Source organism: Streptomyces sp. NPDC037410 (genome assembly GCF_055602235.1).
Genome location: NZ_JBVJWR010000002.1, coordinates 118,887 through 175,671, shown reverse-complemented (window position 1 = coordinate 175,671; position 56,785 = coordinate 118,887). Strand labels below are relative to the sequence as shown.

Sequence of the window (56,785 nt, the reverse complement as noted above, 5' to 3'; positions counted from 1 at the left end):
ACGGTTTCCACGGCGGCGGTGCCGAGGGCTTCGGGCACGGCGGCATCTACGCGGACGGGGACGACGGCGGCTCCGGGGGCGGCGAAGGCGGCGGAGGCGACTCCGGCGGCGGGGGCGGCGATGGCAGCAGCAGCGAGAACGGACGCCGACCCGGCGGTGGCTCCGGCGGTGGAGAAGGCGGCGGGGGCGAAGGCGACGGAGGCGGCGGGGAAGGCAGCAGCAGCGAGAACGGACGCCGACCCGGCGGTGGCGGCGGCGGCGGAGACGGAGGCGGCGGCGGGGACGGCGGAGGCGGCGAGGGCGGGGAAGGCAGCAGCAGTGAGAACGGCCGCCGGCCCGGCAGTGGCGGCACCGGCGGCGGCGATGGCGGTGGAGACGGCGGCGGAGGCGGCGAAGGCAGCAGCAGCGAGAACGGACGCCGACCCGGCGCCGGCGGCACCGGCGGAGGCGGCGGTGACGGAGGGGGCGACGGCGGCAGCAGTGAGAACGGACGTCGGCCCAGCGGTGGCGGCGGGCGCAACGAGACCCCCGCTCCCGACTCCGACGGCGCCGCCCGCGGCGGACTGTTCCGGCCCGGTCTCGACCGGCTCGGCGACAGCGGCAGTCACCTGCACACCACCGGGCCCGGTCACGACGCGCTCGGCGGCCCGGCCGGCGGTTCCTTCGCCACGGGTTCCTGAGGCGCCGGGCCCACGACCATGCTCTGCCATGCCTGTCGCGTGCACGTGCGGCGCGACTTCCCGTACTGCCTGCGCTGCGGCACCCTGCGCCGCGGCGCGGCGCCGACGTCGTTCGCCGCGCCCCGGCTGCGCGGCCTCGACGACCCCGGCCTGCTCGTCCCACTGACGGCCGAGGTCACGACGCTGGGCCGCGGTGCGGACAGCGACGTCGTCCTGGCGGACGGCAGTGTGTCGCGCCGTCATGCCCGGATCGTCCGTGACGCGTCGGGCTTCCGGGTGGAGGACCTGGACTCGTTCAACGGCACGGCCGTCGCGGGGGCGACCCTGCACGGCGGTTCGGCGCGCCTGGACGACGGCGCCGAACTGTCCGTCGGCGACGTCCGGATGGTGTTCGAGCAGCCGAGGGACGCGCGGATCGGCTCGCGGACCGTCATGGTCGGCACGCAGCTCACCGAGCTGCCGGCCGGTGCCGTGCCCGAGCCGCACGCGCCGGAGGCGCACGGCCCGCTCACCGCGCGGCCGCGCCGCCGCGGCGGGTGGGCGCTCAAGCAGGTGCCGACGAGCGGCCGCGCGGAGCCGTACTGGGTGCTGAGCAACACGCGGACCGGCGGGTACCTCCGGCTAGACGAGCGCGAGGTGTTCCTGTGGAACGCCCTCGACGGCGACGCCACCGTGCGGGACCTGCTCTTCGCGTACGCGGACCGTTTCGGCGAGCTGGCGTTGCCGCGGATCGAGGCCGCGCTCGCGGCGTTCGCGGGCGCCGGGCTGCTGCGCGGTCTGCCGGGGCAGCGGGAGGAGAAGGCGGCGTCCGGGCCGCGCCGGGTGTGGCGGGCGGTGTACCGGGCGCTCCTGAAGCTGGAGGTGTCCGTCCCGGGCCTCGACGGGGCCGTGACCCGGTTGTACGCGGGCGGCGGCTGGCGGTTCTTCACGCGTACCGGAGTGGCGCTGGTCTGGCTTTCGCTGCTCGGCGGCCTGGTGGTGTTCTTCGCGGTGGCGCAGGGCCGGCAGCATCTCCTCGACTTCGGCGGGTCCGGCGTCTGGGGCCCGGCGGCGCTGGCCGTCGGCTACGTCTCGGCGCTCGTCGTGCACGAACTCGCGCACGCCCTCGCGGTGAAGTCGTACGGCCGCAGGGTCCGGCGGGGCGGCTTCATGCTGATGATGGGGATGCCGTTCGCGTTCGTGGACACGAGCGACATGTGGTTCGGCACCCGCTGGTCGCGGGTCGTGGTGGCGCTGTCCGGGCCGGTGTCGACGGCGGCCCTGGCGGGCTGGTGCGCCGCGGGGGCGGCCTTCCTGCCGGTGGGGCCGGTCTCGGCCGTGCTGTTCCACCTGGCCTTCGGGCTGTATCTGAACACCCTGTACAACTTCAATCCGCTGATGCCGCTGGACGGTTACCAGGCGCTCACCGACGCCCTGCGGGTGCCGCGGCTGCGCGAGGAGGCGAGCGCGTACTTCCGCAGGGGGCTGTGGCGGGACCTGCGGGCGGGCCGCAGGCCGGGGCCGCGGCAGACCGGCATGGCCGCGTACGGCCTGGCGGTGGTCGTCGGGACGTACGGCTTCCTGGTCCTGGCGCTCCTGGCCTGGCGGTCCCGGCTCGGGGAGTGGCTGGACGGGCGGGTGCCCGCGCCGTGGGACACGGTGATCGTGGCGGTGGTCGTGGCCCTGGTGGCGTTCCCGGTGTGGGCGGCGCCGGTGCGGTGGCTGGTACGGGTGGTGAAGCGGCGTCGCGCGGCGTCGCGTGACGGCCGGGCGCGCCCGGCGGACGGGGCGGCCGTGGACGGCGCGCCCCTGGAGGGGACGGCATGAGCGGCACACGCGGGGCGGACGCCGGTTGGACGGTTCCCGGCTACGAGGCCGTGCGGACGCTCGGCCGGGGCGCCGGCGGGCGGGTCGTCCTGGCGCGGCACGAGGCGACGGGCGTGCCCGTGGCCGTCAAGTACCTGAGCGAACGGCTGCACGGCGACCGGGACTTCCTGGCCAGGTTCCGCGCCGAGGCGCGGCTGCTCGGCGAGCTGCGGCACCCGTGTGTGGTGCGCCTCTACGAGTACGTGGAGGCCCGGCGGGGTGCGGCGATCGTCATGGAGGCGGTCGACGGGGTCACCCTGCGCGCGCTGCTGCGCGAGCACGGGTCCACGGGCCCTGAGGCCGCGCTCGTCCTGCTCAAGGGCTCGCTGCTCGGGCTCGGCGCGGCCCACGCGGCCGGGGTGGTGCACCGCGACTACAAACCGGAGAACGTGCTGGTGCGCGCCGACGGTTCGAGCGCGCTCGCCGACTTCGGCATCGCCGTGCGCGCGGGCCGCGAGGCGGAGGCCGCGGGCACGCCCGCGTACATGGCTCCCGAGCAGTGGGACGGCGAGCCGGCGGGGACGGCGGGCGACGTGTACGCGGCGACGGCCGTGTTCTACGAGTGCCTCACCGGTCGGCAGCCGTTCGTCGCCGACGACCTGATCGCGCTGCGGCTCCAGCACCTCAGGGCACCGGTGGAGGTGGCCGACGTCCCCGAGCCGGTGCGCGAGCTCGTGCGTACGGGTCTGGCGAAGGACCCGGCGGACCGGCCCGGCATCGACACGTTGCTCGCCGGACTCGAACGCGCCGCCACGGACGGCTACGGCGCGGACTGGGAGGAGCGCGGACGCCGCGGGCTCGGCCGGCTCGCCGCCCTGCTGGCCGCGCTGTTCCCGTTCGGTACGACGGCGGCGGTGTACGAGGCGACACCGGCGCTGACGGTCCTGGGCCGTCTTAGGGGCGTCCTCGGAAGGACGCTGGTCGGAGCGGCCGTCCTCGCCGTGGTCGCGGCCGGTGCGGCGACGGTGGCGACGGCCGGAACGGCCGACGACACGACGACGACCGCGGCGAACTCCGTCCCGTCGGGAACTCCCGCGTCCGGCGCCCCGGCCCCGTCCTCGTCGTCCCTGCCGCCCTCGGACTCCCCGACGCCGAGCGGTTCGCCGTCCGGCGGCGCCACGGCCGAACCGACGCCGAGCGACACGACGACGGCACCGGCCGCGGACGGCACGCCGACCACGGCCGCACCCGGACCCGACCCCACGGCCACCACCCCGGCCCCCACCGACACGGCACCGACCACGCCGCCGCCCACCACGACCCCGGCGGCGCCCACGGCGGGCACGATCACGATCGTCATCGGCTCCCTGCGCCGCGGTCCGGGCAGCACGCTCATCGCCGACGTGTCCGTCGACACGACCGGCACCGGCCCGCTGACGCTCACCGCGGACTTCTACGTCGACTCGCCCGCGGAGTCGTACGGTTCGCAGTCCCGTCAGCTGTCGGGCAGCACGCAGTACTCCGTGACCTTCCAGGGCGACTTCGCGAACCACCCCTGCCGGGGCACCTGGACCATCGCCGTCAGCAGCAGCCCGCAGTCCCCGGGCGGAACGCGGACGGCCTCCGCCGACGCACCGCCGTGCTGAGCGACCAGCGAGGAGAACGAGGCACGATGAGGCCCCCCTTGACTCCACCGACGCCGCCGACGCCCCCGGCACCCGCCACGGTCGCCGGGCGCGCCCTGTCGGACTGGTCGCGGGAGGGTCGGTTCGGCACCTGGTACGCGCTCGGCCACGCCGACGCCGGCGAATCGCCGCTCGGCGTCCTGCGGATCCACCGCGCCCTGCTCGCGCCGAGCGGTGCGCAAGAGCGGCTCACGGCCGCGGTCCGCTCCGTGGCGAAGCTGCGGCTGCCGGGTGTGCCGGCCACCGTCGACCTGGTGCGGGAGGCCGGGGACGTGTGGCTGATCGTGGCGCGCCCGCCGGCCCGTACGGTCGCCGACCTGCTCGCCACGGGGGCGCCCGGCCTCGACGGGGGCAGTGCGGCGAGTGTGCTCAACGAGACCGCGCAGACGCTGCTCGCCCTCCACGCGGCCGGCCTCGCGCACGGCTCGCTCACCCCCGACCGCGTGGTCCTCGCGCCGGACGGCACCGCGCTGCTCACCGAGACGGCGCTGGCCACCGCGCTGGCCGGGGACGACGCCTCCCCGCGGGACGCCGACGTCACGGCGTGGGCGGCGCTCGCCCGTACCCTCGGCACGGCCTGGGCGGCACCCGGCACAGCGGCGGCCGAACTGTTCGCCCGCTGCTCCGCCACGGCCGGGTCCGACGGCCTCGCCGCCGCGCGGACGACGCTCACGTCGGGGCGCACGGCGCTGCCCCGGGACTTCCTGCTCAGGACGGCCCTGCGGACGGCGGCGGCCGCCGCCCTGGCGGACCTGGCCCCGTCGGAGACGACGGAACCGGTGGAGGACACCGCGGCGGAAGCCCCTGCGGACGACGCACAGGACGCACAGGACACACAGGACGTACACGACGCACAGGACACACACGAGGCACAGGACGCACAGGACACCATCCTCGGCAGGCGCCATCGGAGCACCACGGTCGACAGTGGCGAGGACGACGGCGAGATCGTGCTCCGCTTCGGCCCCGGTGTCCCGAGCTCCGAGGAGGAGGCCCTGCGCGCCCTGTGGGCGGGCCCGGCACCCGCGCCCGCTCCCGTACGGCGACGCCGGCGCCGGGCGGGATGGCTCGGCGCTGCGGCGGTACTCGCGGCGGTGGCGGTCGTGCTGTGGCTGCTGCGGCCGACGACGGGCCCGGCGGTGACGGCGGTCCGGGTCACCGCCCCGCCGCAGCAGTTGACGTGCGGCGGGACCGCCGACGTGACCGGCGTGGTGACGACGGACGGCCACGCCGGCCCGTTCAGGTACCGCTGGCTGCGCAGCGACGGGCAGCGGTCCGAGGTGCTGACCCGCACGGCCCGCGGCGGCGAGCACGAGGTGCCGGTGCACCTGCGCTGGACCGTCCGCGGCCCGGGCCGCTTCCAGGGCGCCGCCCACCTCCAGGTCCTGCGCCCGGGCACGCGCCCACTCGAAGCGGAGGCGGCCTTCACGTACGCGTGCGCGGGGTGACGGGCACTGCGGTGGCATGCCCGTCGCCCTGTCATGTGGGTGAAGGTCGTCCGCTGGTGGGCCGCATCCGTCCCACGGGCCCGCCGACGGCCGCGCACTACGCCGCGGCGGCGGCCGCGAGCTCCCACACCGTTCCGACCAGGGCCGTGAACGGAGCATCGGAGGGGACGCCGGGCACGCCTCGCTGAATCCGCGCGGTACGGGGAGCCGTCCAGCGCCTATCCGACCCTGATCCGCCGGAAGGCCCTAGAGGCCGATGTCACGCGCCCGGAGGTCTTCGAGGGTCTCCCGGCGCACCAGGAGCCGGGCCCGGCCGTCGAGGACGGCGACCACCGGCGGGCGGCCGACGAGGTTGTACGAGGACGCCATCGCCAGGTGGTAGGCGCCCGCGACCGGCACCGCGAGCAGGTCGCCCGGGTGGGTGTCGGAGGGCAGCGGCACGTCCTCGGCCAGGATGTCACCGGCCTCGCAGTGGCGGCCCACCACCGTCACGCGCTCGACCTCGGCCGAAGCGTGACGGCCGATCAGGCGGGGCGCGTACCGCACTCCGTACAGCGCGGGGCGTGGGTTGTCACTCATTCCGCCGTCCACCGCCACATGGGTCCGCCCGGGTGTGCGTTTCACCGCGAGGACCCGGTAGACGGCGATTCCGGCGGGGCCCGCGACGGCGCGGCCGGGCTCGATGATCAGGCGCGGGACGGGCAACCCCGCGGCCGCACAGCTCTCGGTGAGTGCGGCGCGGACCCTGGCCGCCAGTGTCGTCAGGTCGAGCGCCGGTTCGCCGGGACGGTAGGCGATGCCGTGACCGCCGCCGAGATCGAGCTCCGGCAGCGTGATCCCGTGGGTGTCGCGGACCCGGGCCATGAGGCCGACGAGCCGTCGGACGGCCACCAGGTACGGCCTGACGTCCGTGATCTGCGAGCCCAGGTGGCAGTGGAGTCCGGTGAGTTCGAGCTGCGGCTGGTCGAGGATGCGGGCGATGGCGTGCTGGGCGTGGCCGTCGCGGAGGGAAAGACCGAACTTCTGGTCCTCGGAGCCGGTACGTATCTTGTGGTGGCCGCCCGCGCTGATGCCCGGCGTCACCCGGACCATGACCTTCTGGTGGCCTCCGGGGCCGACGGCGGCGGCGATGCGGGCGATCTCGGCGGGTGTGTCGATGACGATCCGGCCCACGCCGAGGCGGAGAGCGATCGCCAGGTCCTGCGGTGGCTTCGCGTTGCCGTGAAGGAGGATCCGGTCGGCGGGGAATCCGGTGGTGACGGCGAGTTCCAGCTCGCCGGCGGAGCACACGTCAAGGCCGAGCCCCTCCTCCTCGACCCAGCGGGCGAGGGCGCGGCACAGGAACGCCTTGGCCGCGTAGTGGATCTCGGCTTCGGGGAAGGCGCTGCGGTAGGCGCGGCAGCGCGTACGGACCTCGGCCTCGTCCAGGACGTAGACGGGGGTGCCGTGGCTCTCGGCGATCTCGCCGAGGGACACGCCTCCCACGAGGACGTCGCCATGAGGTCGCTCGGTGGTGGTCCCGGGCCAGACGGACCGGAGGCCGTCGGGTTCCGGGCCCGCCGGGGTGAAGGGGCCGGGGGCGGTCGGGACGGTGGGCAGGGGGACGGTGGTCATCGCGGCGGCTCCCTTCACTTCGCGAGTACGGTGAGCGGCCGCGGGCTGGTCTGCGGCTCCGCCACGGGAGCGGTCGCTCGGACGGCGATGCCGGAAGGCGCGCATGCGCCGGAGCCCGGCCGGACGGGTACGCACAGCCGTCCGGCCGGAAGCTGTTCTCCGGGCTCGGGCTCGTCTCCGAACAAGGCAGCTGACATCGGTTCCTCCGAGGAACGGGCGGGGTCCCGACGCGGTCGCGACGGGGTGTCTCCGACGCTATTCCCGGTCCTCACCACAGCCGGTGACCTCCTGACACTCCCCTGACGGCATCCCCCTGGACGCATACGCCCCACATACACCGCTCCCGAAGTTTTGACGTGTTCCTGACGCGGGGGGGCGCATCCGCCGGTTCTTCCCGACCGTCCTCACCCATGCCGAAACAGGTTTCACGAAGGAGGGCGCCATGGAGAGCGCAGTGGTCGGAGTCGTCGTCGTGGTCGTCCTCCTGCTGTTGCTGTTGCGCAGCGGGATGCGTGTGATCAACGAGGTCGAGCGGGGCGTCGTCTTCCGCTTCGGAAAGGTGCTGCCCGGCCATCGACAGCCCGGCATCACCTTCCTGATCCCCGTCGCGGACCGGATGCGGAAGGTGAACGTCCAGGTCGCGACGCTGCCGATCCCGACGCAGGAGGGCATCACCCGGGACAACGTCTCGGTGAAGGTCGACGCGGTCATCTACTACCGGGTCACCGATCCCGCCCGCGCCGCGATCGAGGTGCAGGACTACGCCTTCGCCGTCGGCCAGGTCGCACAGTCCTCGCTGCGCTCCATCATCGGCAAGAGCGACCTGGACGACCTCCTGTCCGACCGGGAGCGGCTGCACGAAGGGCTCGCGCTGATGATCGACAGCCCGGCCGCCGGCTGGGGCGTCCACATCGACCGGGTCGAGATCAAGGACGTCCAACTGCCGGAGTCGCTCAAGCGGTCGATGTCCCGGCAGGCCGAGGCGGAGCGCGAACGGCGGGCCCGGGTGATCACCGCGGACGGCGAGTTCCAGGCAGCGCAGCAGCTCGCCAACGCCTCGCGGATCATGTCCGACACGCCGGAGGCGATGCAGCTGCGCCTGCTGCAGACCGTCGTCGAGGTGGCCGCCGAGAAGAACTCCACGCTCGTGATGCCCTTCCCCGTGGAACTCCTCCGCTACTTCGACCGTGCGGCGCGTCAGTTCGACCCCGCGCCGACGTCCACGCCGGAGGCTCCGACGGGCACCGTGCCGGAGCAGCCCGGCCCGGCGGACGCTTCCTGACCCACGGTGGCCCGCGTATTGCCTTCGCCGTCATTCATTGCAACGCACCGTTGCATTCGACTACAGCGTCATTGCATCAATTCCCCCTGGTTCACCTGCGATGGCGCATTCAAGTGATTGACGTCCTCGTGAATGCAACGTAGCTTTCGAGTAGCTTCAAACACGTCATATCGCGAGATGAGGAATGGCCATGACCAAGCCCCTCCACACCGTGCCGGCACTGCCGACCGAGCGTCAGGCCGGCTGCCCCTTCGCCCCGCCGGCCGAGCTGATCGACGCCCGCCGGCACGGCCCCCTCAGCGGCTTCACCCACCCCGGCGGAAAGCCAGGCTGGTTGATCACCGGATACGACATGGTGCGATCGGTCCTGGCCGACCCGAGGTTCAGCTCGCGCAAGGACCTCATGAACGTCGTCGACTTCCAGCTTCCTCCGGCGCCGCCCGGCGAGTTCCTCCTCATGGACGAGCCCGAGCACAGCCGCTACCGCAAGCCCCTGGTCGGCAAGTTCACCGTGCGGCGGATGCGGATGCTCACCGAGCGGATCGAGCAGATCACCGCCGACTGCCTGGACGCCATGGAGGAGGCCGGGCCGACGGCGGATCTGGTGACCGCGTTCGCGAAGCCCATCCCCACCATCGTGATCTGCGAGATCCTGGGCGTGCCCTACGAGGACCGGGCGTCCTTCCAGGAGCAGATCGACACGTTCATGGGCGGGGAGGTCAGCGACGAGGAGCTGATCGCGGCGTACACGGCGACGCAGGAGTACCTCGCGCGGCTGGTGGCCGCCAAGCGGGCCCACCCCACCGACGACATCCTCAGCGAACTCACCGACAGCGACCTGACCGACGAGGAGCTGAGGGGCATCAGCCTCATCCTCCTGGCGGCGGGATTCGACACCACCGCGAACATGCTCTCCCTCGGCACCTTCGCCCTTCTGCAGAACCCGGACCAGCTTGCCGCCCTGCGCGCCGATCCCTCCCTCACCGACGGGGCCGTGGAGGAGCTGCTGCGGTATCTGAGCGTCGCGAAGACCTTCCACCGGACCGCACTCGAGGACGTCGAGCTGGACGGCCACACCATCAAGGCCGGCACGACGGTCGTCCTCTCGTACCACACCGCCAACCACGACCCCGACCGCTTCGCCGACCCGCACACGCTCGACCTCGGCAGGCAGGCCACCGGACACCTGGCCTTCAGCCACGGCATCCACCAGTGTCTCGGCCAGCAGCTGGCCCGCGTCGAAATGCGGGTCGCGTTCCGCGCGTTGGTCGACCGCTTCCCCACGCTCCGCCTTGCCGTACCGGCGGCGGAGGTCCGACTGCGGCCGGAGACCGCCGACATCTTCGGCGTGAAGAGCCTCCCGGTCACCTGGGACGCCAAGTGAGCGCGCCGCGCCTGAGCGTCGACCGCGAGCGCTGCATCGGCGCCGGGATGTGCGCCATGACCGCCCCCGATGTCTTCGACCAGGATCCGGACGACGGCCTCGTACTCCTGCTGCACGCCGAACCGCCCGCCGCGCACCGCACGGCCGCCCGGATGGCCGCCGGCGTCTGCCCCTCCGGGGCGATCACCCTCCACGAGCCGGAACACGGCGGCTCGTAGCCTCCGGTGGCGACCGCGTACGACCCGGGCCCCCGCCGCACGTCGGCAGGGGCTCGGGCCCGTCCGGCGACGCGTCGAGGCGCATGCGGCCGGCCGGGACGGTCGGCTACTCGGCCCGGGGAACTCCCGCCCGGGCCGCGCCCCGCCGCAGGAGCGCGAGGGCGGCGCCCACGGCGACGAGCAGGGCCAGGGTCGCGTATCCGTAGGTGAGCGTCGCGATGGTCGCGACACCGCCGACGAGCAGGGGGCCTCCGGCGTCGCCGAGTTCGCGGCCGAGTTCGGCTGCGCCCATGGTCTGACCCATGCGCTCCTCGGGGGTGGAGCCGGCGAGGGCGGTGAAGCCGAGAGGAGTGATCAGGCCGGTGCCGGAGCCGATGAGGACGGCGGCCAGGAGTACGCCGGCCAGACCCGGCAGCATGGCGCAGCCGAGTCCCGCGGCGGTGAGGGCCAGTCCGGCGGCGAGGCCGGTGCGGAGGGAGAGCCGTCCGTCGTCGTGGGCGCGCCCGGCGTAGGGCTGGACGACGGCGGCGCTGGCGGCGAGGACGGAGACGGCCGCGCCCGTGGCGACGGTGCCCAGGCCGGCGGCGGCGCCGGAGACGGGCAGGAAGCCGACGCCGACGGAGAGCGCGGCGGTCGCGGCGGCCAGGGCGGAGGTGGGGCCGAGGAAGACGGGATCCGCCAGGCGGCGCGCCAGGTCGAGGAGGGTCTGGCGCTGCTTGGGCAGGGGCGGTACGGCCGGCACGGCGAGCACGGCCCAGGTGGCGACCGCGGCGGCGAGCACGGCGAGCACGGTGAACAGCAGGCGCAGGCCGCCGGCCCAGACGAGCACACCGCCGAGGAGGGGGCCGAGGGTGTAGCCGATCGACTTGTAGAAGCCGTAACTCCCGAACGCCCGGCCGCGCTTGGCCGCGGGGTTGAGGCGGGCGACGAGAGCGGAGGCGGACGGGGAGAAGGCGGACGCGGCGGCGCCCTGTCCGAGCCGGGCGGCCCACAGCCAGCCGGGGCTGCCGGCCACGGCGTACACCGCGGAGGCGGCGGCGAAGGCGACGAGACCGCCGACGAGGACGGGCTTGGCGCCGACGCGGTCGGCGAGGGTGCCGAAGACGGGCTTCAGGACGACTTCGGCGCCGTCGTAGAGGGCGAGGAGTCCGCCGAGGACGAAGAGGGAGGTGACGGCGTCGTCGGAGAAGCCGCCGAGGTTGGCGGCGATGCCATGGGCGCCGAACGCCGTGGTGAACCCGGCGGCGTACAGCGGCCACATGCGGGCGGCGGGAGCGGGGGCGGCCGAGCTCATCGCGGGCCCTCCGGGGCCTCGTGGAGGACGGCGAAGACGCGCTCGGCGTAGTCCTCGCACACGGCGGCGCAGGTCTTGAGCCGTACGGCGGCCTCGGGGGCCTCGGGGGCGCCGAAGACGTCGCGGGCGGTCAGGTCGCGGTGCCAGCGGCGCAGCCGCTCCAGCGACTGCTCCTCCTCCTCCAGTTCGGCGAGGGTGAACTTGCCGATCCGGATCTCCTTGGCGATCTCCTCCTCGAACGTGCCGCAGTCCGCCAGGAACTCGGCCCAGTCCGCCGAGCGGGCCGCCGTGAACAGGGCGCGGAAGCGGGCCGCGTCCTCGGGGCCGCGCCCCGTGGCGTTGAGGGTCAGCGCCTGGCCGCCGGCCTTGTCGGTGAGCTCCAGGGCCCGGGCGGTGCCGTGGCCGAAGACCGGCACGTCCGGCACCGCCCACACCCCCTGGCCGAGGGACAGGGCGCCGATACGGCGCAGTTCGCGCCAGACGGCCACCCGGTGACGGGAGGGTTCGGCGGGGATCTTGAGGACGAGGACGAGCCAGCGCACGTCCGCTTCCACGTTCGACACAGTCCTGAATGTAGCAGCTGTTACATCACGCAAGGTAGCGAGGAGCCCGGAGCACTCACTCCTTCCGGTAACGGTGGCCGCCTCACCGCCACGGCTCTCCCCCGGCGCGGTTACGTAGACGTACTCATTGAGCCGGGCCCCGGACCCACGGGGCCGCACGAGACAGGTGACGGACATGCGCACTGAGGCCGCCCAGCGGGTCGAGCTGGTCTTCTCCCTCTTCGACGCCAACGGCAACGGAGTCATCGACTCCGGCGACTTCGACCTCATGACGGGACGCGTCCTCGAGGCGGCGGTCGCCTCGGACGCGGGCGCCAAGGAGGCCATCCGGACCGCGTTCCGCCGCTGGTGGACGACGCTGGCCACCGAGCTGGACGCCAACGGCGACGGCGTGATCACCGTCGACGAGTTCCGCCCCTTCGTGCTCGACCCCAAGCGCTTCGGGCCCACGATCACCGAGTTCGCCGAGGCGCTCTCCGCACTCGGCGACCCGGACGGGGACGGCCTGATCGAGCGCCCGCTCTTCCTGTCGCTGATGACGGCGATCGGCTTCGAGGAGCCGAACATCCACGCGCTCTTCGACGCCTTCGGCCCGGACGCCGAGGACCGCATCGCCGTGGCCACGTGGGCCACCGGCATCGAGGAGTACTACGCGCCTGACCTGGCCGGGATCCCCGGCGACCGGCTGGTGGGCGCCCCGGCCGTCTGACATGGCGCGGTAGCCGGCGTCCCGGGGCGGCACCGACCGTCAGGGGACGCCGGCGGCCCGGCGGGCGTCACAGCCCCGTGGGTGTCACGGCCCGGGCTTGTGGGCGAAGACCCACCGGTTCCCCTCCAAGGCGTCGTTCGGTTCGGGGAGGGGACCGCGTCCGTGCCGGCGGGTGAAGTCGAAGGGCGTGCGCATCGACGTGGACCAGCCCTTGGCCGTCAGGTGGCCCGCCGAGTCGGGGCGCGGCCCCAGGTCGAAGAGGTCGAGCAGGTCGATGCCGAGCTGTTCCCGCGTCGCCGTGTAGATCGCGCTGTCGCGGTACGCGAGGAGGTCCTTCTCCAGCTTGGCCTCGAAGGCCAGGGCGCTGCCCCCGGTGGTCAGCCGGTCCACCGTGTCGATGAGGTACGTCTCCGCGGGGCTCGGCAGGTAGAAGAGCAGCCCCTCGGCCAGCCAGACGCTCGGTGCGGCCGGGTCGAAGCCGGCGGAGGTCAGCGCGGTGACCCAGTCCGCGCGCAGGTCGACCGGAACCGGGACGCGTTTCGCCCTCGGGGCGGCCGACCGGTCCGTGAGCACCTGCTGCTTGAAGGCCAGCACACCCGCCCGGTCGATCTCGAAGACCACGCTGTCGGACGGCAGGTCGAGCCGGAAGGCACGGGTGTCGAGACCGGCGCCCAGCAGGACCACTTGACGGGCGCCGTCGTGGACCGATCCGAGGACGAAGTCGTCGAGGACCCGGGTCCGGAGCCCGAAGTAGCGGGCGAACCTGCCCCACAGCGGGTTGTCGTCCCCCTCCGGGACCTGCCCGATGCGTACCGGCCAGCCCCCGCACGCCGGGGCCGCGCGTACGAAGTGTTCGGCGTGGACGTCCTGGGCGAGGCTGTCGTGGCGGTGGGTCTCGATCGCCCGGGCCGCGGCGACCAGGAGGGCGGTCAGCCCCACGCCTCCGTCCACGCCTTCCGTCTCGGTCTGACGGGTCCCGGTGGCGGCCTCGTCCGCTCCGGCGGCGGGATGAGGGGGCTCCACGGTGGCGTACGCATCGCTCATCGGTCTCTTCTTTCCGGCAGCAGGACGGGTTTGACCACACGGCCGGCGTCGCAGTCGCGTTCGGCCTCGTTGATGTCGGCCAGCGGGTAGGTGCGGATCAGCTGGTCGAAGGGGAAGCGGCCGGCCTGCCACAGGCCGGTCAGCCGGGGTATCAGCAGTCCCGGTACCGCGTCGCCTTCGCAGATGTGGCGGATGCCGCGGCCCCGGTCGAGCGTGCCCGGTTCGAGTGGCAGTGGGGTGTGGAGGCGTGCCACGAGGCCGAGGGTGCCGGTGGGGCGCAGTGCGTGGAGCGCGTCGTTGATGAGCGGGGCCGAGGCCGTGGTGTCGAGGGCGTACTGGGCTCCGCCGTCGGTCAGCCGGCGGATCCGCTCGGGCAGTCCGGGCGATCCGGCGGACAGCGGGGTCGCGCCGAACCGTTCGGCCAGCTCAAGGCGTACGGGATGCCGGTCGACGGCCACGGTCCGCAGGCCGGCGGCGGTGGCCGCCATCACGGCGGCCAGGCCCACCGCTCCCGCGCCGAGGACCGCGAGGGTGTCGCCGGGTCGTGCGGCGAAGGTGTTCAGTACGGCTCCTGCACCGGTGAGGAAGCCGCAGCCGAGCGGTCCGAGCAGTTCGAGCGGCAGGGCGGGGTCGACCCGGACGGCGTTGCGGGCCGGGACGAGCGCGTACGCGGCGAAGGAGGACTGGCCGAACCACCGGGGGGCCAGGGGCTTTCCGGCCGCGTCGGCGAGTCGGGGTGGTTCCTCCTGGCGCCCGCCGAAGAGGTTGAGGGTGGCGAAGGAGTCGCAGTAGGCGGGGGCGGCGGCCCGGCAGTTCCGGCAGTGTCCGCAGGAGTCGAAGCTGAGCACCACGTGGTCGCCGACGCGGAGCTCGTCGCCGGGGCCGGCGCCCGTCGCCACCACGACCCCGGCGCCCTCGTGGCCGAGGACGGCCGGCAGCGGGCTGCGGCCGGCCGACCGCCGTACGGCGAGATCCGTACGGCACATCCCGGCTCCCGCGATCTCGACCAGGATCTCGCCGGGGCCGGGCTCCGTACGCAGGGTCACCTCCTCGACCGTGAACGGGTCGTCGTACGCGCGCAGTACGGCCGCCGGGAACCTCCTCGTCACGCCTCCTCCTCCCGCGGGCGGTGGACGACGAACGGCCGGAGGTTGCCGTAGAGGCCCCACGGTCCGCCCGCGACGCCGACGCCGCTGTCCTTGACGCCCGCGAAGGGCTGGGCGAGGGAGAGTTCGGCGTGGTGGTTGATCCAGGCCGTCCCGCATTCGAGCCGCTCGGCCACTGCCTCGGCCCGGTCGAGGTCGGTGCCCCAGACGGAGCCGCCGAGGCCGAAGCCGGTGCCGTTGGCCGCCTCGACGGCCTCGTCGAGGGTCCGGTACGGCAGTACCGGAAGCACGGGGCCGAACTGTTCCCCTGTCACCACCGCGCTGTCGGGCGGCACGTCGGTGAGGATCGTGGGGGCGAAGAAGTAGCCCGCTCCGTCGAGCCGCTCGCCGCCGGCCGCGGCCCGGGCGCCGTCCGCGAGGGCCCGCCGCGTGACCTCCTCGACCCGGGCCAGCTGGGGGGCGTTGTTGACCGGACCGATCCGGGTGTCCGGGTCGAGTCCGGGTCCGACCGCGACGGCCTTGGCGCGCTGGGCGAGGGCGTCGACGACCTCGGCGTGGAGCCGGGCGGGGGCGTAGACCCGTTTGACCGCCATGCAGACCTGCCCGCAGTTGCGGAACGCCGCCCAGAACAGGCGGTCCGCGATCCGGTCCACGTCGACGTCGTCCAGGAGGACGGCGGCGTCGTTGCCGCCCAGTTCCAGGGTGACCCGGGCGAGCGAGCCCGCCGCGGCCTCGGCGACGGCCCGGCCGGTGGGCACCGAGCCGGTGAAGGTGACGTGACGGATCCCCGGGTGGGCGGCCAGTCGGGCACCGAGGGGTTCACGGCCGGTGACGACCGTCAGGACGTCCTCGGGCAGGACGGCGGCGAGGACGGAGCCGAGCAGCCGGGTGGCGAGGGGCGTGTACGGGGACGGTTTGAGGACCACGGTGTTGCCGGCCGCGAGCGCGGGCGCGAACTTCGCCGCCGCGAGCTGGAGCGGGAAGTTCCACGGCACGATCGCGGCGACGGGCCCGACGGGCCGCCAGCGGACCTCGCTGTGCACGGGCCGGCCGTCGTCGATCCGGCGGGTCCGGGGAGCCAGGTCGGCGAAGTAGCGCAGCCGGGCCGCCGTACGGGCGATCTCGGCGTACGACTCGGTCAGGGGCTTGCCCTGTTCCCGGGTGAGCAGCCGGGCGAGGTCGTCACCGGCCGTCTCCACGGCGTCGGCGGCCGCGCGCAGGGCGGTGGTACGGGCGGTGGGGTCGGCGCGCCAGCCGTGCCAGGCCCGCCGGGCGCGGGCGACCGCGTCGTCCAGCTCCTCCGGCGCCTGGTCGGGGGCCTCGTCGAAGGCCTTCCCGGTGGCCGGGTCGACGACGGCGAGGCGTGCGGCACGACGGCCCGGGACGCGGATGGCTTCTGGTGTCGGCATCCCGGTGGTCAGTTCGCGGCCGGGGTGCCGGCGGCGTGCTCCCGGGCGTGCCGGTCCATCTCCGCCCGGAAGGCGGCGACGAGATGGGTCTGGATCCTCCCGGCCTTGCGGTCACCTCCCTCGCAGACCGCTCCCCGCACGCCCACGATGTCCGTGCCGATGCGGGTCAGCGCACCGAGATCGGCCTCCTTGACGCTGCCCGCGAGGGCGGCGAGCAGGCCGGAGGCGTGGGCGCGCCGTACGAACTCGGCGCAGGCGTCGGGCGGGACGTGGTCGAAGAGCCGCGTGCCGTCCTTGATCGCGGTGTCCAGCATGGCCGCGTCGGCACCGGCGCGGGCGGCGATGTCGGGCAGGGCGAGCGGGTTGACGCAGCCGATGCGGTGGGCGTCGGCGTAGCCCGAGGCGACGACGAGCGCCTCGGGGCGGTGGTCCTTCACCGCACGGACGACCGCCCGCATGACGTCGACACCCTGCTCGGGTGTCGTACAGCCGTACAGGCCGACCTTGATGTACGTGGCGCCGGAGACGACCGCGCCGAGCGCGGCCTGCGCCACCGTGCCGGGTTTGTACGGCACGTCCCCCACGGTGGCGGACACCGGCTTGTCCGCCGGCACCGCGTCGCGGATCTCCCGGATGACCCAGGGGAAGTTGGCGCCCAGCGAGCCCTCGTCGGGCTTCTTGACATCGACGATGTCGAGGTGTTCGGCGGCCTTCGCGCAGTCGAGGGCTTCCTCGACACCGTCCGGGGAGATGAGAAGCAACACCATGAGCTCCTTCCGCCCGCAGGTCCGCCTGGCCGAGGACAGGGGTGCGGATCACCTGGTTCATGTGCGGTGCGCTCATCCTTATCCGCCGCCCGTGGGCACCGGTAGGGCGCGCGGAGTTTCCAGGAGTCGCATGGAGGCACGCGTCTGACGCGTGGTGCACCGGCGCCTGCCGATGCACGCCGCTTCCTGCCGACCGCTCCTCATGCGCACTTGCGCGCGCCGCCCGGTCCGGTCCGTCCGTCTCACCCGTTCGGCGGGCTGGCCGCGCGGTGGGCGGGCCGCGCTCGTAGCGTCGGGCCCGGACCGAGACCGCCGTAGCACCTGGGAGAAGCCGATGACGGACGAAGCGATGGAGAAGCTGGCCACGGAGGCATGGCTCTACGGGTACCCGCTGGTCACGGCGGCCCTCACGAAGGAGTCCATGACGGCGGTCCCGGCCCGGGACGACGCGCGCCGGAAAGCCCCGGTCAACCAGTTCTGCTGTATGCGCAGCACCCCGGACGCCTCCTTCACCGAGGTCGTCTCGCCGAACGCCGACACCCTGTACTCCAGTTCCTGGCTCGACCTGTCCCACGAGCCTCTGGTGCTGGCCCTGCCCGACTTCGGCGACCGCTTCTGGATGGTCCCGATCCTGGACGCCTGGTCGGATGTCTGCGCCGTCGTCGGCCGACGCAAGAACGGCGCCTCCGCCGGCCCGTTCCTGATCGCCGGGCCCTCCTGGTCGGGAGCGGTCCCCTCCGGCCTGACCCTGTTGCAGTCGCCCACCGCCGTGAACTGGATCATCGCCCGGTACGCGACGAGCGGCCCGTCGGACTTCCCGGCCGTCAACCGGCTCCAGGACGGCACGCGGCTGATTCCGCTGTCGGAGTGGACCGGCGATCCCGACGACTACGCGCCTCACACCGACGTCCCCGTTCCCGCCGGTGCCGACACGACGACGCCGCCCGTGGACCAGGTCCACGCGCTCGGCGGCCGCGCGTACTTCACGCTCCTCAACCGGATGATGGTCGACAACCCTCCCTCCCCCGCCGACGCCTCGTTCCTGGGCCGCGTCGCCAAACTCGGCATCGCGCCCGGCGCGAGCCTGGACGAGCTGACCCCCGAGGAACTCGCCACCCTGGACGCGGGTGCGCGGCGCGGCCCGGAGGTCCTTCGTGAGCTGCTCGCCCGGGCGGAGTCCGCGGGCGTCGGCGGATGGACCGTGCACCGGGGCCTGGGAGACTACGGAACCGACTACGCCAAGCGCGCGGTCATCACCCGGTTCGGGTACGGAGCCAACCTGGACGCCGACGCCCTGTACCCGCACGCCACCACGGACGCCGACGGCCGGCCCCTCGACGGCGCCCACGCGTACGTGCTGCACTTCGCCGCCGGGGAGACGCCGCCCGTCGACGGCTTCTGGTCCCTCACGATGATGAACGAGCGCCAGCTCTTCGCCGACAACCCGCTGAACCGGTACGCGATCGGCGACCGCAGCGGGATGCGGACCAACCCCGACGGCTCCCTGGACATCTACGTCCAGCACGACAGCCCCGGACCCGAGCGCGAGGGCAACTGGCTCCCCGCGCCCGCCGGCAGCTTCAACGTCTTCCTGCGCCTGTACTGGCCCCGGGAGGCCGCCCTCACGGGGAGCTGGACCCCGCCGGCCCTGCGCCGCGCCGGCTGAGCCGGCGGGCCCGCACGGGACGCGCCGGCCTCAGTGCCGGGCGTCCGCGCGGGGGCGTTCCAGGGTGAAGGTGTCCACCGGGGTCAGCTCTCCGTAGGGGCCGTCGAAGGTGTAGTACGTGACGTGCATCCGGGTGCGTCCGCCGCCGCGCGTACCCGGGTCGACGTCGAAGGCGGCGAAGCCGTGGGGGTGGACGCGGTCCTGGACCGCGCGCCAGGGGGCGTCCTCGGTGAGGTAGACGGCCTTGCGGTGGCGGCCCTCGGGCACCTTGCCCACGTCGACCACGACACGGCCCTTGGGTTCCTCGAACAGGTCGTCCTGGGTGGTGGCGAAGTTGCCGCCGCCCCCGATGATCATGTGCACGGTGCCCCGGGCGGTGTCGGCGACATCGGTGCTGGTGGAGACCGGGATCGGGGTGCGGGTGTCGTTCGGCAGGGTGCCGCGGAGGGGCAACGAGCGCTCGTAGTAGTGCTCGTGGCCGCAGAGCACCAGGTCGACCCCGTACGCGTCGAAGAGGGGTCCCCAGGCCTCGCGGACTCCGAGGTCGCTGCCGCCGCTGCGGTGGCTGGAGATCATCGGGTGATGCATGAACACCACGATCCAGTCGATCTCGCCGTCGGCCCGCGCCGCCCTCAACTCCCGCTCCAGCCAGCGACGTTGAGCGCCCTCCGAGTATCCGCGCAGATAGATTTCGCCGCTGTCCACGATCGCCACGTCGTCGTTGGCCAGACTGATGAAGCGGACCCCGCCGACGGTGAAGGCATACCACAGTCCCTGGGTGTCGGAGTCGGGGGCCGTCGCCTCGCCCGGCAGCGTGAAGTAGGTCTGGTAACCCGTGAGGCCCAGGGGGCCGTTGCCCTTCTCGGTCTCGCCGTTGCCGACGCAGGGCATCCAGGGGCGCAGGCGGGCCGAGCGGCTGTTGCTGATGAACCAGTCGGCCCAGGTGGCCACCCGGTCCTCGCCGATGGCACCGGCCACGCCCGCGTAGCACAGGTCGCCGTTGACCAGGTTGAACAGCGGACCGACCCGTTCCACCGCGGCCACGATGTCGGCGGACGCCTCGGTCCCGCCCTGGGTGCTGGTGTAGAGCGGGAAGGGACCGAGGGGCGGAGGTGTGTCCGGCGTGGGCCACTTGAGGGACCGGCGCAGGTTGGGCGTGCCCTGGTCGCCGAAGCTGGTGAAGGTGAACGCGGTACGGCCGCGCGCTGCCGTGGTGAACGACCCCGTCTCCGGCGCGGCACCGTCGTGCCCGGCCGAGTACAGGTAGGTGGTGTCCGGCCGCAGCCCGGAGAGGCGGGCGTGGTGGACGTACACCTCCTGCCGGGAGAGCGCGTCACGGTAGGTACGGGTCTCGGCGTCGAACGCCCGCCCGGCGCCACCGTCCGGCGACCCGAGGTGCACGCGGGGGCGCCGGACGGACTGGGGACTGATCCAGGAGACGGTCATCTCGGTGGCGGGATCGGTGCCGAACTGGAGGTGGAGCCCCGCCACACCCGGCACCCCGATACGACTGGGCGTGCGCTGCAGCAACGGCGACACCGCTGTCGACGACGGGGCCTCGGCTTCGGCGCTTCCCGCACCCCCGACGACGGCCGCGGCCGCACCGGCCGTCGTGCCGGCCAATAACGCCCTGCGCGGAATCGACATGGAACGCCCTTTCCTCGAAGGAAGTTGATCGTGTGAACCCTAGGCGTGATCGACCGTTAAGACTCCTGCGATGAACACTCTTGAACGAAAAATTTCCTGCCCGGCGGGAGAATGCCGGTGTGGGCTCGCAACACGTGGAGTTGCCGCTGGCCGGCCGGGCAGCGCTGCCCGAGTGTCGCCGGTGCGCGGCGCGCCGTGACGTGAGGCGCCCCGTCCCGAGTGCGGTCATCCTGGTCTCAGGTGGCCGGCGACAGGGCCGGCACGGCAGTCCCGGCGGGCCGGAGGTGGTCGGTGGTGTGGGGTGAGGGCGAGGCGTACGAGCCGTACATCGGGCGGTGGAGCCGACGCGTCGCCGCCGACTTCGTACGACGCCTGGACATGCCGCCGGGACGTGACTGGTGGGACATCGGCTGCGGTACGGGGGCGGTCGCCCGGGCGGTCCTGGACGGGGCGGCGCCCGAGCGGGTGGTGGGCGTCGACCCGTCCGACAGCTACGTCCGCTACGCGCGGCGGCACACCAAGGACCCCCGAGCCCATTTCGTACGCGGCGACGCGATGAGCCTGCCGTTCCGGGACGGAGTGGCGACCGTGGCGGTCAGTGGCCTGGTCCTCAACTTCGTCCCCGAGCCGGAGCGGGCCGCCGCCGAGATGTTCCGCATCGTGCGCCCGGGCGGCGTGGTCGCGGTGTACGTCTGGGACTACACCGAGGGCGGTATGGATCTGATCCGGTACTTCTGGGAGGCCGCCGCAGCGCTGGACGCGGACGCCGAAGCGCTGAGCGAAGCCGTCCGGTTCCCGCTGTGCGCACCGGAACCGCTGCGCCGTCTGCTCCGCGGCCGCGGGCTGGTGGACGTGGAGATCGACGAGGTCACGATCCCGACCCTCTTCCGGGACTTCGACGACTACTGGACGCCGTTCCGCGGTGGGCAGGGCCCTGCCCCCGCCTACCTCGCCTCGCTACCCGAAGGACGGCGGGAGGAGCTGAGGGAACGCCTGCGCGCCGCGCTCCCCACGCGGGACGACGGTTCGATCCTCCTCGGCGCCCGTGCCTGGACCGGCCGCGGAAGGCGCCCGACCCGCTGAGAGGACTCACGCCCTCTCCTCGGCGCCCGTCTGGTCGGACGGGTCGCGGCCGTCGTCGCCGAGGCCCTGCCGCGCAACGCGGGCGGCAAGCTCCTCAAGGCCCATCTGCGCGACCAGGTGCGGTGGGGCGCACCGCTGAGGTAGCGGGGCCGCCCGCGAACGGCGACCGGCCCCGGTGGACATGTACGTGTCCACCGGGGCCGGTCGCGTTCCTCCGGGCGGGCGACCGGGTCAGCCCTGTCGCTCCGGCGCCACCCGGGCGTAGGTCTCCAGGTACGCGGTGAGCAGCCGCCGGGCCTCGGCCATCGTGGCGTCGTCGCCGGTCGGGGAACGCCGGAAGGCCACGTCGAAGAGCCGGCTGCCGGCCTCGAAGGCGAGCTGGATGACGAGCACGGGGGTGTCGGGGCGGATGCGCCCGCGTGCGATGAGGACGTGCCAGAGCCGCTCTGCCTGTGCCTCGTCGAAGGCGCGCACCATGTCGTCGATCGCCGCGCTGCGCCCCTTGAACCAGAGCTCCGTGCAGCTGGGATGCTCACGGAAGTAGTCGAGGAACGGAGCCATCACGGAGTCGACGGCTTCGGGCAGCGCGTCCGCTCCGGGACGCTCCAGCGAGGCGACGATGCGGGCCTCCAGCGCCTCCATGTGGCGCTGGAGCAGCTCGGCGTCGACCTGGTGACGGTCGGGGAAGTAGTGGTACATGGACGCGACCGGGATCCCCGCCCGCTCTCCGATCGCCTTGAGCGTGGCGGCCTCGTAGCCCTGCTCGCCGAGGAGCGCCTCGGCGGCGTCCAGGATGGCCTTCCTCCGCTCCACGCCACGGCGCTGTACCGCGCCCGGGCGGGTCGATTCCTGAGATTTCGACTTTTTCTCGAACACGATTCGAGATCGTATCAGTCGAGGAAGTGCGATCCCCGCAGCATTCCCGCAGCAGGCAGGCTGTCCGCGAGGCCGGCCTGGAGGCTCGCCAGAACCGCCTTGGCGGCACGTTCGCCCGACGCGGCGGCGTCCGCCGAGGACGGTACGCAGAGCCGGTAGTCGCCCGCGAGGCGTACGGGCCCGACACCTGGCACGACTGGCACGAGCGGGACTCGTCACCGAGGTGGAGCACGGCGTCTTCCGCACCGCCCACTGGGCAGGTCGCCTGGGGCCGGATACGGAGGTCGTGTCGACACCGACCGAAACTCTTTCGTAAAATGCTTCGAACACAGGGATGGAACAGAGTCGAGGCGACGCACATGACGACCCACACCGATCCGCAGACGAGTCCCCCCGTCTCCGAACCGTTCGGCCGGCTCGACGACGGCTCCGAGGCGCGGCGCTGGCACCTGCGGAACGGCGGCACGCACCTCTCCGTGCTGAGTTACGGAGGCATCGTGCAGTCCCTGGAGGTCCCGGACCGGCACGGGCGCCACGCCAACGTGTCCCTCGGCTTCGACGGCCTGGACGGCTATCTCGCCTCCGACGGATTCCTCGGCGCGCTCGTGGGCCGTTACGGCAATCGCATCGCCCACGGCCGGTTCGAGCTCGACGGCGACCGCCACTTCCTGTCGCTCCCCGACGGCGCCCACACCCTCCACGGGGGCGCGCAGGGATTCGACCGGCGCAACTGGCAGGTGCACGGGTTCGCCCGGGACGGCGATGTCGGCCTCGTCCTCACCCTGACCAGCCCCGACGGGGACATGGGCTTCCCCGGAGAGCTCCGCGTCCGTGTCGTGTACACCCTCACCCCGCGCGGCGACTGGCGCATCGACTACGAGGCCGTCACCGACCGGCCCACGGTCGTGAACCTCACCAGCCATGTGTACTGGAACCTGGCCGGGGAATCCGCGGGATCCGCCCTCGACCACGAGCTGTCGATCGCCGCGTCCCGGATGACACCCGTCACCACCGGCCTGATACCGACGGGCCGGCTGGCCCCCGTGACCCGCACCCCCTTCGACTTCCGTGAGCCCCGCCCGGTCGGGGCGCGGATCTCGGCCGACGACCCCCAGCTCCGGCACGCCGGCGGGTACGACCACAACTGGGTCCTCGACAAGGGCCTCACCGCCGCTCCCCTGCCGGTGGCCACGCTCAGGGACCCCCACTCGGGGCGCACGCTGCGGATCGCGACGACGGAACCCGGCGTCCAGTTCTACTCGGGCAACTCGCTCCCCGGCACCCTGGCCGGCAGCGGCGGTCGCGTCTACGGGCCGGGCGACGGTCTGTGCCTGGAGACCCAGCACCACCCCGACTCACCGAACCGGCCGGGCTTTCCCAGCACGGTGCTGCGTCCCGGGGAGACCTATCGGTCCTCGACCGTGCATTCCTTCGCCGCTGCCTGAGGCACGAACGGCACACCAGCGGCATACGGAACGACGTACGAGCGACAGGCGCCCGGCCGGGTCGTCCCGGCCGGGCGCCGAGCGCCGTCAGGAACGGGCGGCAAGGAGGCCGGACGCGTCGCGGAGGGCGGTCTCCAGCCGGTCCCAGGCGGCGATGTCCCGGTCCAGCGGGGGCAGTTCGGTCCCCTGGCCGGCGCCCCACCCGGTGGCCACCTTCACCGGGTCGTCGCCCGAGGCGGCTCCCGCGGCGAGCGCCGCCGCGCCGGTGGCGACCAGCTCCTCCCCGGCGGGCAGCACGACCGGCCGCCCGGACAGCCTGCGGATCGTCTCGATCCACACCCGGCCCTTGGCGCCGCCTCCGATCAGCCGCACCGGCCGCTCCCGTACGGCCGCTTTCCGGGGGTCGAGTCCGGCCGCGGTGAACAGTTCGTCGAGCGCCCGGAGCAGGGTGAACGCCGCGCCCTCGTAGGCGGCTCCGAGGAGCTGCTGCGGCGAGGTCGTGTGGCGCAGGCCGGTGATCAGACCGGCGGCGTGGGGCAGGTCGGGCGAGCGTTCGCCGTCCAGGTAGGGCAGCATCACCGTCTCGCCGCCGGGCTGGGCGTCGTCGCGGTCGAGCCGCAGGAGCGCGGCGACCTTGTCGACGGCGAGGGTGCAGTTCATGGTGCAGCCGAGCGGCAGGTAGGTGTTGTCGGCGGCGGCGAATCCGGCGATCCCGGGGGCTGCGGGGCGAACCCGGGTGGCGGTGAAGGCCGTTCCGGAGGTCCCGAGGCTGATGACGGGGTGGTCGAGGAGCCCGGCGGCGCCGAGACCCAGGCCGACGGCCGCGGCCATGTTGTCCCCGGTGCCGGCGGCGACGGCGACGCCGGGGCGCAGCCCGAGGAAGGCGGCCGCCGCGGTGGTCAGTGACCCGACGCGGGAGGCTCCGTTCCGGGCGACGGTGGGCAGGAGGCCGGCGTCGAGGCCGACCAGGTCGAGCAGTTCGGGGTCGTAGCCGCCGGTCCGGGTCGAGTACCAGCACGTTCCCGACGCGTCGCCGGGATCGGTCGCGGCGACGCCCGCCAGGCGTTCGGTGAGGAAGTCGTGCGGCAGCCGCACGGCGGCCGTCCGGGCGGCGAGGGCCGGTTCGTTCTCGCGCAGCCACTGCCACTTGGTGGCCGTCATCGACGCCACCGGCACGGAGCCGGTGCGGGCGAGCCACTCCGCCGGGCCGCCGAGCGCGTCCGTCAGCGCGGCGGCCTGGGGTGCGGACCGGGTGTCGTTCCAGAGCAGGGCCGGGCGCAGGGGGCGGCCCGCGCCGTCGAGGACCACGAGGCCGTGCTGCTGTCCGGCGACCGCGATGCCCACGACCGCGTCCGGTGCCACCGCGGCGGCTCGGAGCGCCTCGCCCATCGCCGCGCGCAGCGCGTCCCACCACACCTCCGGATCCGTCTCGCGAGCGCCCTGCTCACCCGTGACGACGTGTCCCGCCCGTCCGCTCCCGAGGACGACGCCGGTCTCGGCGTCCACCACGAGGACCTTCGTCGACTGCGTGGAGCTGTCCACGCCGATCACCACAGGGGACGCAGCCACTGCGCACCTCCAGAGTTCTGTCTAGTCATCTAACAAACTCGCGCAGTGTATGTCCGCACGCCAGCCCCATCAATACCCGTTTTTCACACACCGGAGCCCCCCCTCTGGGGGTTGCCAGGCCATGACACCTGAGCTATTAGTTTTGAGGTACAACAAATACGCCTCTAGGAGCACCCATGCCCGAGCGTTTCTCCCCCCGCCCCGATGACCGGTTCACCTTCGGCCTGTGGACCGTCGGCTGGCAGGGCCGCGACCCCTTCGGCGACGCGACCCGCCCCGCCCTCGACCCGGTCGAGTCGGTCGAGCGGCTCGCCGCCCTCGGCGCGTACGGCGTGACCTTCCACGACGACGACCTGATCCCCTTCGGCGCGCCGGAGGCCGAGCGCGACGCGATCGTGAAGCGCTTCCGAGCGGCGCTCGACCGCACCGGGCTCGCCGTGCCGATGGCGACCACCAACCTCTTCACGCACCCCGTCTTCAAGGACGGCGCGTTCACGGCGAACGACCGCGACGTCCGCCGCTACGCGCTGCGCAAGACGATCCGGAACATCGACCTCGCCGTCGAACTCGGCGCCACCACGTACGTCGCCTGGGGCGGCCGCGAGGGCGCCGAGTCCGGCGCCGCGAAGGACGTCCAGGTGGCCCTCGACCGGATGAAGGAGGCCTTCGACCTGCTGGGCGAGTACGTCACCGAGCAGGGCTACGGCCTGCGCTTCGCCATCGAGCCCAAGCCGAACGAGCCGCGCGGCGACATCCTGCTCCCCACCATCGGACACGCCCTCGCGTTCATCGAGCGCCTGGAGCGCCCCGAGCTGGTGGGCGTGAACCCGGAGACCGGCCACGAGCAGATGGCGGGCCTCAACTTCCCGCACGGCATCGCACAGGCGCTGTGGGCGGGCAAGCTCTTCCACATCGACCTCAACGGACAGTCCGGCATCAAGTACGACCAGGACTTCCGCTTCGGCGCCGGCGACCTGCGCCAGGCGTTCTGGCTGGTCGACCTCCTGGAGACGGCCGGCTACACCGGCCCGCGCCACTTCGACTTCAAGCCCGTGCGCACCGACGGCTTCGACGGCGTGTGGGAGTCCGCGAAGAACTGCATGCGCAACTACCTGATCCTCAAGGAGCGCGCCGCCGCCTTCCGCGCCGACCCGGACGTCCAGGCCGCCCTGGCCGCCTCCCGCCTCGACGAACTCGCCGCGCCCACCGCCCCGGACGGGCTCGCCGGGCTGCTCGCCGACCCCACCGCGTTCGAGACCTTCGACGTGGACATGGCCGCCGCCCGTTCGATGGCCTTCGAGCGACTCGACCAGCTCGCCCTGGACCACCTGCTCGGCGTGCGTTGAGCAAGCGGGAGAATCGGTACGAGGCCGGTCGACGTGCCGCCCGGCCTCCACGCCCCGCTCTTTCAGCCCCAGGGAGACTCCGTGCCCACCAGCGCCGACAAGCCGGCCACCGTCCAGGCGACGCCCATGGACCAGGTGGCGGTACGGCGGGCCAATCTCGCCCTGGTCCTGGCCGAGGTCCGCACGGCCGGTCCCGCCTCGCGGGCCGATGTGGCCCGTCGTACCGGACTGACCCGGCCCACCGTCTCCAGCCTGGTCGGGGAACTCCTCGACCGCGGCCTGGTGCGCGAGGCCGACTTGCAGCAGGACGGGTCGGTCGGGCGCCCGGCACGCCAACTGGAGCTCGACGGGCGTGCCGTGGCGGCGCTCGGCCTGGAGATCAACTCGCGCTATCTCGCGGCCTGTTCCGTGGACCTGGCGGGGCGGACCATTCAGGAGCGCCGTCTCGTCCACGACGCGACCGAGGAGGGGGCCGATGCCACCATCCGCGCGCTCGCGGCGCTGACCAGGGAACTCCTGGACCACGCGATCCGCTCGGGTGCGCGGGTCGCGGGCGTCGGGGTCGCCGCGCCCGGCCCGGTGGCGGTGGCCACCGGGCGGGTGTACGCGGCCCCCAACCTGGGCTGGAAGGACGTCCCCGTCGCCGAGCGGCTGCGGGAGGCGGCCGGCCTGCCCGGGGAGATGAGCGTGGTGATCGACAACGAGGCCAACCTCGCCGCGCTCGCCGAATGGGAGACCGCGCACCCCGGGGTGACGGACCTGATGTACGTCACGGGAGAAGCGGGCCTGGGCGCCGGCATCGTCGCAGGCGGGCGGTTGCTCCAGGGCGCCTCCGGTTTCAGCGGCGAGCTCGGGCACATCCAGATCGACCCGGACGGGGACGTCTGCGCCTGTGGCCGGACCGGCTGTCTGGAGACGAAGGTGTCGCTTCCGGCGGCGCTCAGGACGGCCGCGCCCGATCTGCTGCTCCCGGAGGGAAGCGGACCGGGTGCTGCGTGGGGCCCGCAGGAGCAGGCCGCCGAACTGCTGCGCCGTGCCGCCGCCGGGGACCCTCGCACACTGAGCGGTCTGGACGAGATCGGCCGGTGGCTCGGTACCGGTCTGTCCGTCCCGGTGAATCTCCTCAACCCGCGCGTGGTCGTCCTGGGCGGCTACTTCGCGGCGGTGGCACCGTATCTGCTGCCTGCGGCGATGCGGGAGATGCGCGCCCGGATCGTGGCCGGCGACGAGGCGCTGTGCCGGGTCACCGGCTCTCTGCTCGGCTTCGGCGCCGCGGTCCGCGGCGCCGCCGGAGTCATCGTGAAGGAGGTGTTCGCCGACCCCGGACGGGCCGACCTCGGACGGGCCGACTCAGGACGCTCGGACTCAGGACGCACCGGCCCGGGACGCTCCGACTCAGGACGCACCGGCTCCGAACGGACCGGCTCCCGACAGGCCGACTCCGGACGGGCCGACTCCGGACGCTCCGTCCGCTAGCGGACGGCGGTCTCCGACGCCGGTGCCGCCGTGCTGTTCCTGACCACGAGGCTGGTCGCGAGCTCAAGGCGGGTCACCGACGGTTCCCCGGCGCGCAGCCGGAGCAGCATCTGGACCGCCTCCTCGCCCATGGCGCGCAGCGGCTGGTGCACCGTCGTGAGGGCGGGGCTCGACCAGCGGGCGATCATCACGTCGTCGTACCCGACGACGGAGAGGTCCTCGGGCACACGCAGACCGCAGACCCGGGCCGCCTCCAGGACGCCGAGCGCCTGGAGATCGCTGCCCGCGAAGATCGCGGTGGGCCGGTCCGGCGACTGGAGGAGGTCCATGGCGTGCCGGTAACCGCCTTCGACGTGGAAGTCGCCGAAGCGGACGAGGGAGGTGTCGGGAACGATGCCGGCCATGTTCAGGGCGGAGCGGTAGCCGTCGAGGCGCGCCAGGGAGCACAGCATGTCCTCGGGGCCGGTGATGATGCCGATGCGCCGGTGGCCGAGATCGACGAGGTGCCGGGTGGCGGCGACGCCGCCGGACCAGTTCGCGGAGCCCACGGACGGCACGTCGGGTTCGGGGTCGCCCGCGGGATCGACGATGACGAAGGGAATCGACCGGGCGCCGAGCTGCTGCTTGACGGCGTCCGGGAGGGAGGAGAAGACCAGGACCACACCGATCGGCCTGCGCTGGAGCACGCCCTCGATCCAGTCGGCCGCGGGCGCGTGCCGGGTGCCGCTCTCGGTCAGCACCACGCTCGCCTGGTGCGCCTTGGCGAGGTTCTCCACGCCCCGGATCAGCTCCATCGACCAGACGCTGTCCAGCTCGTGGAAGACCAGCTCGATCAGCGGCGCCTCGCCCGCCGCCCGGGTGGTCCTGCGGTAGGAGTGCGCTTCGAGGAGGCGCTCCACCTTGCCGCGGGTGACCTGCGACACGTCCTGCCTGCCGTTGAGGACTTTCGAAACCGTCGAAAGTGACACGCCGGCCTTCTCGGCGACCTCGGCCAGGGTGATCCGTCGCATGTCCTCGTCATCTCGCATCTCAAGAGGGTAAGGCACTCCTCCCCCACCCCACCGGCGTCACGCTTCGATAACGCACCCCCAGAGGGTTGACCGGTTCACCACCCCAACCTTAGCGTCCCGACACATGAAGTTTCGGAAACATGACCGAAACTCTTTCGAAAGGTGAGGCGATGAAGCGACCCGCACAGCTCCTCAGAACCGCTGTCGTCGGTGGAGCGTCGCTGGCCATGGCCCTGTCCCTGGCAGCCTGCGGCGGCTCCGCCGCCTCGTCCGACGGCGGCTCGGACACGATCCACGTCCTGGTGTACGGCGACGCGACGAACAAGGTGGAGAAGCAGCTCGTCGACACCTTCAACAAGACCTCGAAGGTCAAGGCCGTCCTCGACACCATCCCGGGCGCCGACTACCAGTCCAAGCTGCAGACGGTGATCAGCGGCAAGCAGGCCCCGGACCTGTTCTTCAACTGGGGCGGCGGCAGCATCAAGCCGTACGTCGACGCCGGCCTGCTGATGCCGCTGGACGACTTCATCGCCAAGAACCCGGACCTCAAGTCCAACTTCCTGCCGTCCGTCTTCAACACCGCCGTGGTCGACGGCAAGCCGTACGGCGTGCCGATGCGCGGCACCCAGCCGGTCCTGCTCTTCAGCAACAAGAAGGCGCTCCAGAAGGCGGGCGTCGCCGCCCCGCGGACCTGGGCCGAGCTCCTGACCACGGTCAAGACCCTCAAGGCCAAGGGCGTCACCCCGATCGCCCTGGGCGGCGGCGACAAGTGGCCCACCCAGATGTGGTTCCAGTACATCTACGACCGGGTGGCCGGCCCCGAGCTCTTCCAGAAGGCCGTCGACGGCGACAAGCAGGTCTGGGCGAGCGAGGACAGCAAGAAGGCGCTCGGCATGCTCAAGGAGCTGATCGACGCGGGTGCCTTCGGCACCAACTACGACTCGGTGAAGTTCACCGACGGCGGCTCCCCCGCCCTCCTCGCCACCGGCAAGGCCGCCTTCGAGCTCATGGGCTCCTGGGAGTACTCCACCCTCCAGGACGCCTACCCGGACTTCGTGAGGAGCGACCTGGGCTACGGCACCTTCCCGACCGTCGAGGGCGGCAAGGGAGACCCGGACAACCTGGCCGGCAACACCAACAACTTCTACTCGGTCCTGAAGTCCTCCAAGCACCCCGAGGCCGTGGCCGAGTTCCTGAAGCTCATGTACTCCGACCAGTTCGTCAAGGACCAGCTCTCCATCGGCAACCTGCCGACCACCACCAACACCCAGAAGTTCCTGGGCGGCTCGGCCAACCCGGCCTACTCGACGTTCCAGTACGACCTGGTGAAGAAGGCGCCCGCGTTCCAGCTCTCCTGGGACCAGGCCTTCCCGCCGGCCGCCACGACCACGCTCCACCAGGCCATCCAGCAGTTCTTCAACGGCCAGATGGGGACCGACGCCTTCATCGCCGCCATGCAGAGCCTGCCCGCGGCCTGACCACCGGAAATACCTGACATGACCACTGCCACAGCCCCCGCCGTGGACAGCGTGGAGAAGCCCGGAGCCCGGGAGCGCGCGAAGCGCCCCGGCACCGGTGTGGGCCGCCCGGGCTTCGCCTGGGCGGCGCCCGCCGCCGTCTTCTTCGGCCTGTTCGCCCTCGTCCCGCTCGCCCTGGTCGTCGTGCTCTCCTTCACCCGCTGGAACGGACTCGGCTCCCCCGAGTTCGCCGGCCTGGAGAACTGGAGCAAGCTGCTCGACGACCCCGTGATGGTGAAGAGCCTCTGGCTGAGCCTGCTCCTCACCGTCCTCGGCGTCCTCGTCCAGACCCCGATCAGCATCCTGCTCGGCGTCTGGGCGGCCGGCCACCAGCGCAACCGGGCCGTCCTCTCCGCGATCTACTTCGTCCCGCTCCTGCTGTCCATCACCGCGGTGTCCGTCCTGTGGCGCGCCGTGCTCGACCCCAACTTCGGCGTCCCCTCCCAGGCGAAGTGGCTGTTCGGCGACGGCAACCTCTTCGGCGTGCAGGCCAGCGCCCTCGGTGTCCTCGTCTTCGTCAGCACCTGGCAGTTCACACCCCTGCACACGCTGCTCTACCAGGGCGCGGCCAGGGCCGTCCCGCAGGTGCTCTACCAGGCCGCGCAGATCGACGGGGCCGGCCGGTACCGGCAGTTCTTCCACATCACCCTGCCGCAGCTGCGCAACACCATCGTGACCTCGACGATCCTGATGGTGGTCGGCGGACTCACGACCTTCGACACCGTCCTCATCCTGACCCAGGGCGGACCGGGCACCGACACCACGAACAGCGCGTACTACATGTACCAAAAGGCCTTCAAGAGCTTCGACTTCGGCATGGCCTCCGCGATCGCGCTGCTCCTCGTCCTGGTCGCCAGCCTCGTCTCCCTGGTCATGGTCCGCCTCAGCGGCTACGACAAGATGCGCAGCACCATGGAGGGCGTGTGATGCGGAAGCGCCCCAACTACCTGGCCGGATTCGGCTCGCTCGTCTGGCTGTTCGTCGTCGGCCTGCCGCTGTACGTGATGCTCGTCGCCACCTTCCAGTCACGCGCGGACTACGCGGCGAACGGCCCTCTCGGCTTCCCGAAGAACCTCACGTTCGACAACTACCTCAACGACCTCAACGACGGCTTCGCGCAGTACTTCCTCAACACCGTGATCGTCACCGTCGCCGTGGTGGCCATCATCCTGCTGCTCGTGCCGCCGCTCGCGTACGCCATCGTCCGCAGCGACGGCAAGGCCGTCGGCCGGGTCTTCCGGCTCTTCCTGCTCGGCCTGGCCATCCCCTCCCAGGCCGTCATCGTGCCGATGTTCTACCTGATCAACGAGGCCGGCCTCTACGACAACCTGATCGGCGTCATCCTGCCGACGGCGGCCTTCGCCATGCCGGTCTGCGTCCTGATCCTCACCGGCGTCATGCGGGACATCACCCCCGAGCTGTACGAGGCGATGACGGTCGACGGGGCGGCCCCCTGGCGGATCTTCCGCCAGCTGGTGCTGCCGCTGTCCAAGGGCGGCCTGTCGACGGTGATCGTCTTCTCCTCGCTCCAGGCGTGGAACGGCTTCCTGTTCCCGCTCGTGCTCACCCAGTCCTCGGAGAACAAGGTCATCACCATGGGCCTGTACGACTTCCAGACCGAGCACGGCGTCGACATCCCGGGCCTGCTCGCGGCCGTCGTCCTCTCCATGCTCCCCATCCTGCTCGTCTATCTGTTCGCCCGTCGTGCCCTGATCCAGGGGCTGATGGGAGTCGGAGGAAAGTGACCGACAACGTGGCAACAGAGCCTCAGTCCCCGCTCCCGGCGTGGAACGACCCCTCGCTCGGCACCCCTGAGCGCGTCGACGCCCTGATCCGGGCGATGACGCTCAAGGAGAAGGTCGCCCAGCTCTTCGGCGTCTGGGTCGGAGCGTCCGACGAGGGGGCCGAAGTCGCCCCGCACCAGCACGACATGGAGGAGGCCGTCGACCTCGACGCGCTCCTTCCCGACGGTCTCGGCCAGCTCACCCGCCCCTTCGGCACCGTCCCCGTCGACCCCGCCGTCGGCGCGCTCTCCCTCCTGCGGACCCAGCGGCGGATCGCCGCCGCCAACCGGTTCGGCATCCCCGCCGTGGCGCACGAGGAGTGCCTGGCGGGCTTCGCCGCGTGGAGGGCCACCGCCTACCCGGTCCCGCTGTCCTGGGGCGCGACCTTCGACCCGGAGCTGATCCGGGAGATGGCCGCGGTCATCGGCGGGGACATGCGCGCCGTGGGCGTGCACCAGGGCCTCGCCCCCGTCCTCGACGTCGTCCGTGACGCCCGGTGGGGGCGCGTCGAGGAGACCATCGGCGAGGACCCGTACCTCGTCGGCACCGTCGCCACCGCGTACGTGCAGGGCCTGGAGTCCGCCGGAATCGTCGCCACCCTCAAGCACTTCGCCGGCTACTCCGCCTCCCGCGCGGGGCGCAACCTGGCGCCGGTCGGCATGGGCCGCCGGGAGCTGGCGGACGTGATCCTGCCGCCGTTCGAGATGGCGGTCCGGGAGAGCGGCGTCCGCTCGGTGATGCACGCCTACACCGACACCGACGGCATCCCCTCCGCCGCCGACGACGAACTGCTCACCGGCCTGCTCCGGGACACCTGGGGCTTCACCGGCACCGTCGTCGCCGACTACTTCGGCATCGCCTTCCTCAAGACCCTGCACGGTGTGGCCGGCACCTTCGGCGAGGCAGCGGCGGCGGCGCTCGCCGCCGGTGTCGACGTCGAGCTGCCCACCGTCAAGACCTTCGGCCGCCCGCTCCTCGACGCCGTCGAGAAGGGGGAGGCGTCCCCGGAGCTCGTGGACCGCGCGGTACGGAGGGTGCTCAGCCAGAAGGTCGAGCTCGGCCTCCTCGACCCCGACTGGACCCCCGTCCCCGCCGCGCTCCGAGGCACCGACACGACGGCGGACCCCGAGACGCTCCGCGGCGCGATCATCCTCGACCCCGCCGCGAACCGGGAGCTGGCCGGCCGGGTCGCCGAGCGTGCGGTGGTCCTCCTCCGCAACGACGGCACCCTTCCGCTGGACCCGGGCACCCCCCGCCGGATCGCGCTGATCGGCCCCAACGCCGACACCCCGAAGGCCGTCCTCGGCTGCTACTCCTTCCCCGTCCACGTCGGCGGGCAGCACCCGGACGTCCCCCTCGGCATCGACCTGCCGACCCTGCGCGAGGCGCTCCTGGCCGAATTCCCTTCCGCCGAGCTGGTGTCGGCCCCCGGCTGCGGCGTGGACGACCCCGACACCTCGGGCTTCGCGGAGGCCTTGGCGCTGGCCCGCGGCGCCGACCTGGTGATCGCCGCGCTCGGCGACCGCGCCGGGCTCTTCGGCCGCGGCACCAGCGGCGAGGGCTGCGACGCGGAGTCCCTCGCCCTCCCCGGCGTACAGCAGCAGCTCCTCGACGCCCTGCTCGACACCGGTACGCCGGTCGTGACCACCCTGCTCGCCGGACGGCCGTACGCGCTCGGCCGGGCGACCGCCGAGAGCGCCGCGATCGTCCAGGCGTTCTTCCCGGGCGAGGCCGGTACCGCCGCCGTCGCGTCGGTCCTGAGCGGGCGGACGAACCCGAGCGGCCGACTGCCCGTCAGCGTGCCCCGGCACCACGGCGCCCAGCCGTCCACCTATCTGGCCGCCCGCCTGGGTCACGCCAGCGAGGTCTCCGACATCGACCCGAGCCCGGCCTACGGCTTCGGCCACGGACTGACGTACACCACGTTCGAGTGGACCGACCTCGCCGTCGGGAGCGAGACGGCGGCCACGGACGGCGCGTTCGATCTCGCCCTCACCGTCCGCAACACCGGCGCCCGCGCCGGCACGGAGCTCGTCCAGCTGTATCTGCACGACCCGGTGGCCTCCGTGGTCCAGCCCGTCCAGCGGCTCATCGGCTACCACCGGCTTGAGCTGGCTCCGGGCGAGAGCCGCCGCGTCCAGGTCACGGTCCCCGCCGACCTGGCGTCGTTCACCGGCCGCGACGGCACCCGCCGGGTCGAACCCGGCGCCCTGGAGCTGGCGTTCGGCGCGTCGAGCACCGACCACCGGCTCACGGCCCGGGTCACCCTGACCGGCCCGGTCCGGACCCTGGACCACACGCGACGCCTGCACGCGGCGTTCGAGGCCGGCTCACCGGCCGCCGCCTGAACACCCCCTGGAAACGGCTCTGTCCGGCCCCTCGTGGCCGGACAGAGCCGTTTCCGCGCGTTCTCACACCCGCGCGGCCACGGCCTCCTGCGGATAGCGGACGCCGACCCGCTCGCGTACGGCGTCGAGCGTCCGCATCACCGCGAGCGTGCCGTCCAGCGGGACCAGCGGGGACTCCGTCTCACCGGCCCGCAGACAGCGCATCACCTCGGCGGCCTCGTGCCGCATCGAGTGCGGGTGGTCCGTGTTCACGAACTCCTCCGGCTCGGCGCCGTCCCGCACCAGCGTGAACCGCTCCGGGAAGAAGAAGCCGCGCGGCACGTCGATCCGGCCCTTCGTGCCGGTCACCGAGGCGGTCAGCGGCGTGTCCGCCTCCAGGGAGCAGGACAGCAGCGCCGAGGCGCCCGAGTCCCAGCCGAGCAGCATGCCGGTGTTGAGGTCGACGCCCTCGGGGGAGATCCGCGCGTGCGCCTGCACCGAGTCCGGTTCGCCGAGGAGCAGTTGGGCGAACGACACCGGGTACACGCCCACGTCGAGCAGGGCGCCGCCGCCGACCGCGGGGTCCCGCAGCCGGTGGTCCGGCGGGAAGGGCCCGGCCAGACCGAAGTCCGCCTGCACGGTCCGTACGTCTCCGACCGCCCCGTCCCGGACCAGCTCGGCGAGCCGCCGGATCAGCGGGTTGCAGTACATCCACATGGCCTCCATGAGGAAGAGACCGCGCTCCCGGGCGAGATCGACCAGCTCCCGCGCCTCCCGGACGTTCAGTGTGAACGCCTTCTCGCAGAGGACCGCCTTCCCCGCCTCCAGGGCCCGCCCGGCCGCCTCCCGGTGGGCATGGTGCGGCGTCGCCACGTACACCACGTCCACGTCCGGGTCGGCGAAGAGCCCGTCCCATTCCCCGTACGCCCGGGGGATCCCGAACCGCTCCGCGAAGGCCCGCGCCGACGCCTCGCTCCGGGACGCCACCGCCACCACCTCGGCACCGTCCAGATCCTTGAGATCCGTCGCGAACCGCTCGGCTATGCCTCCGGTCGCGAGAATCCCCCACCGCACCGCTTCGTTCATGTCCGCCCACCCTGAAGGTCCGGTTCCGCCCCGCTGCGTGGAGCATAGACAAACTTTCAACGAAATGGGGAGACCGATACCGGAGCGCAACACCCGTTTCGCACCTGTGCAACTGCGCTTAGTCCCCGTCGGGTTCTCCTTGTCAGCGCCCGCGTCCGGCGGCGAGTGTCTGTGCCAGCCGCCGACGCGCCGACCCCTCATCCCTGCCTTTGAGGCGCGTCGTCCGCGGCCCAAGACCGACAGACCCAGCGCCACCGGAGGCAATGTGAGGTTCTCCCCTTCCCGAAGATCGGCCGCCGCGTCGGTCGCCGTGGCGACCGCCTGCGTCGCCGGCATGGTGACCCCGTCCGCAGCCCAGGACACCGCCTCCTCCCGACCGGCCCCGGCGGCGAACGCCTCGGCCCCCGGCGCCCGCAAGGCGCCGACCACCATCACGCTCATCACGGGCGACAAGGTGACCCTGACCCCGGAGCCCACCGGCGCGGCGCCCGAGGTGAGCGTGGAGCGCGCACCCGGTGCCACGGGTTCGGTGCGGGTCACCAGCGAGGGCGGGGACACCTATGTGTACCCCGACGAGGCGATGCCCTACATAGCCGACGGCCGGCTCGACAAGCGACTGTTCGACGTCACCGAGCTGACCGCCCAGGGCTACGACGACGCCCACGCCGCCTCGCTCCCCCTGATCGTCACGCACGAGAAGGACGCGGCCCCCTTCAAGCCCGAGAAGACCGAGAAGACCGACACGACCACTGAGGCGCTACCCGGCTCCGAGACCACGCTGAGCCTGCCGGTGATCCACGGCGCGGCGGTGCGCACCCGCCGGTCGAAGTCCGCCGCCTTCTGGTCGGCCCTCACCCACCACCGGCCGGCGGCCGAGGACGGCGGCGTCCGGGGGCGCCGCCGTTCGCCGCCGGGGTGGCGAGGGTGTGGCTCGACGGCAAGGCGAAGGGGACCCTCGCCGACAGCACGGCACAGATCGGCGCGCCGGCGGCCTGGGCCGACGGCGGCACGGGGGCCGGCGTACGGATCGCCGTCCTCGACACCGGGATCGACGCCACGCACCCGGACCTCAAGGACCGCATCGTGGAAGCCCGGAGCTTCGTGCCCGGCGAGGAGGTCACCGACCGGTTCGGCCACGGCACGCACACGGCGTCCACCGCCGTGGGCACCGGCGCCGCCTCCGCCGGGAAAGAGAAGGGCGTCGCGCCCGAGGCCGACCTGGTCGGGAAGGTCCTCAGCGACCAGAACATCGGCCAGGACTCCTGGATCATCCAGGGCATGGAGTGGGCGGCGCGGACCGCGCACGCCAAGGTCATCAGCATGAGTCTCGGCAGTCCGGTCCGCAACGGCCAGGACAACCCGCTGAGCCAGGCGGTGAACCGGCTCAGCGCCGAGACCGGCGCCCTGTTCGTCGTCTCCGCGGGCAACGACGGGGACAAGGGCGACTACCGCATCGGCTCCCCGGGCACCGCGGACGCCGCCCTCACGGTCGGCTCGGTGGACGGCTCCGACCGCCTCGCCGACACCTCAAGCCGCGGGCCGCGCCAGGGCGACGACGGCATGAAGCCGGACATCACCGCGCCCGGGGTGAACGTGCTCGCCGCGCGCTCCCAGTACATGAACGACCTCGGCGAGGGCTTCTACCGGCCGGAGAGCGGCACGTCCATGGCGGCGCCGCATGTCGCGGGCGCGGCCGTCTCCGGCTACGAGGCGGTTCCGCTGGTCCAGCTGGACTACCGGACAGACCTGGACGCCGACGGCCGGGCTCGGCGCAGGTCGGTGCTCTCCGTCCTGCCCGAGGTCCTGGGCAGCTCGGCCGCCGAGGACGCGGTGTCCACGCTCGGACTCGACGTCTCGTACGACGACGGGAAGTCCTGGACCCGCGCCGACCTCAAGAAGAAGAACGGCGCCTGGCAGACGGCCCTGAACGCACCCTCCACGGCCGGCTTCGTGTCCCTCCGGGTCACCGCCGGACAGCACAACGGCGGCGGGGTCACCCAGACCCTCGTACGGGCCTTCGGCCTCAAGTAAGCCCGCCTCACCAGGAAGGCCGGTGCCGTGCTCATGAGGCGCGGCACCGGCCGCGACATCGGCACACCGCCGAAGAGAAGGAATCCTGAAGTGAACTCCCTCAGTGACAGGTCCGCGTCCCCACAGGGTCCGCGTCGGCCCCGACGGCGTCTCGCCACGACCGTGGTGATCACGGCCGCGGCTCTCACGCTGTCCGCGCTCCCCGCCTCGGCCGGCACGTTCGCCGCCAAACCGGCGGCGAACCCTGCGCACTCGACGGCGCTCCCGAGGGTCGAGGCGAAGGCGAAGCCGGGATCCGGGACCGTACGCCAGACGCCCGGGCAGCGCCGGAAGCTGCTCGACCGGGCGGCCGGCGCGGCGGCCGACACCGCCCGCTCGCTGGGCCTCGGCTCCCAGGAGAAGCTGATCCCGAAGGACGTGATCCAGGACGCCGACGGGACCGTCCACACCCGCTACGACCGGACGTACGCAGGACTGCCCGTGATCGGCGGCGACCTGGTCGTCCACGAGCACAACGGCGCCCGCACCGTCACGTACGCCTCCGAGGCGCCCCTCACCTTGCCGACGACCAGCGCCAAGGTATCGGCCGCGACGGCGAAGAAGACGGCCGTGGGCAAGGCCGCGGCCAAGGGCACCCGCAAGGCGAGCGCCCCGAAGGACCCCGGCCTGGTCGTCTGGGCGGCGGGCGGGCGGCCGACGCTGGCCTGGCGGACCGTCGTCACCGGCGTGCAGGAGGACGGGTCCCCCAGCGAACGCCACGTCGTGACGGACGCCGCGAGCGATACCGTCCTCGGCAACACCGAGCACGTGAAGTCCGCCGAGGGCCACAGCCAGCACAGCGGCCAGGTGACGATCGGCTCCACCCGCCAGGACGACGGCACGTACGCCCTCGTCGACCAGGAGCGCGGCGGTCACCGAACGGTCGATGTGAGCAACGGCAGTTACTACGGGACGCTGATGACCGACGCCGACGACGTCTGGGGCGACGGCACGGGCACCCACCCGCAGACCGCGGCCGTGGACGCGGCGTACGGCATGCAGACGACCTGGGACTTCTACCGCGACCGCTTCGGCCGCAACGGCATAGCCGACGACGGCCGCGGCAGCACCTCGCGCGTCCACTACCAGGCCATGCAGGGCGTCCCGCTGGCCAACGCCAACTGGCAGGACGGCTGCTTCTGCATGAGCTACGGCGACGGCGCGGACGGGAAGCACCCGGTGACGTCCCTGGACATCGCCGCGCACGAGATGGCGCACGGCGTCACCTCGTTCACGGCGGGCCTGGGCGACTTCGGCGAATCGCCGGCCCTCAACGAGGCGATCAGCGACATGATGGCCGCCGCCGTGGAGTTCCACGCCGACAACCCGAACGACGTGCCCGACTACCTGATGGCCGAGCTGTCCGACCTGCACGGCAACGGCGAGCCGATCCGGCACATGGACCGTCCGTCGAAGGCCGGGATCAGCGCCGTGGGCTACGCGCCCCTGGACTACTGGAACATCGAGACGCAGTACGCCGAGGCGCACATGGCGGCCGGGGTGGGAGACCACTTCTTCTACCTGCTCGCCGAGGGCAGCGGGCAGAAGACCGTCAACGGCGTGGAGTACGAAAGCCCCACGTACGACGGGCTGCCCGTGGCCGGCATCGGACTGGCCGCCGCCACCGACGTGGTGTACCGCGCGCTCACCGTCTACATGACCAGCACCACCGTCTACATGACCAGCACCACCGACTACCCGGGCGCCCGGACCGCGACGCTGCGGGCCGCCGCCGATCTGTACGGCGCGCAGAGCGAGGCCTACGAGGCCGTCGCCAACTCCTGGGCGGGCGTGAACGTCGGCATCCGCTACGTCGACCACATCGCCCTGGAGCCGCTGCCGACCGAGCCGGTCGCGCTCGGCCAGCCGGCCAGCCGGCAGATCGTCGCGTCCAGCAGCCGTCCCGGCCCGCTGGCCTACTCCGCCAAGGGACTGCCCAAGGGCCTGTCGATCGACCCGGCCACCGGCCTGATCACCGGCACGCCCGAGAAGGCCGGCGACTACGCCTCGGTCATCGTCGTCAGGAACGCCGCCGGGGACACCCGGGAGCTCTCCTTCACCTGGACCGCGCTCGAATCCGGCGGGCACTACTTCATCAACCCCACCACGTACCTGATCCCCGAGAAGGGCCAGGTCGAGTCCCCGATGGTCGTCCGGGGCAAGCCGGGCAACGCACCGGCCGACCTGAAGGTCACGGTCGACATCGACCACCTCTTCGGCAACGCCATGGTGCTCGACCTGATCGCCCCCGACGGCACCGTCGTCCCCGTCAAGCCGTGGGGCCCGTGGGTGGTCGCGCCCGACCTGCACGCGACGTACACGGTCGACGCCTCTGCCGTCCCCGCGACCGGCACCTGGAAGCTGCGCGTCATCGACGGCACTCCGGGCATCTTCAACCTCGAGGCGGGCCATCTGCAGCGCTGGAGCCTCACCTTCTGAGGGTCCGGCCTGAGGGACCGGCCTGAGGGCCCCGCCTGATGTGGTGACGGCCACCGCGTGATCTCCCAGCCCCGGGAGATCACGCGGTGGTTGTGCTCCGCACCGTCACTTCCACTCCTTCAGCCACCCCCGCTCGACCGCGAGCAGCGCGATCTGGAACCGGGTCCGGGCGGCGAGCAGGGCGCCCGCGTCGCTGACGTGCTTCTGGACGGTACGGCGGCTCACCTTCAGCACGCGCGCGATCGTCTCGTCCTTCATCCCGGGCGCCATCAGATGCAGGATCTCCCGGGTCCGCGGGTCCGGCCCCACGTCCGTCGAAGCGCCCTGCGCCACCGGCCCGCCGTCCCTGCTGCTCTCCAGGGACACCGGTTCGGCGCGGTCCCACACGCTCTCGAACAGTTCCACCAAGGCCCCCACCAGGGCGGGTGAGTGCACCACCAGGGAACCCGCCTCCGGGCGGTCCCCGCGCACCGGCAGAAGAGCCGCCGCCCCGTCGAAGACCACGAGCTTCACCGGCAGTCGCGAGGCGAGCCGCAGCTCGCCGCCCCGGCCCGTGCCGCGCAGCGCGGTCTCCAGGGACAGCACGTCGGTGAAGCCCTCCGTCTCGTACACCGACCGCATCCGCACCCCGTCCGCCACCCCCGGCTCCTCGGAGGTCGCCGGCGGTCCGGTCACATACGGGGGTTTCGCCAGGTGCAGTACCGCGGTCGACGTCCCCTTCAGCAGTTGCCCGTAGCGCGCCGAGACCTCGTGCTCGCGCTCGAGGACCTCGACCAGGTGCGCGGCGGACGGCCCGGACACCGCCTGGTACAGCTCGTGCAGCCGCTCCGCGAGCCCCTCGGCCCGGGCCAGTTCGGCGCGCCGCCGGGCCAGCAGGGCGCCGAGCGAGGACCGCGGGGGTCCGGCCGCCCACCGCCTCGCCGTGCCGTCGATCTGCCGCACGAGACTGGAGTCGGCGAGCCGCCGGAGTGCCCCCTCCACCAGCGGCGGATCCACCCGGACCGCCGCCGCCAGCTCGACGGCGTCCGCCGACGGCACACTCACCAGATGCTCCAGGACCCGCCCGGCCAGCGGATCCAGACCGGCTGCCGCCCATGGATCGAGAGTAGTGATGTCCGCGCCCATACGTACCGACACTCCTGTGCTCGGTGACACGGACCGGCGCAGCGTCGCGGTGTGCGTCACGCCCGGCCGACAAGCGAAGTGGATCATTCCGGTCTTTCGCCGGGCAATGCCCAGGAACCGACGAATGGTCAGCGCACCCCCGGCGGCGCGACCGCGAGGTCCGGCCACTCACCCTCGGACGGCACAAGGCACAAGGCACGCGGCGCACGGCCCACGGCGCGCGGCGCACGGCCCACGCACGCTCAGCCCCGCTGCGTCGATTCCCCCGGGACGAGCCGGGACGGCACGGTGACCCGTTCGGGCTCGGCGCCCGTGAGGCGGTCGATGAGGGCTGCCGCACAGACCGCTCCGACCCGCCGGGGGTCGAGGCTGAGGGTGGTGAGGGCCGGCCGGGACCCCGGTTCGGCCTCGTCCATGACGGTGACCATGAGGTCCCCCGGGATCGAGAGGCCCAGCTCCTGGGCCGCGGCCAACACCGCTTCGCCGTACGTGCGGTTGAGGGCGTGGACGGCGTCGGGTCGGGTGGCCAGGAGGCGGCGGGCGGCGTCGCGGGCGGGCTCGCCGGGGGCGGTTCGCTCGACGGCGGCCGGGAGGTGCCGGGCGGTGCACCACTCCGCGTAGGTCTGCTCGCTGTCGAGGGTGAACGAGTCGAGCTCGGATCCGCTGAGCAGCCCGATCCGCCGCGCGCCCGCGTCGTGCAGATGGTCCATCACCAACGCGATGCCGGTGACGATGTCGCTCTGTACGTACGGGAGTTCGGCGTGCGCCGGGTCGATCGGGCGGCCGTCGGTGACGACGGCGAGGCCGCGGCGCAGGGCCTCGTCGATGACGGGGTCGCCGGCGATGGGGTCGACGACGATCAGGCCGTCCATGGGGATGCGGGTCCACAGGTCCGTACCGGGGCCGACGGGCACGACGACCAGGGCGTAGTCGCGGTCGACGGCCTCGACCATGGCACCGGCGGTGAAGGCGGCGTAGTAGGGCCGGTAGGTGCGCTCCCAGGGCTCGGAGCTCTGGTGCCCGGCGGCGAGGCCGATCACTCCGGTGCGGCCGGAGAGCAGGACCTGGGCGGCGGGGTTGGGGCGGTAGCCGAGCTCCTCGGCGACCCGCCGGACGCGCTCACGGGTACGGGTACTGACCTGACCCTTGCCGTTGAGGGCGTGCGAGACCGTGGTGATGGAAAGACCGGCCGCCCGGGCCACGTCCTTGATTCCGACGACGCGTCCGCCTTCGGCACCGCGCCCCGCTCCGGCCGTCCGGCCGGTGTCCTTGGGCCTGCCCATCGCCGGGTCCTCCTCACCCTTGACTCCCAAAACCTTTTGGGTCAGCATACTCGGCATTCCGCCACCCAAAAGGTTTTGGGAATCTGCTCTCCCTTCCCCTTCCCCTTCCCCTTCCCCCTTCCCCCTCCCCTTCCCTGTCTCCCCTTCCCTCCTCCCTCCTCCCCCTCCTCTCTCCGCCCTCCTCCCTCCCCTCCCCCTTCCTCCCCCTCTGAGCCCCGGGAGCCTCCGTGCGCCGTCCCCTTCCCTCCCTCCTCCGATCCCCCGCTCGCGCCGCCGCCCTGCTCGCGGCCGCCGCCCTCACCCTCACCGCCTGTTCCTCCGGCCCCGGCGGTGACGCCACCAGCGCCGACACCAAGGCGCAGGGCAACCGCTACGGCGACTGCACGGTCAGCGGCAAGCGCGGCGAGCTGAAGCTGAAGACCGTCACCCCCGGCGCCCTCACCGTCGCCGGCGACCTGCCCTCCGCCGGATGGTGGAACGGCAACACCGTCGCCGACATCAAGAGCGGCTTCGAGTACTGCCTCGCCGCCGAGATCGCCCACCGCGCCGGCCTCGACACCCTCACCGTCCGCAACGTCTCCTTCGACGCGATGGTCGCCGGCAAGGCGCAGGGCTACGACCTCGCGCTCGCCGAGGTGTCCATCACCGACGCGCGGCGCAAGGTGGTCGACTTCTCCACCCCGTACTTCGACTCGAACATCGGCGTCCTCGCCAAGCCGGGTTCCGTCACCTCCGCGAACATCCGCGGGCTGCGCCTCGGCATCAAGCAGGCCACTTCCGGCGCGGCCTTCGTCAAGGACGAACTCAAGCCCGAGAAGCCGGTGTCCGTGTTCCCCGGCGATCCCGAGATGCTCGCCGCGCTCCAGTCCGGGCGCATCGACGCCGCCCTGACCGACACCGCGATCCTGCTCGGGCAGGCGGGGAAGTCCAAGGGCGCGCTCTCCGTCGTCGGCCAGTACGCGACCGGCGAGTCGTACGGCGCGGTCCTGCCCAAGAACGGCCCCGACACCGCCGCCCTCGACGGCCTCCTCGCCACCCTGAAGCGCGACGGCACGCTCGACCGCCTCTCCCGCGAGCACCTCGCGAAGGCGTTCGGCGGCGACCCGGCCACCATCCCCGTCTGGAGCCTGTGATGAGCGCCGTCGGCACCACCGCCAAGCCCCCTGTCACCGCTCCCCCGCCTTCCGTCCGGCTCCCGCGCGTCCTGCCGCCGGCCGCGCTCGCCGTCGCCGTGCTCGTGTGCCTGGGCGCCGCCTGGACCGCTGCCGTGCTGTGGCAGGCCGCGCCCGCCGACGGCGCCTGGTCCTGGACGCTGCGCGCCGTGGCGGTCGCCGGCGGGCTCGGCGCGCTGGCGGTACTGAAGCCGGCCGGTCAGGCGGTACGTGCGGCCGCCCGGGCCGGCAAGGCGGCCGCCGACCGCTCGCGGCTCGCCGAGGCGCGCGCGGAGGCGGCCGACGCCCGCGAGTCGGCCTGGGTCACGGTGGGGGCGTCGGCAGCGGTGCTCCTGCTGACCTCGCTCACGCTCTTCCTGCTCGCCAACGACCACGCCGTCCAGGCCACGTTCTTCAGCCCCGAGGCGATAGCGTCGAGCGCCGTCGACGTCGCCCGCGCCTTCGGCACCAACGTCTTCATCGCGGTGGCCGCCGAGGTCCTGGTACTCGCCTGGGGTCTGCTGCTCGCCGTCGCCAAGCTGGCCCCCGGCCGCGCCGGGCGCCCGCTGCGGCTGCTTGCCACCGCGTACATCGACGTGTTCCGCGCCGTGCCGAGCATCGTCGTCATCTACCTCATCGGCTTCGGCCTGCCGCTGGCCGAGATCCCCGGCCTGAGCGCGCTCACCCCCACCTGGGCGGCGATCCTCGCGCTCACGCTCACGTACGGCGCGTACGTGGCCGAGGTGTACCGGTCCGGCATCGACTCCATCCACTGGAGCCAGACCGCCGCCGCCCGCTCGCTCGGCCTGTCCCACTCCCGCACGCTGCGGCACGTCGTCGTACCGCAGGCGGTGCGCCGGGTGGTGCCGCCGCTGCTCAACGACTTCATCGGGCTGCAGAAGGACACCGCCCTGGTCACCGTCATCGGCACCATCGACGCCTTCAACCAGGCGCGGATCTACGCCTCCAACGACTTCAACCTCTCCTCCGTGACGGTCGTGGCCGCGCTCTTCGTCGTGATCACGATCCCGCAGACCCGGCTCGCCGACCGGCTGCTCGCCAGGTCCGCCACGGCTTCGAAGGGCGACTGAGACCCCCATGGCATTTCTCGAGATCGAAAGCATACGGAAGTCCTACGGCGCCCACGAGGTGCTGCGGGGCCTGGATCTGACGGTGAACCAGCACCAGGTGGTCACCCTCATCGGGGCCTCCGGCTGCGGCAAGTCCACGCTGCTGCGCTGCGTCAACGCCCTGGAGACCATCGACGCCGGGCGGATCGTGCTCGACGGAGACCCGGTCTCCGGGCGCGGCGTCGACGTGGACCGGCTGCGCCGGGACGTCGGCATCGTCTTCCAGCACTACAACCTCTTCCCGCACATGGACGTCCTCCACAACATCACCCTCGCGCCGACCGTCCTCGGCGTCCTGGACGAGGCGGAGGCCGAGGACAGGGCGATGGAGCTGCTGCGCCGGATCGGCCTCGCCGACAAGGCGAAGGCGCTGCCCGACCGCCTGTCGGGCGGACAGCAGCAGCGTGTCGCGATCGTCCGGGCGCTCGCGATGCGGCCCCGGCTGCTGCTCCTGGACGAGATCACCTCGGCGCTCGACCCCGAGCTGGTCGCCGAAGTCCTGAACATCGTGCGCGACCTCGCCGAGGACGGCATGACGATGCTCCTCGCCACCCACGAGATGGGCTTCGCGAAGGAGGTGGCACACCAGGTGTGCTTCCTCCACCAGGGCACCGTCCTCGAACAGGGCCCGCCGGAACAGATCTTCGGCGATCCTCGGGAAGAACGCACCAAGGCGTTCCTGCGACGCATCGTGGAGGCGGGACGACTGTGACGCACCTGTCCGCACACCCTGTTCTGGTGGTCCAGCACGAGGCCGACACCGGCCCCGGCCTGGTCGGCGAGCGGCTCCGCGAGGCGGGGCTCGATCTGCGGGTCCACCACCCGTGGCGAGGCGAGGAGTTGCCCGCCGACCTGTCCGGCTGGGCGGGCCTGCTCGTCCTCGGCGGCGCGCCCAACTGCGAGGACGACACGGCCGCGCCCTGGCTGCCGCGCGTGAGGGAGCTGATACGGGAGGCCGTCGAGGCCCGCCTCCCGGTCCTGGGCATCTGTCTCGGCGGCCAGATCCTGGCGCATGCCCTAGGCGGCCGGGTCGTCCGGCGCCCGCAGGGCCCCGAGGTCGGGGCCGTACCGCTGCGCCGGCTGCCCGCCGCCGACACCGATCCGGTTCTGGGCGCGGTGCCCGAGGGAACGCTCGCGGCCCAGTGGCACTGGGACGAGACCGAGACGCTGCCCGTCGGCGCGGTGCCGCTGCTGACCGGGGACGACTGCCCCTACCAGGCCTTCCGGGTCGGGCCCCGGGCATGGGGCGTGCAGTTCCACCCGGAGGTCCTCGCGGACGCGATCGCCGACTGGGCGGAATCGGACGGCCCGGCGGTACGGGCGGCCGGCGGCGACCCGGACGGCGCCGTCACCTCCGTACGAGAGGCGGAGCCCGGGCTGCGCGCGGTGTGGGGCGCGATGGCCGGTGCGTGGGCCGCCGTCGTACGAGAGGCAGCGAAACCGGAGGGCGCCCCGACACCCGCGCCCGCCACTCCCGAGTGAGAACGCGCCGGGCGAGGCCGCCTCAGGACACCGGGCCGCTGACAGAGCGTCGTGCGGGCGGATCCGGACACCTCCGTCGCGGACGCGGGAGCCGCGACGAACGCACAGAGTACGCCCCGCAGGTTCGAACCCGATCATGGGCCAGTGTCGCGCACGAGGCTGTCAGGCTGCGGGACACGGTCAACGGCGTCATCGCATGCGGTAAATCCAGAAATCCGGCGACGTCGGTGATCACCTCCTGGATACTGGTCGCCCATGGATGAGGTCGAAGTCGTCGTCGCCCATTCCGAGCGCGCGACCCTGCGCGTCGGCGACGTGTTCCTGAAGGTGGACGCGGATCAGGCGCGCATCGACGTCGAGGTCGAGGCGATGGCCCTGGCGCCGGTCCCGACCCCGGAGGTCCTGTGGCGCAAGCCGCCCGTGCTCGCGGTCGCCGCGCTCCCGGGGAGGACGCTCGGGCGCCTCGGCGGGCCGTCGGCCGGGTCGCCGGCGGCGTGGGCCGCGGCGGGCGCCGCCATCCGGAAGCTGCACGACGCGCCGCTGCCGCCCCGGCCGGGCCGGGCCGGGCGGAGCGTCAACGCGCTGACGGCGGAACTCGACGCCGAGTGCGAGTTGCTCGTCACGAACGGCGCCCTGCCCGCCGACCTGGTCACCCGCAACCGCCAGGTCGCCGAGGCCGCACTCCGGCCGTGGCCTCCGGCGTTCACGCACGGCGACCTGCAGATCGCGCACATCTTCGTCGACGGCGACGAGGTGACGGGCATCATCGACTGGTCCGAGGCGGGCCAGGGCGATGCCCTGTACGACCTCGCCACCTTCACACTCGGACACGAGGAACACCTCGACGACGTCCTCGCCGGCTATGGCAGCGACATCGACCTCGACGTGATCCACGCTTGGTGGTCATTGCGAAGCCTGCTGGCGGTTCGCTGGCTGACCGAGCACGGCTTCGACCCGTTCGCACCAGGCTGCGAGGTCGACGTACTGAGATCCCGGATGTGAGGCTGTGCGGGCCTGACGGCTACGAATGCGCTCTGCCGGATCAAGCAGGCCGCCCCTCAGAAGTCGTTGTCGTACCGATCAAGGAGCTTGTCGATCGAACGGGAGTCTCGTTCGGGTGATCGCCGTCGGTACCCGGCTATTCGGACCGGTTCGTCGCCGTGGCGCTGGCACAGACGGGGTGGGTGCGGGCGGCATAGGAGCGAGCGGCCACGACGAGGCCGATGCCCAGGCCTGCGAATGCCAGGCCGCCGAACTCGACCATCCAAGTGACCCCCGAACTGGTGGTGAACGGCGCCGACGGCTTGATCTCAGGCAGCACGCCGACAGCCATGAGCGGGGCCATGACGATGAGGACGGCTCCGTACATTGTCAGGGGGATGCCAGTCAGCCAGGCCGGGGTCAATGGCAGCAGCCGCGGGACCCGTCGTCCGGACAGGACCAGTGTCCAGTGGGGGAACACCCGCCCCCACGCGTGCAGCAGCCCCAGCAGTAGGAAGACCCCGACCATCGCGGCCAGTACCGTCACGTCGATCCCCACTGAAGCGGCCGCCTTCGACGGTCCCGACGCGCCGACGCTCGTTGTCCGCTGCCAGGCGTCGGCCGAGACGCCGAGTGCGTCGCCGCCCAGCGTCCAGACGGTCTTGACTCCTGCCCACGGTAGGAGTCCGCACATGAGCAGGTAGACCACCCTGCGGGTCCGCTTCGGGGCGAGGGAGACGGTCGGGTGGACGAGCGGACCGTCGCTGGGGCCGGCGTGCGGCCGCCCGCATCGCGGACAGTCGCCGCGCAGCCGTCGGCGGTACGAGAGGCCGACGAGGAGCAGAAGTACGGCGCCGGCCGTGTTCAGCAGCACCTGGGCCAGACCGGTGGCGCTCTCGATCCCCGAGAGCGTCACCAGCGTCACGAAGTAGATCGGCAGTCCATTCGTTCCCACGACGAACACCGGGAGCGTCATGATCAACGCCGTCGCCACCGCAGCCCGGCCAGGCCAGGCAAGTGTCCGGGTACTGGCCAGGCAGGCCCCGCCGGCCAGGATGGCGAGGGCCGCCAGGAGAAGCTGGACTGCCGGCGCGTACGAGGCGTGCTCCTTCCATGGCACGGTGATGCCCGCTGACGCCCACGTGACCTCGACAGCGGCGTACAACACACCCCACAATGCAGCGGCCATGGGCGCCCACACGGGCCACCGCCGCCAAATCCGCCCCTGGCTTGCGGTCGGTGTCCTAGGAACGCCGCCTACCTCCGAGTTCGCGGGAAGAGCCACCATGACCTCCGTATAGCCCGATTGCCAACGCTCCAAGACTCCCCGTCACCCGCGCTGATCACATCCACCCCATGGATCATCCGGCCTCCCTCGCCCGGGGGTAGGCCGGACCGTGAGCGTCAGTCCGGCCGGAGGATCACGGTGCGGTGCCTGGCCAGGGTAAGAAGCCGTTGTCGCGCCGACCGAGGAGCCTGTCGATCGAACGGGAGTCTCATTCGGGTGATCGTGGCCGGTGCTCGGCATGGAAACAGGGCCTCGTGGTAGCTCGGAGGGTGTCTACGCCAACGAGCGTTCCAGGAGGCCCTGTTGTCGCAGTTGTACGCGGTCACGGTGGCGGAGTCCAGTTCGGTCACCGCTGCGTGTGACTGCCTGGCTCACCGGTTCGGGAACGCAGCCGACCACGGGGTGCGAGAGCGCCGCTATCCGACGGACATGTCGGACGTGGAGTGGGCCCAGGTCCGGCCGCTGCTGCCGGTGCCGGGGTGGCTGCAGGGTCGGGGCGGGCAGCCGGAGGCGTACTGCCAGCGGACGATGCTGGACGCGATCCGCTACCTGGTCGACAACGGCATCAAGTGGCGGGCGATGCCAGCGGACTTCCCGCCGTGGGACCGGGTCTACGCGTTCTTCCGCCGCTGGCGCTACCTGGGCCTGGTCCAGGAGTCCACGACCGGCTGCGCGACCGGGTCCGCACCCGGGCCGACCGGGACGCCGAGCCGAGTGCGGGCGTGATCGACTCGCAGTCCATCACGGCGGACGCCGTCGTCGGTGCCGACAGCCGCGGCTTCGACGGCGGCAAGCTGATCAACGGCCGTAAACGGCACGTCGTCGTGGACACGCTCGGCCTGCTGCTGGCGGTGACGGTCACCTCGGCAGGCACCGGCGACCGCATCGCAGCCCAGGGCCTGCTTGCCCAAGTGGCCGACGCGCACCACCTGCTGGAGCTCATCTGGGCCGACGGCGGCTACACACCGGCGGCCTCATCGAGTGCTGCTTCACCGCCCTGGCACTGGTGCTGGTGATCACCAGGCGCAGTGACGACCAGAAGGGGTTCGTCGTGCTGCCGAAACGCTGGATCGTCGAGCGGTTCTTCGCCCACCTGATGCGCACCCGCCGACTGGTGCGCGACTTCGAACGCCGCACCCACAGCGCCGAGGCGATGGTCTACTGGTCGATGGCCCTCCTCATGACCCGCCGCCTGGCCCGGCCACGCCCTCAGCCAGCGTGAACCGGCCCGGCATCGGCTCGGCCAGCCAGCCGCGGGCCACCAGACGCTTCGCCTTCGAGCGCAGCGCCTCCACCTTCGCCGGCACCATCTCCATGCCGAGGCGACGGCCAACTCCTGGCAGGTCAGCGTCCCTTGGTCGAGTCGACCCCGGTCCGCGAGGGCCCGAAGGATGCGCTGGTAGTCCACCGACAGCACCGAGGGGGCCAGCCCCGCGCGCCGCACAGGCACCACCGATTTCGGCTTCGCCGCCTCCGGGAGCCCAGGCCGCGCCGAGGGCGCTTCCGTCTCCCGAGGAACCTGGCCGGCCTGCGGACCGGCGGCGCTGTCGCCGTCAGGAGTGAGCACCGCATCAACCCGCCTGCGGGCGATCGCCCACTCCTCCCATTCCCGTTCGGCCGCGGCCAACTCGGCCTGAATGCGGTCGGCCTCCTCTCGCAGCCCGTCCACACGACGACGGGCGACGATGACGATGTCCGGCTCGCCGGCCCAGTGCACGTGCCAACGCGGATGGTCGGCCAGCCACCTCTTGGTGTGCTTGGCAGTGTGGGAGGACCCGTTATCGAGCACGACATGGATCTCCTGGCCTGGGGCGATGGCGGCGTCGAGCTGGTCGAGGAAGGCGGTGAAGGCCACCGCGTCGTTGCGGGCGATGATCTCGGCGAGGACCTCGCCGGTGCACACATCCAACGCGGCGACCAGGGAGGCGGTGCCGTGGCGGCGGTACTCGAACTCGCGGCGCGCTGGTCGGCCCGGGGCAGGGGCAGACCGGCATGGCGCCGGGAACGGGCGGCGATCGCGGTCTTCTCGTCGATGGAGAGCACCACAGCGCCTTCGGGCGCGTTGCGGTACAGGTCGCAGACGTCGGCGACGCGCTCCCGGAGGTCGGGAGTGTCGCGCCGCGTGAGCCAGCCGCGCACCCGGTGCGGTCTGAGGTCCGCGAGGAGAACTCCCTTCCCACCGGACTCCCCTTTGCTCCCCCGAAGATGCCCTGGACCGTGCCTGCGGCCTTTACCTCGGCGACCCGACGTCCTTGTCCCGTCGCGGATGGTCTGGTCCCAGACGAATCGATTGCGGCTGTTGTCTCCGTTGCGCCGGTCCGGATCCACCCGATTCGAACGGAGGTGGCCGGCCATGTCTGGTAGTTCTTGAGGATCAGCGAGTGGTGCCGACCCCGACCTGGGCAACAACGGCCCCGGCACGCACGGTATCCGAAGGCAGGACGAAAGATTTTGTGAACAAGACCGAACTGGTGACGAAGGCACCCTCGATCGCGGCCGCGATGGCCGCCGTCAACGTGTCCCCCGAAATCCAGCTGACCCAGACCCGCTACCGGGCCGGACTCGTCTCCAGCTGGGGCATCCCGGCCGGAGCGTCGGTCCTGGAGGTCGGCTGCGGACAGGGCGACATGACGGCTGCCCTCGCCGAGGCCGTCGGCCCGCAGGGCCGGGTGGTCGCCGTCGACATCGCGGATCCGTCGTACGGTGCCCCGATCACCCTGGGGGAGTCGGCGAAGCACCTCAAAGCGACGCCGCTGGGCTCCCGCATCGACTTCCGCTTCGGTCTGGACGTCCTCGATGAGGCGATCACCTTCCCCGACAACGGGTTCGACTACGCAGTCCTGGCACACTGCTCCTGGTACTTCGACTCCCTGGACCAGCTGGGGGCGACCCTCGCCCGGGTCCGTCGCTGGGCACGGAACCTGTGCTACACCGAGTGGGACCTCACACCCCGGTCGGGGAAGCAACTGCCCCATCTGCTGGCCGTCCTGATTCAGGGTCTGATTGAGGCGAGCGGGTCGCGGGGCGAAGGCAATGTGCGCACGCCGTTCTCGCGCGAGAGCTTGCTCCGGATTCTCCCAGCGGCAGGCTGGAATCCCGTCCCGGGGCAAGCCGTCGACACAACCGACCTCCAGGATGCCGACTGGGAGGTGGGCGCCTGCATGACACTGCTCAACAACAAGAACCGGATGGCTGAACTGCCGGAGATGGTACGAGACCTGGTGCTAAGTCAGGCGGATGTACTCCGGTCCCTGGCGAAGCACCACGGCAACACGCCGCTGCCGGCTTACTCGCTGACCGCCCGCTGAGCGGACCGTGACACCGGGCCTGGGCCGTGACCGCTCGACCGGCACGAACCGAAATCGGGCCCGGACCAGGCAGCGCGTCCGGATCCGGCCCCCGGACACCCACTCGCCGGCCTCTCCAGCAATGCATGCGCGGAGCAGGTCGACGTGGCCACTGCGGCGTGGGCACTCCTCCTTGTTCGCCTAGGGTGCCTGAGACGACGAGCGAACCAGACCAGATCATCTGAGAACGGGGGCAGCGGCAGGCAGGCCGGCAGCAACCGCAGCCGCCCGGCGTCGATTCGGCCGCGGTTCAGGGCGTCGCACATCGCTCCGTGCCCGCGCCGGTGCTCGGGCAGCGGCGTCAACTCCACCGCCCTTAGCCGTGGTCAGTGCATCGTGGTCGGAGCACGTGATCAGACGGAGGCCGCCTCGGCATCCGGTTCAGGACCAGGCGGGCTAAGCAGTTCGAGACGCCGTTCGAGGAGTGAGGGCCGCTCAGTCGGGCAGCGCGACGGTGAGGTCGACCTCGACCAGCTGCCCTGTGAAGCCCAGCTGCGCAACCCCCAAGAGCGTGCTGGCGGACGTGAAGGCCGGACCGAGGGCGGAAGTGGTGAGGCGGTTCCAGGCGAGGCCCAGGTCCTCCCTGTCATCGCTGCGCACGTAGATCACCGAACGCACCACGTGCTGCGGCTGAGCATCTACCGCCGCGAGGGCGGCGAGTGCGTTCACGACGACCTGACCGACCTGCACGTCGAGGGAGCCCGCGCCGACGAGAGAGCCGTCCTGGTCGAGGGGACACTGCCCCGCCAGATAGGCCGTTCGGCCGGCCTCCACCACGGTGATGTGGTGGTAGCCCGGCGTCTCATGCAACTGATCGGGGTTGATACGACTGATCTTCACTGTCATAGCGCGAGTCTGACCAACCTGCCCCCGACACGCACCGCAATTTGCCCCACCGTACAACTGTCAGACGCGGTGCGAGGTTAAAGACCAAGCATAAAGCGCGCGTTTTGTCCGGGCGGGGGTGTCTGGCATCGCCGGGTTGTTAGAGGAGTTGCGCAGGCGCGGTGGTTGTGACGGTCGATGTCAGCGTCGGGTGAGAGGATCACAGGATGCCTCTGCCTCAGCCTGATGATCTGACCTCGCTGGTGCTGCGTACCGACTTCGGTGACGACGGAGCTTGGGACGCGGTTCGAGCCGTGCTCGACGCGGCCGACGAGCACCGCCATGCCACGTATGTCAGCGAGCTTCGCTTCGCCGGCGTAGGGGTCCAGGCATTGATGGATGAAGAAGCTGCTGCGGATGAAGACGCCCAGATCATCCACATCTTTCTGGCTGACGCGGCCACGATGAAGGATCCGGATCACTCGCTCCTGGCGGTGGACCTCTCGGACGAGCCTGGTCGGACGTTCAGGCTCCCTGCCCAGTGGTTTCCTGACGTCTCCGCCAACCTCAGTATCGCCAACATGGACTTTGCCGAGTTCGCCGACGCCGCTGATGGATCAGGAACTTTCCACGGCTTTGACGAGAGCTGACGCCTTGCCGCGGAGGCCTGTCCGGGCGAGCCATGTGCCGCGCCGGTTCAGCGTAGCTTCGCGAGTGAGGCGACGGCTCACCAGGTCGATCACCGCGAGGCGGATCACGGCTTCGGAGCGATGCGGGTGGGTTGCGTAGTCGCGAGCCAGGCGCCGGTGGTGCATGAGCCAGCCGAACGTCCCGAAGCTCCGACGGGGGGCGGCCGAGGCCTGAAGTGAACGGTCCGGTGTCCGTACATCCCGACGGATCCGTACCGGCCATCCACATCCTTCCACGGGGCGGAGTACGACGGGCCGACAGCGGGCACCACCGCTCGGGACGAGGAGCCGGCCTCCGTCTCCTCCACCACGATCGTGACGAGGGACGGCACGCACATCGCCGCCAATGTGTACGTTCCAGCGGCCCTTGGCCCGCATCCGCTCGTCGTGATGCCGGGCGCGTGGTGGGCGACGCCGCAGGACACCGTGCTCGACGACAAGAAGCGGCTGGCGCAAGCCGGGTCCGTGGCCGTCGCCTACGATCCGCGGGGCCTGCACCGCTCCGGTGGCGAGATCGACATGGCGGGGCCCTCGGACGTGGCAGACGTCTCCGACGTCATCTCGTAGGCCTTGGAGCACACTCCGGCAGACGGGCGGAGGATCAGCCTGTATGCCTCGTCCTACGGTGTGGCCATGAGCCTGAAAGCTGCCGCCCACGATGCCCGCGTCACGACGGTGGCCGCCTTGTGTGCCCATGGACGGACCTGTACGAGCAACTCCTGGCATCACCAGCGGGGGTCCAAGCACGGGGCGGGCCCCCACAATGCGACGTACCCCCATGAGCGGGATTCGCCTGCGACCTGCACCACCGAGTACATGTCACCGGCATCGCCCAAACTTCGATGGCACACGACCAAACCTCGGTGTCACGGGACAGAAGAGTCCGGTGTCAGGTAGCGACGAGCCCTCCCCGGACCGGCGTGCGGCGGCTGGCTGCGGCGGCCGCCGGTCAGTAGTCGAACGCGTCGAGGTGCCGACGCAGCAGGCCACTGATGTCTTCCCGACTCCCGGCGGCCGGCAAGGGCGAGGGCGTATCCTCGCCGTTCGCCATGGCGAGGCTGCTGGCGAAGCGTACAAGGTCCGGCGCCGGGACGAAGGAGTCACGCAGCCAGACGGCGAAGACGCCGGCTTCGTTTGCGGTCACGCCGGTGAGGGTGATGTAGGCGTAGTCGGGCTCGGTGATGGCCGCTGTACCGTCCACCCACAAGTCCGGCGCCAGCTCGATCTCGAAGTCCAGCGCGGTCATCTCGTGGATTCCGGACCTCCGGTGCCCGATGGTGGGTTCGGGGAACGCCTCTCGCAGGGCACGCTCGAGGGTCTGCAGTGTGGCGTGCCAGGCGCCGCCGTCCCCGTCGGGAGGGTAGAAGGCGAAGCTCGTCCGGATGTTTCGTTCCGTGGCCATGGTCTTCCTTGTGTTCAGGGGACGTACCGCGTCGAGCCGGGCGGCGGAGGGCGTTGCGGGGTCGACCTGATTGCCCATCGGGGCGAGCGCCGGCACCTCCCCTGTGCACGACGCGAGTACAACCGGCGCGGGCGCCGCCGCGGGTATGAGGGGTGGCAGGAACGGGAATCCTGGGATCGCGGGCGCCGTCGGCCCATCGGCGCATCGGCTCATCGGCGTCAGGAAGCGCGATTCGTGCGGCCGAGGAGTCCAGTACGTGCCCCACTGAGCCAAGGTCCCGGATCCAGGTGTCTCCGAGTACGGCGCCGAGCATCCCGGCTCCGTATCCGTTGCCCCCGAACATCGGTTGGGCCCAGGGCATGTCGACCGCCAAGAGGTCCAGCCTGTGTTGAGCAGTCTTCCCCTTGGCAGCCTCCACATGCTCGGCGTACCCCGGTCGCATGCTGTGGCGATCTGCGTACAGGCGGCGGCAAGGTTCGCCACCAACGGCTCATCGTCCTCTGCCTTCACTGGCAGGCAGGTGAGATCGACGCTGTGCTTGACGTACGTCAGGAAGGCATCGGAGGCCTCGCCGGACTGTACTTTGCCCGCGGTGAGTGAGTAGGCCTGCGCGTCCTCCAGGAAGCGCTGCATGAGCACCGGCATGACGCCAGGATCCGGGCGACGTCCCGAACGTTCTGTCAGGTCCTGGCCCGCTGAGGAGCCTCGTGATCCCAAGTTCGATCGCCTGCTCATCACCGTCGGCTGCGCCGTGGCGTACCCGATGGCGGTGGCGCCGAGTGGCCAGACTGGAGACTTACGACGCGGCGCGCGGTGGGCGGATGGCTAATCGACTGGGCGAAGGTCGGTGATGAGGCGGAAGCGTTCCAGAACCACCGGCGTTGCGTCGTCCACGGTGAACTCGGGGTTCTCCAACGCCGCGCGCATCTCCTCGCTGTGCCAGAACTGCTCGTGGGCAGCTCGCCACTCGGCCACGCTGGTGCCCCCCTCCCCCTCGTCCACCACGTGGGCGAGATCCACCTGCGCCACCGGGACGACGCGCACGCCGGTCACTTCGATGACCGCGACCGGACGGTCGTCCGAGTCGATGACCACCGAACGCCTGCCGACTTCCGGCAACGGCTCCCCCTCGTGCTCGTAGCCGACGACGAGCCCTGTCGTGGAGGTCTTGGAACCGTTGAGGATCGCTGCGACGAGTTGGTCGCGCAGCGGGCCGGGGAAGGCGAACTCGGCCCTGGGCATCGACGCGAGGTTTGCGGGTGAGGCGGAGTCAGTTGAGTCAGTCGTCATGCGGTCACAGTAACGACCCCTTGCGCGTCGGCCAGGGAGTGGGCCGTGACGTGACAGGGGCCGCGCGGATTGGGTGTTGTTGTGACGCAATACCTGGCCCGCACGCCCCTGTCCCATCCCATCTGCAACGGTCTCCCCCTGCATCGACTCGGCGCACTGATCGCCGAGCCGGCCGAACCCTGGACGGCCTCCAAAGCCGGGCGGCTCCACGAACACCGTAGAGCTGGCCGTCCGGTCCGACAGTGCCGGCTCAGCCCAGGTGCGCCTCACGAGTTCTGCGGTCTGCCGTGGGCCCTTGAGCGCCGCGTCGGGGTGGGGGCGGACCGCGAGGGGGCCCGAGCCAGTGCGTGGACAAGCAGGCGTTGAGTCGTAGGCCCCTTGGGGACGTTGAGCTCCTGACGTGTCATCAGCCCATCCGCTGCGTCCAGTTGCGGTGTGCGGATCGTGGTTCATCAGGGAGCGG

Annotated in this window: 49 protein-coding genes and 4 pseudogenes (1 of these 53 running past the window's edge); 30 read left to right on the top strand and 23 right to left on the bottom strand. The window is 72.1% G+C overall.

The genetic code is table 11. From position 1 onward, the window contains the following. The 4 genes in view from ACZ7HT_RS03745 to ACZ7HT_RS03730 are tightly spaced (at most 39 nt apart) and all read left to right on the top strand, a layout consistent with a single transcriptional unit that may run on beyond the window. Positions 1–680, top strand: the 3' portion of a protein-coding gene (locus ACZ7HT_RS03745) for a hypothetical protein (protein WP_471159351.1). It extends 856 nt beyond the left edge of the window; the window shows 680 of its 1,536 coding nt (coding positions 857–1,536); its start codon lies off the left edge, out of view; it ends in the stop codon at positions 678–680. 39 nt (positions 681–719) lie between these two features. Then, complete coding sequence (locus ACZ7HT_RS03740) at positions 720–2,486, top strand: FHA domain-containing protein (protein ID WP_471159349.1); 1,767 nt, start codon at positions 720–722, stop codon at positions 2,484–2,486. Next, a complete protein-coding gene (locus ACZ7HT_RS03735; protein ID WP_471159347.1) occupies positions 2,483–4,111 on the top strand; it encodes a serine/threonine-protein kinase in 1,629 nt (542 codons plus the stop codon). Before ACZ7HT_RS03740 ends, ACZ7HT_RS03735 begins: the two co-directional genes overlap by 4 nt. 38 nt (positions 4,112–4,149) lie before the next feature. Then, positions 4,150–5,598, top strand: coding sequence for a hypothetical protein (locus ACZ7HT_RS03730; RefSeq protein WP_471159345.1), 1,449 nt, complete (start codon positions 4,150–4,152; stop codon positions 5,596–5,598). Positions 5,599–5,844: 246 nt separating this feature from the next. Here the strand turns inward: ACZ7HT_RS03730 and lysA are convergent, their stop codons facing one another. After that, the gene (gene lysA / locus ACZ7HT_RS03725) at positions 5,845–7,212 is read right to left on the bottom strand and encodes a diaminopimelate decarboxylase (protein WP_471159343.1); all 1,368 of its coding nucleotides are present in this window, start codon (positions 7,210–7,212) and stop codon (positions 5,845–5,847) included. 442 nt (positions 7,213–7,654) lie between these two features. Here lysA and ACZ7HT_RS03720 point away from each other — a divergent pair, with 442 nt between their 5' ends. The 3 genes from ACZ7HT_RS03720 (at position 7,655) to ACZ7HT_RS03710 (ending at position 10,096) form a co-directional block, all read left to right on the top strand. Further along, positions 7,655–8,494 (top strand): slipin family protein, encoded by an 840-nt coding sequence (locus tag ACZ7HT_RS03720; RefSeq protein ID WP_471159341.1) that lies wholly within the window; start codon positions 7,655–7,657, stop codon positions 8,492–8,494. 190 nt (positions 8,495–8,684) lie between these two features. Then, entirely contained in the window at positions 8,685–9,878 is a 1,194-nt protein-coding gene (locus ACZ7HT_RS03715) for a cytochrome P450 (RefSeq protein ID WP_471159339.1), read from the top strand. After that, positions 9,875–10,096 (top strand): ferredoxin, encoded by a 222-nt coding sequence (locus tag ACZ7HT_RS03710; RefSeq protein ID WP_471159337.1) that lies wholly within the window; start codon positions 9,875–9,877, stop codon positions 10,094–10,096. Before ACZ7HT_RS03715 ends, ACZ7HT_RS03710 begins: the two co-directional genes overlap by 4 nt. A gap of 106 nt (positions 10,097–10,202) precedes the next feature. Here ACZ7HT_RS03710 and ACZ7HT_RS03705 read toward each other — a convergent pair whose 3' ends face one another. Both ACZ7HT_RS03705 and ACZ7HT_RS03700 read right to left on the bottom strand, forming a co-directional pair. Next, complete coding sequence (locus ACZ7HT_RS03705; protein ID WP_471160045.1) at positions 10,203–11,357, bottom strand: MFS transporter; 1,155 nt, start codon at positions 11,355–11,357, stop codon at positions 10,203–10,205. 29 nt (positions 11,358–11,386) lie between these two features. After that, entirely contained in the window at positions 11,387–11,953 is a 567-nt protein-coding gene (locus tag ACZ7HT_RS03700; RefSeq protein ID WP_471159335.1) for a Chromate resistance protein ChrB, read from the bottom strand. A gap of 175 nt (positions 11,954–12,128) precedes the next feature. On the opposite strand from ACZ7HT_RS03700, the gene ACZ7HT_RS03695 reads away from it, so the two are divergent. After that, positions 12,129–12,662: an EF-hand domain-containing protein gene (locus ACZ7HT_RS03695; RefSeq protein ID WP_471159333.1), complete on the top strand. Its 534-nt coding sequence runs from the start codon at positions 12,129–12,131 to the stop codon at positions 12,660–12,662. Between the two features lie 84 nt (positions 12,663–12,746). Here the strand turns inward: ACZ7HT_RS03695 and ACZ7HT_RS03690 are convergent, their stop codons facing one another. The 4 genes from ACZ7HT_RS03690 to ACZ7HT_RS03675 are packed head-to-tail and all read right to left on the bottom strand — an operon-like array spanning position 12,747 to position 16,985. Further along, a complete protein-coding gene (locus ACZ7HT_RS03690; RefSeq protein WP_471159331.1) occupies positions 12,747–13,706 on the bottom strand; it encodes an SAM-dependent methyltransferase in 960 nt (319 codons plus the stop codon). After that, the gene (locus ACZ7HT_RS03685) at positions 13,703–14,815 is read right to left on the bottom strand and encodes an NAD(P)-dependent alcohol dehydrogenase (protein ID WP_471159329.1); all 1,113 of its coding nucleotides are present in this window, start codon (positions 14,813–14,815) and stop codon (positions 13,703–13,705) included. Before ACZ7HT_RS03685 ends, ACZ7HT_RS03690 begins: the two co-directional genes overlap by 4 nt. After that, a complete protein-coding gene (locus ACZ7HT_RS03680; protein ID WP_471159327.1) occupies positions 14,812–16,221 on the bottom strand; it encodes an aldehyde dehydrogenase family protein in 1,410 nt (469 codons plus the stop codon). The genes ACZ7HT_RS03685 and ACZ7HT_RS03680 overlap by 4 nt, the downstream gene beginning before the upstream one ends. 8 nt (positions 16,222–16,229) lie before the next feature. Continuing rightward, positions 16,230–16,985, bottom strand: coding sequence for a (5-formylfuran-3-yl)methyl phosphate synthase (locus ACZ7HT_RS03675; protein WP_471160042.1), 756 nt, complete (start codon positions 16,983–16,985; stop codon positions 16,230–16,232). A gap of 337 nt (positions 16,986–17,322) precedes the next feature. On the opposite strand from ACZ7HT_RS03675, the gene ACZ7HT_RS03670 reads away from it, so the two are divergent. Continuing rightward, positions 17,323–18,654 carry a DUF1254 domain-containing protein gene (locus ACZ7HT_RS03670; RefSeq protein ID WP_471159325.1) on the top strand — a complete coding sequence of 444 codons (1,332 nt, stop codon included), beginning with the start codon at positions 17,323–17,325 and terminating at the stop codon, positions 18,652–18,654. Between the two features lie 30 nt (positions 18,655–18,684). On the opposite strand, the gene ACZ7HT_RS03665 is transcribed toward ACZ7HT_RS03670, so the two are convergent. Further along, positions 18,685–20,301: a purple acid phosphatase family protein gene (locus tag ACZ7HT_RS03665; RefSeq protein ID WP_471159323.1), complete on the bottom strand. Its 1,617-nt coding sequence runs from the start codon at positions 20,299–20,301 to the stop codon at positions 18,685–18,687. Positions 20,302–20,541: 240 nt separating this feature from the next. On the opposite strand from ACZ7HT_RS03665, the gene ACZ7HT_RS03660 reads away from it, so the two are divergent. Further along, the gene (locus tag ACZ7HT_RS03660) at positions 20,542–21,384 is read left to right on the top strand and encodes a class I SAM-dependent methyltransferase (protein ID WP_471159321.1); all 843 of its coding nucleotides are present in this window, start codon (positions 20,542–20,544) and stop codon (positions 21,382–21,384) included. Positions 21,385–21,390: 6 nt separating this feature from the next. Here ACZ7HT_RS03660 and ACZ7HT_RS03655 read toward each other — a convergent pair whose 3' ends face one another. The 3 genes from ACZ7HT_RS03655 to ACZ7HT_RS03645 all read right to left on the bottom strand — a co-directional run bounded on the left by ACZ7HT_RS03655 (position 21,391) and on the right by ACZ7HT_RS03645 (position 22,463). Further along, positions 21,391–21,579, bottom strand: coding sequence for a hypothetical protein (locus ACZ7HT_RS03655; protein WP_471159319.1), 189 nt, complete (start codon positions 21,577–21,579; stop codon positions 21,391–21,393). Positions 21,580–21,615: 36 nt separating this feature from the next. Next, complete coding sequence (locus tag ACZ7HT_RS03650) at positions 21,616–22,197, bottom strand: TetR/AcrR family transcriptional regulator (RefSeq protein ID WP_471159317.1); 582 nt, start codon at positions 22,195–22,197, stop codon at positions 21,616–21,618. 77 nt (positions 22,198–22,274) lie between these two features. Further along, a complete protein-coding gene (locus ACZ7HT_RS03645) occupies positions 22,275–22,463 on the bottom strand; it encodes a hypothetical protein (RefSeq protein ID WP_471159315.1) in 189 nt (62 codons plus the stop codon). 156 nt (positions 22,464–22,619) lie between these two features. Here ACZ7HT_RS03645 and ACZ7HT_RS03640 point away from each other — a divergent pair, with 156 nt between their 5' ends. After that, positions 22,620–23,705 carry an aldose epimerase family protein gene (locus ACZ7HT_RS03640; protein ID WP_471159313.1) on the top strand — a complete coding sequence of 362 codons (1,086 nt, stop codon included), beginning with the start codon at positions 22,620–22,622 and terminating at the stop codon, positions 23,703–23,705. Positions 23,706–23,792: 87 nt separating this feature from the next. On the opposite strand, the gene xylB is transcribed toward ACZ7HT_RS03640, so the two are convergent. Continuing rightward, on the bottom strand, positions 23,793–25,274 hold the full coding sequence (gene xylB / locus ACZ7HT_RS03635; RefSeq protein WP_471159311.1) for a xylulokinase: 1,482 nt from the start codon (positions 25,272–25,274) through the stop codon (positions 23,793–23,795). Between the two features lie 176 nt (positions 25,275–25,450). On the opposite strand from xylB, the gene xylA reads away from it, so the two are divergent. Further along, the gene (xylA, locus tag ACZ7HT_RS03630) at positions 25,451–26,620 is read left to right on the top strand and encodes a xylose isomerase (protein ID WP_471159309.1); all 1,170 of its coding nucleotides are present in this window, start codon (positions 25,451–25,453) and stop codon (positions 26,618–26,620) included. 81 nt (positions 26,621–26,701) lie between these two features. Then, a complete protein-coding gene (locus tag ACZ7HT_RS03625; protein ID WP_471159307.1) occupies positions 26,702–28,096 on the top strand; it encodes an ROK family protein in 1,395 nt (464 codons plus the stop codon). On the opposite strand, the gene ACZ7HT_RS03620 is transcribed toward ACZ7HT_RS03625, so the two are convergent. Further along, positions 28,093–29,124 carry a LacI family DNA-binding transcriptional regulator gene (locus tag ACZ7HT_RS03620; protein ID WP_471159305.1) on the bottom strand — a complete coding sequence of 344 codons (1,032 nt, stop codon included), beginning with the start codon at positions 29,122–29,124 and terminating at the stop codon, positions 28,093–28,095. The genes ACZ7HT_RS03625 and ACZ7HT_RS03620 overlap by 4 nt on opposite strands. 152 nt (positions 29,125–29,276) lie before the next feature. On the opposite strand from ACZ7HT_RS03620, the gene ACZ7HT_RS03615 reads away from it, so the two are divergent. From ACZ7HT_RS03615 to ACZ7HT_RS03600, 4 genes are read left to right on the top strand one after another with little or no spacing between them, the layout of a single operon-like run. After that, on the top strand, positions 29,277–30,584 hold the full coding sequence (locus ACZ7HT_RS03615) for an ABC transporter substrate-binding protein (RefSeq protein WP_471159303.1): 1,308 nt from the start codon (positions 29,277–29,279) through the stop codon (positions 30,582–30,584). 18 nt (positions 30,585–30,602) lie between these two features. Next, the gene (locus ACZ7HT_RS03610) at positions 30,603–31,550 is read left to right on the top strand and encodes a carbohydrate ABC transporter permease (RefSeq protein WP_471159301.1); all 948 of its coding nucleotides are present in this window, start codon (positions 30,603–30,605) and stop codon (positions 31,548–31,550) included. After that, entirely contained in the window at positions 31,550–32,368 is an 819-nt protein-coding gene (locus tag ACZ7HT_RS03605; RefSeq protein ID WP_471159299.1) for a carbohydrate ABC transporter permease, read from the top strand. The genes ACZ7HT_RS03610 and ACZ7HT_RS03605 overlap by 1 nt, the downstream gene beginning before the upstream one ends. Beyond that, on the top strand, positions 32,365–34,755 hold the full coding sequence (locus tag ACZ7HT_RS03600; RefSeq protein WP_471159297.1) for a beta-xylosidase/alpha-l-arabinosidase: 2,391 nt from the start codon (positions 32,365–32,367) through the stop codon (positions 34,753–34,755). Before ACZ7HT_RS03605 ends, ACZ7HT_RS03600 begins: the two co-directional genes overlap by 4 nt. 63 nt (positions 34,756–34,818) lie before the next feature. Here ACZ7HT_RS03600 and ACZ7HT_RS03595 read toward each other — a convergent pair whose 3' ends face one another. Beyond that, on the bottom strand, positions 34,819–35,820 hold the full coding sequence (locus ACZ7HT_RS03595) for a Gfo/Idh/MocA family protein (RefSeq protein WP_471159295.1): 1,002 nt from the start codon (positions 35,818–35,820) through the stop codon (positions 34,819–34,821). A 334-nt stretch (positions 35,821–36,154) separates the two neighbouring features. Here ACZ7HT_RS03595 and ACZ7HT_RS03590 point away from each other — a divergent pair. Further along, a pseudogene (locus tag ACZ7HT_RS03590) lies at positions 36,155–37,515 on the top strand (S8 family serine peptidase); the annotation flags it as partial. 498 nt (positions 37,516–38,013) lie between these two features. Beyond that, entirely contained in the window at positions 38,014–40,329 is a 2,316-nt protein-coding gene (locus ACZ7HT_RS03585) for a M4 family metallopeptidase (RefSeq protein WP_471159293.1), read from the top strand. Positions 40,330–40,434: 105 nt separating this feature from the next. Here the strand turns inward: ACZ7HT_RS03585 and ACZ7HT_RS03580 are convergent, their stop codons facing one another. Then, the gene (locus ACZ7HT_RS03580) at positions 40,435–41,454 is read right to left on the bottom strand and encodes a LuxR C-terminal-related transcriptional regulator (protein ID WP_471159291.1); all 1,020 of its coding nucleotides are present in this window, start codon (positions 41,452–41,454) and stop codon (positions 40,435–40,437) included. A 242-nt stretch (positions 41,455–41,696) separates the two neighbouring features. Then, positions 41,697–42,737 (bottom strand): LacI family DNA-binding transcriptional regulator, encoded by a 1,041-nt coding sequence (locus tag ACZ7HT_RS03575; RefSeq protein WP_471159289.1) that lies wholly within the window; start codon positions 42,735–42,737, stop codon positions 41,697–41,699. Positions 42,738–42,964: 227 nt separating this feature from the next. Here ACZ7HT_RS03575 and ACZ7HT_RS03570 point away from each other — a divergent pair, with 227 nt between their 5' ends. The 5 genes from ACZ7HT_RS03570 to ACZ7HT_RS03550 all read left to right on the top strand — a co-directional run bounded on the left by ACZ7HT_RS03570 (position 42,965) and on the right by ACZ7HT_RS03550 (position 47,502). After that, complete coding sequence (locus ACZ7HT_RS03570; RefSeq protein WP_471159287.1) at positions 42,965–43,870, top strand: ABC transporter substrate-binding protein; 906 nt, start codon at positions 42,965–42,967, stop codon at positions 43,868–43,870. After that, a complete protein-coding gene (locus tag ACZ7HT_RS03565; protein WP_471159285.1) occupies positions 43,870–44,979 on the top strand; it encodes an amino acid ABC transporter permease in 1,110 nt (369 codons plus the stop codon). The genes ACZ7HT_RS03570 and ACZ7HT_RS03565 overlap by 1 nt, the downstream gene beginning before the upstream one ends. 7 nt (positions 44,980–44,986) lie before the next feature. Next, positions 44,987–45,730, top strand: coding sequence for an amino acid ABC transporter ATP-binding protein (locus ACZ7HT_RS03560; protein WP_471159284.1), 744 nt, complete (start codon positions 44,987–44,989; stop codon positions 45,728–45,730). 26 nt (positions 45,731–45,756) lie between these two features. Then, positions 45,757–46,500: a type 1 glutamine amidotransferase gene (locus ACZ7HT_RS03555; RefSeq protein WP_471159282.1), complete on the top strand. Its 744-nt coding sequence runs from the start codon at positions 45,757–45,759 to the stop codon at positions 46,498–46,500. A 255-nt stretch (positions 46,501–46,755) separates the two neighbouring features. Continuing rightward, the gene (locus tag ACZ7HT_RS03550) at positions 46,756–47,502 is read left to right on the top strand and encodes a phosphotransferase family protein (RefSeq protein WP_471159280.1); all 747 of its coding nucleotides are present in this window, start codon (positions 46,756–46,758) and stop codon (positions 47,500–47,502) included. 136 nt (positions 47,503–47,638) lie between these two features. On the opposite strand, the gene ACZ7HT_RS03545 is transcribed toward ACZ7HT_RS03550, so the two are convergent. Beyond that, positions 47,639–48,457: a hypothetical protein gene (locus ACZ7HT_RS03545; RefSeq protein ID WP_471159278.1), complete on the bottom strand. Its 819-nt coding sequence runs from the start codon at positions 48,455–48,457 to the stop codon at positions 47,639–47,641. A gap of 615 nt (positions 48,458–49,072) precedes the next feature. Here ACZ7HT_RS03545 and ACZ7HT_RS03540 point away from each other — a divergent pair. From ACZ7HT_RS03540 to ACZ7HT_RS03530, 3 genes are read left to right on the top strand one after another with little or no spacing between them, the layout of a single operon-like run. After that, positions 49,073–49,495, top strand: coding sequence for a transposase (locus ACZ7HT_RS03540; protein ID WP_471159276.1), 423 nt, complete (start codon positions 49,073–49,075; stop codon positions 49,493–49,495). Further along, complete coding sequence (locus ACZ7HT_RS03535) at positions 49,492–49,785, top strand: transposase (protein ID WP_471159275.1); 294 nt, start codon at positions 49,492–49,494, stop codon at positions 49,783–49,785. The genes ACZ7HT_RS03540 and ACZ7HT_RS03535 overlap by 4 nt, the downstream gene beginning before the upstream one ends. Then, positions 49,776–49,991, top strand: a complete 216-nt coding sequence (locus ACZ7HT_RS03530; protein ID WP_471159273.1) for a transposase — start codon at positions 49,776–49,778, stop codon at positions 49,989–49,991. Before ACZ7HT_RS03535 ends, ACZ7HT_RS03530 begins: the two co-directional genes overlap by 10 nt. Here ACZ7HT_RS03530 and ACZ7HT_RS03525 read toward each other — a convergent pair. Then, positions 49,948–50,438 (bottom strand): annotated as a pseudogene (locus tag ACZ7HT_RS03525) (hypothetical protein). The gene ACZ7HT_RS03530 and the pseudogene ACZ7HT_RS03525 sit on opposite strands and share 44 nt — an antisense overlap. Positions 50,439–50,489: 51 nt before the next feature. After that, positions 50,490–50,849: pseudogene (locus ACZ7HT_RS03520) on the bottom strand (transposase); the annotation flags it as partial. A 373-nt stretch (positions 50,850–51,222) separates the two neighbouring features. Here ACZ7HT_RS03520 and ACZ7HT_RS03515 point away from each other — a divergent pair. After that, positions 51,223–52,077, top strand: a complete 855-nt coding sequence (locus ACZ7HT_RS03515; protein ID WP_471160039.1) for a class I SAM-dependent methyltransferase — start codon at positions 51,223–51,225, stop codon at positions 52,075–52,077. 474 nt (positions 52,078–52,551) lie between these two features. On the opposite strand, the gene ACZ7HT_RS03510 is transcribed toward ACZ7HT_RS03515, so the two are convergent. Next, a complete protein-coding gene (locus ACZ7HT_RS03510) occupies positions 52,552–52,962 on the bottom strand; it encodes a RidA family protein (protein WP_471159271.1) in 411 nt (136 codons plus the stop codon). Between the two features lie 206 nt (positions 52,963–53,168). On the opposite strand from ACZ7HT_RS03510, the gene ACZ7HT_RS03505 reads away from it, so the two are divergent. Continuing rightward, positions 53,169–53,591 (top strand): DUF6924 domain-containing protein, encoded by a 423-nt coding sequence (locus ACZ7HT_RS03505; RefSeq protein ID WP_471159269.1) that lies wholly within the window; start codon positions 53,169–53,171, stop codon positions 53,589–53,591. On the opposite strand, the pseudogene ACZ7HT_RS03500 reads toward ACZ7HT_RS03505, so the two are convergent. Next, a pseudogene (locus tag ACZ7HT_RS03500) lies at positions 53,559–53,771 on the bottom strand (hypothetical protein); the annotation flags it as partial. The gene ACZ7HT_RS03505 and the pseudogene ACZ7HT_RS03500 sit on opposite strands and share 33 nt — an antisense overlap. Before the next feature lie 174 nt (positions 53,772–53,945). On the opposite strand from ACZ7HT_RS03500, the gene ACZ7HT_RS03495 reads away from it, so the two are divergent. Next, the gene (locus ACZ7HT_RS03495; protein WP_471159267.1) at positions 53,946–54,197 is read left to right on the top strand and encodes a CocE/NonD family hydrolase; all 252 of its coding nucleotides are present in this window, start codon (positions 53,946–53,948) and stop codon (positions 54,195–54,197) included. A 382-nt stretch (positions 54,198–54,579) separates the two neighbouring features. Here the strand turns inward: ACZ7HT_RS03495 and ACZ7HT_RS03490 are convergent, their stop codons facing one another. Together ACZ7HT_RS03490 and ACZ7HT_RS03485 are read right to left on the bottom strand one after the other, a co-directional pair. Then, positions 54,580–55,032, bottom strand: coding sequence for a hypothetical protein (locus ACZ7HT_RS03490; protein WP_471159266.1), 453 nt, complete (start codon positions 55,030–55,032; stop codon positions 54,580–54,582). Positions 55,033–55,857: 825 nt separating this feature from the next. Next, positions 55,858–56,322 carry an ASCH domain-containing protein gene (locus ACZ7HT_RS03485; RefSeq protein ID WP_471159265.1) on the bottom strand — a complete coding sequence of 155 codons (465 nt, stop codon included), beginning with the start codon at positions 56,320–56,322 and terminating at the stop codon, positions 55,858–55,860. Positions 56,323–56,785: the final 463 nt, after the last annotated feature.

Excerpts from the sequence above, each read along its gene's own strand:
- ACZ7HT_RS03720 (WP_471159341.1), top strand. The coding sequence starts at position 7,655 with ATGGAGAGCGCAGTGGTCGGAGTCGTCGTCGTGGTCGTCCTCCTGCTG.
- ACZ7HT_RS03735 (WP_471159347.1), top strand. The coding sequence starts at position 2,483 with ATGAGCGGCACACGCGGGGCGGACGCCGGTTGGACGGTTCCCGGCTAC.
- ACZ7HT_RS03620 (WP_471159305.1), bottom strand. The coding sequence starts at position 29,124 with ATGCGAGATGACGAGGACATGCGACGGATCACCCTGGCCGAGGTCGCC.
- ACZ7HT_RS03665 (WP_471159323.1), bottom strand. The coding sequence starts at position 20,301 with ATGTCGATTCCGCGCAGGGCGTTATTGGCCGGCACGACGGCCGGTGCG.
- ACZ7HT_RS03615 (WP_471159303.1), top strand. The coding sequence starts at position 29,277 with ATGAAGCGACCCGCACAGCTCCTCAGAACCGCTGTCGTCGGTGGAGCG.
- ACZ7HT_RS03505 (WP_471159269.1), top strand. The coding sequence starts at position 53,169 with ATGCCTCTGCCTCAGCCTGATGATCTGACCTCGCTGGTGCTGCGTACC.
- ACZ7HT_RS03610 (WP_471159301.1), top strand. The coding sequence starts at position 30,603 with ATGACCACTGCCACAGCCCCCGCCGTGGACAGCGTGGAGAAGCCCGGA.
- ACZ7HT_RS03695 (WP_471159333.1), top strand. The coding sequence starts at position 12,129 with ATGCGCACTGAGGCCGCCCAGCGGGTCGAGCTGGTCTTCTCCCTCTTC.
- ACZ7HT_RS03705 (WP_471160045.1), bottom strand. The coding sequence starts at position 11,357 with ATGTGGCCGCTGTACGCCGCCGGGTTCACCACGGCGTTCGGCGCCCAT.
- ACZ7HT_RS03640 (WP_471159313.1), top strand. The coding sequence starts at position 22,620 with ATGACGACCCACACCGATCCGCAGACGAGTCCCCCCGTCTCCGAACCG.
- ACZ7HT_RS03715 (WP_471159339.1), top strand. The coding sequence starts at position 8,685 with ATGACCAAGCCCCTCCACACCGTGCCGGCACTGCCGACCGAGCGTCAG.
- ACZ7HT_RS03680 (WP_471159327.1), bottom strand. The coding sequence starts at position 16,221 with ATGCCGACACCAGAAGCCATCCGCGTCCCGGGCCGTCGTGCCGCACGC.
- ACZ7HT_RS03565 (WP_471159285.1), top strand. The coding sequence starts at position 43,870 with ATGAGCGCCGTCGGCACCACCGCCAAGCCCCCTGTCACCGCTCCCCCG.
- ACZ7HT_RS03580 (WP_471159291.1), bottom strand. The coding sequence starts at position 41,454 with ATGGGCGCGGACATCACTACTCTCGATCCATGGGCGGCAGCCGGTCTG.
- ACZ7HT_RS03550 (WP_471159280.1), top strand. The coding sequence starts at position 46,756 with ATGGATGAGGTCGAAGTCGTCGTCGCCCATTCCGAGCGCGCGACCCTG.
- ACZ7HT_RS03595 (WP_471159295.1), bottom strand. The coding sequence starts at position 35,820 with ATGAACGAAGCGGTGCGGTGGGGGATTCTCGCGACCGGAGGCATAGCC.
- xylA (WP_471159309.1), top strand. The coding sequence starts at position 25,451 with ATGCCCGAGCGTTTCTCCCCCCGCCCCGATGACCGGTTCACCTTCGGC.
- ACZ7HT_RS03545 (WP_471159278.1), bottom strand. The coding sequence starts at position 48,457 with ATGACGCTCCCGGTGTTCGTCGTGGGAACGAATGGACTGCCGATCTAC.
- ACZ7HT_RS03485 (WP_471159265.1), bottom strand. The coding sequence starts at position 56,322 with ATGACGACTGACTCAACTGACTCCGCCTCACCCGCAAACCTCGCGTCG.
- lysA (WP_471159343.1), bottom strand. The coding sequence starts at position 7,212 with ATGACCACCGTCCCCCTGCCCACCGTCCCGACCGCCCCCGGCCCCTTC.
- ACZ7HT_RS03670 (WP_471159325.1), top strand. The coding sequence starts at position 17,323 with ATGACGGACGAAGCGATGGAGAAGCTGGCCACGGAGGCATGGCTCTAC.
- ACZ7HT_RS03605 (WP_471159299.1), top strand. The coding sequence starts at position 31,550 with ATGCGGAAGCGCCCCAACTACCTGGCCGGATTCGGCTCGCTCGTCTGG.
- ACZ7HT_RS03575 (WP_471159289.1), bottom strand. The coding sequence starts at position 42,737 with ATGGGCAGGCCCAAGGACACCGGCCGGACGGCCGGAGCGGGGCGCGGT.
- ACZ7HT_RS03510 (WP_471159271.1), bottom strand. The coding sequence starts at position 52,962 with ATGACAGTGAAGATCAGTCGTATCAACCCCGATCAGTTGCATGAGACG.
- ACZ7HT_RS03490 (WP_471159266.1), bottom strand. The coding sequence starts at position 55,032 with ATGGCCACGGAACGAAACATCCGGACGAGCTTCGCCTTCTACCCTCCC.
- ACZ7HT_RS03690 (WP_471159331.1), bottom strand. The coding sequence starts at position 13,706 with ATGAGCGATGCGTACGCCACCGTGGAGCCCCCTCATCCCGCCGCCGGA.
- ACZ7HT_RS03560 (WP_471159284.1), top strand. The coding sequence starts at position 44,987 with ATGGCATTTCTCGAGATCGAAAGCATACGGAAGTCCTACGGCGCCCAC.